The organism is Pseudarthrobacter ribosi, from assembly GCF_055412865.1.
The window spans coordinates 1-43,475 of record NZ_JBVAYZ010000032.1 but is presented as its reverse complement, the minus strand read 5'-3'; the positions used below and the strand labels follow the sequence as shown (position 1 = coordinate 43,475).

General features: G+C 66.0%; 50 protein-coding genes, 2 pseudogenes and 1 riboswitch. Of the genes and pseudogenes, 29 read left to right on the top strand and 23 right to left on the bottom strand.

The window, feature by feature from the left end:
- On the top strand, nucleotides 1–714 hold a 714-nt coding region (locus ACZYZ5_RS20200; protein ID WP_463904134.1), incomplete at its 5' end, for a septum formation family protein.
- Between the two features lie 91 nt (nucleotides 715–805).
- Here the strand turns inward: ACZYZ5_RS20200 and clpB are convergent.
- Nucleotides 806–3,475, bottom strand: a complete 2,670-nt coding sequence (clpB, locus tag ACZYZ5_RS20195; RefSeq protein ID WP_463904133.1) for an ATP-dependent chaperone ClpB — start codon at nucleotides 3,473–3,475, stop codon at nucleotides 806–808.
- Nucleotides 3,476–4,353: 878 nt separating this feature from the next.
- Here clpB and ACZYZ5_RS20190 point away from each other — a divergent pair.
- Complete coding sequence (locus ACZYZ5_RS20190) at nucleotides 4,354–4,878, top strand: carboxymuconolactone decarboxylase family protein (protein WP_463904132.1); 525 nt, start codon at nucleotides 4,354–4,356, stop codon at nucleotides 4,876–4,878.
- On the opposite strand, the gene ACZYZ5_RS20185 is transcribed toward ACZYZ5_RS20190, so the two are convergent.
- From ACZYZ5_RS20185 to ACZYZ5_RS20170, 4 genes are read right to left on the bottom strand one after another with little or no spacing between them, the layout of a single operon-like run.
- Entirely contained in the window at nucleotides 4,866–5,915 is a 1,050-nt protein-coding gene (locus tag ACZYZ5_RS20185) for a sulfate/molybdate ABC transporter ATP-binding protein (protein ID WP_463904130.1), read from the bottom strand. The genes ACZYZ5_RS20190 and ACZYZ5_RS20185 overlap by 13 nt on opposite strands.
- Nucleotides 5,912–6,760, bottom strand: a complete 849-nt coding sequence (locus ACZYZ5_RS20180) for an ABC transporter permease (protein ID WP_463904129.1) — start codon at nucleotides 6,758–6,760, stop codon at nucleotides 5,912–5,914. The genes ACZYZ5_RS20185 and ACZYZ5_RS20180 overlap by 4 nt, the downstream gene beginning before the upstream one ends.
- A gap of 6 nt (nucleotides 6,761–6,766) precedes the next feature.
- Nucleotides 6,767–7,549 carry a molybdate ABC transporter substrate-binding protein gene (gene modA / locus ACZYZ5_RS20175; protein ID WP_463904127.1) on the bottom strand — a complete coding sequence of 261 codons (783 nt, stop codon included), beginning with the start codon at nucleotides 7,547–7,549 and terminating at the stop codon, nucleotides 6,767–6,769.
- A complete protein-coding gene (locus ACZYZ5_RS20170) occupies nucleotides 7,546–7,956 on the bottom strand; it encodes a TOBE domain-containing protein (protein WP_463904126.1) in 411 nt (136 codons plus the stop codon). Before ACZYZ5_RS20170 ends, modA begins: the two co-directional genes overlap by 4 nt.
- Nucleotides 7,957–8,134: 178 nt before the next feature.
- Here ACZYZ5_RS20170 and ACZYZ5_RS20165 point away from each other — a divergent pair, with 178 nt between their 5' ends.
- The 3 genes and pseudogenes from ACZYZ5_RS20165 (at nucleotide 8,135) to ACZYZ5_RS20155 (ending at nucleotide 9,856) form a co-directional block, all read left to right on the top strand.
- Complete coding sequence (locus ACZYZ5_RS20165; RefSeq protein ID WP_463904125.1) at nucleotides 8,135–8,611, top strand: FAD-binding oxidoreductase; 477 nt, start codon at nucleotides 8,135–8,137, stop codon at nucleotides 8,609–8,611.
- 127 nt (nucleotides 8,612–8,738) lie between these two features.
- A pseudogene (locus ACZYZ5_RS20160) lies at nucleotides 8,739–9,473 on the top strand (DinB/UmuC family translesion DNA polymerase); the annotation flags it as partial.
- Between the two features lie 44 nt (nucleotides 9,474–9,517).
- The gene (locus ACZYZ5_RS20155; protein WP_463904124.1) at nucleotides 9,518–9,856 is read left to right on the top strand and encodes a hypothetical protein; all 339 of its coding nucleotides are present in this window, start codon (nucleotides 9,518–9,520) and stop codon (nucleotides 9,854–9,856) included.
- Between the two features lie 20 nt (nucleotides 9,857–9,876).
- Here the strand turns inward: ACZYZ5_RS20155 and ACZYZ5_RS20150 are convergent, their stop codons facing one another.
- Nucleotides 9,877–10,077, bottom strand: a complete 201-nt coding sequence (locus ACZYZ5_RS20150) for a hypothetical protein (protein WP_463904123.1) — start codon at nucleotides 10,075–10,077, stop codon at nucleotides 9,877–9,879.
- Nucleotides 10,078–10,380: 303 nt separating this feature from the next.
- Between ACZYZ5_RS20150 and ACZYZ5_RS20145 the strand changes: the two genes are divergently transcribed.
- On the top strand, nucleotides 10,381–11,412 hold the full coding sequence (locus tag ACZYZ5_RS20145; RefSeq protein ID WP_463904122.1) for an IS110 family RNA-guided transposase: 1,032 nt from the start codon (nucleotides 10,381–10,383) through the stop codon (nucleotides 11,410–11,412).
- Between the two features lie 640 nt (nucleotides 11,413–12,052).
- A complete protein-coding gene (locus ACZYZ5_RS20140; RefSeq protein ID WP_463904121.1) occupies nucleotides 12,053–12,325 on the top strand; it encodes a hypothetical protein in 273 nt (90 codons plus the stop codon).
- A gap of 48 nt (nucleotides 12,326–12,373) precedes the next feature.
- Here the strand turns inward: ACZYZ5_RS20140 and ACZYZ5_RS20135 are convergent, their stop codons facing one another.
- The 4 genes from ACZYZ5_RS20135 to ACZYZ5_RS20120 form a co-directional block, all read right to left on the bottom strand.
- A complete protein-coding gene (locus tag ACZYZ5_RS20135) occupies nucleotides 12,374–13,063 on the bottom strand; it encodes a hypothetical protein (protein WP_463904120.1) in 690 nt (229 codons plus the stop codon).
- A gap of 210 nt (nucleotides 13,064–13,273) precedes the next feature.
- The gene (locus ACZYZ5_RS20130; protein WP_463904118.1) at nucleotides 13,274–14,392 is read right to left on the bottom strand and encodes a hypothetical protein; all 1,119 of its coding nucleotides are present in this window, start codon (nucleotides 14,390–14,392) and stop codon (nucleotides 13,274–13,276) included.
- Between the two features lie 86 nt (nucleotides 14,393–14,478).
- Nucleotides 14,479–14,823, bottom strand: coding sequence for a cupin domain-containing protein (locus ACZYZ5_RS20125; protein WP_463904117.1), 345 nt, complete (start codon nucleotides 14,821–14,823; stop codon nucleotides 14,479–14,481).
- A 200-nt stretch (nucleotides 14,824–15,023) separates the two neighbouring features.
- Nucleotides 15,024–16,388, bottom strand: a complete 1,365-nt coding sequence (locus ACZYZ5_RS20120) for a flavin monoamine oxidase family protein (RefSeq protein ID WP_463904115.1) — start codon at nucleotides 16,386–16,388, stop codon at nucleotides 15,024–15,026.
- 328 nt (nucleotides 16,389–16,716) lie between these two features.
- Here ACZYZ5_RS20120 and ACZYZ5_RS20115 point away from each other — a divergent pair, with 328 nt between their 5' ends.
- Both ACZYZ5_RS20115 and ACZYZ5_RS20110 read left to right on the top strand, forming a co-directional pair.
- Nucleotides 16,717–17,613: a DNA/RNA non-specific endonuclease gene (locus tag ACZYZ5_RS20115; RefSeq protein ID WP_463904113.1), complete on the top strand. Its 897-nt coding sequence runs from the start codon at nucleotides 16,717–16,719 to the stop codon at nucleotides 17,611–17,613.
- Nucleotides 17,614–17,891: 278 nt separating this feature from the next.
- Nucleotides 17,892–19,487 carry an MFS transporter gene (locus ACZYZ5_RS20110; protein ID WP_463904111.1) on the top strand — a complete coding sequence of 532 codons (1,596 nt, stop codon included), beginning with the start codon at nucleotides 17,892–17,894 and terminating at the stop codon, nucleotides 19,485–19,487.
- A gap of 745 nt (nucleotides 19,488–20,232) precedes the next feature.
- Here the strand turns inward: ACZYZ5_RS20110 and ACZYZ5_RS20105 are convergent.
- The 3 genes from ACZYZ5_RS20105 to ACZYZ5_RS20095 form a co-directional block, all read right to left on the bottom strand.
- Nucleotides 20,233–21,966 (bottom strand): SulP family inorganic anion transporter, encoded by a 1,734-nt coding sequence (locus tag ACZYZ5_RS20105; RefSeq protein ID WP_463904110.1) that lies wholly within the window; start codon nucleotides 21,964–21,966, stop codon nucleotides 20,233–20,235.
- 346 nt (nucleotides 21,967–22,312) lie between these two features.
- On the bottom strand, nucleotides 22,313–22,663 hold the full coding sequence (locus tag ACZYZ5_RS20100) for a hypothetical protein (RefSeq protein ID WP_463904109.1): 351 nt from the start codon (nucleotides 22,661–22,663) through the stop codon (nucleotides 22,313–22,315).
- A gap of 481 nt (nucleotides 22,664–23,144) precedes the next feature.
- Complete coding sequence (locus tag ACZYZ5_RS20095; RefSeq protein ID WP_463904107.1) at nucleotides 23,145–23,756, bottom strand: recombinase family protein; 612 nt, start codon at nucleotides 23,754–23,756, stop codon at nucleotides 23,145–23,147.
- Between the two features lie 216 nt (nucleotides 23,757–23,972).
- On the opposite strand from ACZYZ5_RS20095, the gene ACZYZ5_RS20090 reads away from it, so the two are divergent.
- A complete protein-coding gene (locus ACZYZ5_RS20090) occupies nucleotides 23,973–24,425 on the top strand; it encodes a DUF488 domain-containing protein (RefSeq protein WP_463904105.1) in 453 nt (150 codons plus the stop codon).
- Here ACZYZ5_RS20090 and ACZYZ5_RS20085 read toward each other — a convergent pair.
- Nucleotides 24,422–25,273, bottom strand: a complete 852-nt coding sequence (locus ACZYZ5_RS20085; protein ID WP_463904103.1) for a DUF8757 domain-containing protein — start codon at nucleotides 25,271–25,273, stop codon at nucleotides 24,422–24,424. The two genes, ACZYZ5_RS20090 and ACZYZ5_RS20085, sit on opposite strands and share 4 nt — an antisense overlap.
- A gap of 398 nt (nucleotides 25,274–25,671) precedes the next feature.
- Between ACZYZ5_RS20085 and ACZYZ5_RS20080 the strand changes: the two genes are divergently transcribed.
- From ACZYZ5_RS20080 to ACZYZ5_RS20055, 6 genes are all read left to right on the top strand, one after another.
- Complete coding sequence (locus ACZYZ5_RS20080; protein WP_463904101.1) at nucleotides 25,672–26,745, top strand: DUF3644 domain-containing protein; 1,074 nt, start codon at nucleotides 25,672–25,674, stop codon at nucleotides 26,743–26,745.
- A gap of 267 nt (nucleotides 26,746–27,012) precedes the next feature.
- The gene (locus tag ACZYZ5_RS20075; protein ID WP_463904099.1) at nucleotides 27,013–27,453 is read left to right on the top strand and encodes a recombinase family protein; all 441 of its coding nucleotides are present in this window, start codon (nucleotides 27,013–27,015) and stop codon (nucleotides 27,451–27,453) included.
- A 226-nt stretch (nucleotides 27,454–27,679) separates the two neighbouring features.
- Nucleotides 27,680–28,387: a hypothetical protein gene (locus tag ACZYZ5_RS20070; RefSeq protein WP_463904097.1), complete on the top strand. Its 708-nt coding sequence runs from the start codon at nucleotides 27,680–27,682 to the stop codon at nucleotides 28,385–28,387.
- Nucleotides 28,388–28,485: 98 nt separating this feature from the next.
- Nucleotides 28,486–28,677 (top strand): hypothetical protein, encoded by a 192-nt coding sequence (locus ACZYZ5_RS20065; protein ID WP_463904095.1) that lies wholly within the window; start codon nucleotides 28,486–28,488, stop codon nucleotides 28,675–28,677.
- Nucleotides 28,677–29,180, top strand: a complete 504-nt coding sequence (locus ACZYZ5_RS20060; protein WP_463904093.1) for a DUF6338 family protein — start codon at nucleotides 28,677–28,679, stop codon at nucleotides 29,178–29,180. The genes ACZYZ5_RS20065 and ACZYZ5_RS20060 overlap by 1 nt, the downstream gene beginning before the upstream one ends.
- Nucleotides 29,107–29,412: a hypothetical protein gene (locus ACZYZ5_RS20055; protein ID WP_463904091.1), complete on the top strand. Its 306-nt coding sequence runs from the start codon at nucleotides 29,107–29,109 to the stop codon at nucleotides 29,410–29,412. The genes ACZYZ5_RS20060 and ACZYZ5_RS20055 overlap by 74 nt, the downstream gene beginning before the upstream one ends.
- Nucleotides 29,413–29,421: 9 nt before the next feature.
- Here ACZYZ5_RS20055 and ACZYZ5_RS20050 read toward each other — a convergent pair whose 3' ends face one another.
- Together ACZYZ5_RS20050 and ACZYZ5_RS20045 are read right to left on the bottom strand one after the other, a co-directional pair.
- The gene (locus tag ACZYZ5_RS20050; protein WP_463904090.1) at nucleotides 29,422–30,681 is read right to left on the bottom strand and encodes an AlbA family DNA-binding domain-containing protein; all 1,260 of its coding nucleotides are present in this window, start codon (nucleotides 30,679–30,681) and stop codon (nucleotides 29,422–29,424) included.
- 147 nt (nucleotides 30,682–30,828) lie between these two features.
- Nucleotides 30,829–31,389 carry a hypothetical protein gene (locus ACZYZ5_RS20045; protein WP_463904088.1) on the bottom strand — a complete coding sequence of 187 codons (561 nt, stop codon included), beginning with the start codon at nucleotides 31,387–31,389 and terminating at the stop codon, nucleotides 30,829–30,831.
- Between the two features lie 6 nt (nucleotides 31,390–31,395).
- Between ACZYZ5_RS20045 and ACZYZ5_RS20040 the strand changes: the two genes are divergently transcribed.
- The 5 genes from ACZYZ5_RS20040 (at nucleotide 31,396) to ACZYZ5_RS20020 (ending at nucleotide 34,809) form a co-directional block, all read left to right on the top strand.
- Complete coding sequence (locus tag ACZYZ5_RS20040; protein ID WP_463904087.1) at nucleotides 31,396–31,995, top strand: BBE domain-containing protein; 600 nt, start codon at nucleotides 31,396–31,398, stop codon at nucleotides 31,993–31,995.
- A gap of 89 nt (nucleotides 31,996–32,084) precedes the next feature.
- Nucleotides 32,085–33,278: an AI-2E family transporter gene (locus tag ACZYZ5_RS20035; protein ID WP_463904085.1), complete on the top strand. Its 1,194-nt coding sequence runs from the start codon at nucleotides 32,085–32,087 to the stop codon at nucleotides 33,276–33,278.
- 25 nt (nucleotides 33,279–33,303) lie between these two features.
- Nucleotides 33,304–34,173: a DUF4031 domain-containing protein gene (locus ACZYZ5_RS20030; protein WP_463904084.1), complete on the top strand. Its 870-nt coding sequence runs from the start codon at nucleotides 33,304–33,306 to the stop codon at nucleotides 34,171–34,173.
- An 88-nt stretch (nucleotides 34,174–34,261) separates the two neighbouring features.
- Nucleotides 34,262–34,414: a ribbon-helix-helix domain-containing protein gene (locus ACZYZ5_RS20025; protein WP_463904083.1), complete on the top strand. Its 153-nt coding sequence runs from the start codon at nucleotides 34,262–34,264 to the stop codon at nucleotides 34,412–34,414.
- The gene (locus ACZYZ5_RS20020; RefSeq protein WP_463904081.1) at nucleotides 34,411–34,809 is read left to right on the top strand and encodes a VOC family protein; all 399 of its coding nucleotides are present in this window, start codon (nucleotides 34,411–34,413) and stop codon (nucleotides 34,807–34,809) included. The genes ACZYZ5_RS20025 and ACZYZ5_RS20020 overlap by 4 nt, the downstream gene beginning before the upstream one ends.
- A gap of 57 nt (nucleotides 34,810–34,866) precedes the next feature.
- Here the strand turns inward: ACZYZ5_RS20020 and ACZYZ5_RS20015 are convergent, their stop codons facing one another.
- Together ACZYZ5_RS20015 and ACZYZ5_RS20010 are read right to left on the bottom strand one after the other, a co-directional pair.
- Nucleotides 34,867–35,379, bottom strand: coding sequence for an SRPBCC family protein (locus ACZYZ5_RS20015; protein WP_463904080.1), 513 nt, complete (start codon nucleotides 35,377–35,379; stop codon nucleotides 34,867–34,869).
- Nucleotides 35,380–35,403: 24 nt separating this feature from the next.
- A complete protein-coding gene (locus ACZYZ5_RS20010) occupies nucleotides 35,404–35,817 on the bottom strand; it encodes a YccF domain-containing protein (RefSeq protein ID WP_463904079.1) in 414 nt (137 codons plus the stop codon).
- A 132-nt stretch (nucleotides 35,818–35,949) separates the two neighbouring features.
- Here ACZYZ5_RS20010 and ACZYZ5_RS20005 point away from each other — a divergent pair, with 132 nt between their 5' ends.
- Together ACZYZ5_RS20005 and ACZYZ5_RS20000 are read left to right on the top strand one after the other, a co-directional pair.
- Nucleotides 35,950–36,108: a hypothetical protein gene (locus ACZYZ5_RS20005; protein ID WP_463904077.1), complete on the top strand. Its 159-nt coding sequence runs from the start codon at nucleotides 35,950–35,952 to the stop codon at nucleotides 36,106–36,108.
- A gap of 25 nt (nucleotides 36,109–36,133) precedes the next feature.
- A complete protein-coding gene (locus ACZYZ5_RS20000; RefSeq protein WP_463904076.1) occupies nucleotides 36,134–36,529 on the top strand; it encodes a hypothetical protein in 396 nt (131 codons plus the stop codon).
- A 20-nt stretch (nucleotides 36,530–36,549) separates the two neighbouring features.
- On the opposite strand, the gene ACZYZ5_RS19995 is transcribed toward ACZYZ5_RS20000, so the two are convergent.
- From ACZYZ5_RS19995 to ACZYZ5_RS19985, 3 genes are all read right to left on the bottom strand, one after another.
- Nucleotides 36,550–37,095 carry a YceI family protein gene (locus ACZYZ5_RS19995; protein ID WP_463904074.1) on the bottom strand — a complete coding sequence of 182 codons (546 nt, stop codon included), beginning with the start codon at nucleotides 37,093–37,095 and terminating at the stop codon, nucleotides 36,550–36,552.
- Nucleotides 37,096–37,232: 137 nt separating this feature from the next.
- Entirely contained in the window at nucleotides 37,233–38,270 is a 1,038-nt protein-coding gene (locus ACZYZ5_RS19990) for an LLM class flavin-dependent oxidoreductase (protein WP_463904072.1), read from the bottom strand.
- 46 nt (nucleotides 38,271–38,316) lie between these two features.
- Nucleotides 38,317–38,928, bottom strand: a complete 612-nt coding sequence (locus ACZYZ5_RS19985; RefSeq protein WP_463904070.1) for a phosphoribosylanthranilate isomerase — start codon at nucleotides 38,926–38,928, stop codon at nucleotides 38,317–38,319.
- Nucleotides 38,929–39,128: 200 nt separating this feature from the next.
- On the opposite strand from ACZYZ5_RS19985, the gene ACZYZ5_RS19980 reads away from it, so the two are divergent.
- The gene (locus ACZYZ5_RS19980; protein WP_463904068.1) at nucleotides 39,129–39,809 is read left to right on the top strand and encodes a HutD/Ves family protein; all 681 of its coding nucleotides are present in this window, start codon (nucleotides 39,129–39,131) and stop codon (nucleotides 39,807–39,809) included.
- Here the strand turns inward: ACZYZ5_RS19980 and ACZYZ5_RS19975 are convergent.
- Nucleotides 39,806–40,123, bottom strand: coding sequence for a hypothetical protein (locus ACZYZ5_RS19975; RefSeq protein WP_463904067.1), 318 nt, complete (start codon nucleotides 40,121–40,123; stop codon nucleotides 39,806–39,808). The genes ACZYZ5_RS19980 and ACZYZ5_RS19975 overlap by 4 nt on opposite strands.
- A gap of 1 nt (nucleotide 40,124) precedes the next feature.
- On the opposite strand from ACZYZ5_RS19975, the gene ACZYZ5_RS19970 reads away from it, so the two are divergent.
- The 5 genes from ACZYZ5_RS19970 to ACZYZ5_RS19950 all read left to right on the top strand — a co-directional run bounded on the left by ACZYZ5_RS19970 (nucleotide 40,125) and on the right by ACZYZ5_RS19950 (nucleotide 43,086).
- Complete coding sequence (locus ACZYZ5_RS19970) at nucleotides 40,125–40,325, top strand: hypothetical protein (RefSeq protein ID WP_463904066.1); 201 nt, start codon at nucleotides 40,125–40,127, stop codon at nucleotides 40,323–40,325.
- Nucleotides 40,326–40,462: 137 nt separating this feature from the next.
- Nucleotides 40,463–40,528, top strand: a riboswitch (guanidine-III (ykkC-III) riboswitch).
- A 9-nt stretch (nucleotides 40,529–40,537) separates the two neighbouring features.
- Nucleotides 40,538–40,861, top strand: coding sequence for a DMT family transporter (locus tag ACZYZ5_RS19965; protein WP_463904064.1), 324 nt, complete (start codon nucleotides 40,538–40,540; stop codon nucleotides 40,859–40,861).
- 2 nt (nucleotides 40,862–40,863) lie between these two features.
- Nucleotides 40,864–41,268 carry a DMT family transporter gene (locus ACZYZ5_RS19960; protein ID WP_463904135.1) on the top strand — a complete coding sequence of 135 codons (405 nt, stop codon included), beginning with the start codon at nucleotides 40,864–40,866 and terminating at the stop codon, nucleotides 41,266–41,268.
- Nucleotides 41,269–41,402: 134 nt separating this feature from the next.
- Entirely contained in the window at nucleotides 41,403–42,413 is a 1,011-nt protein-coding gene (locus tag ACZYZ5_RS19955; protein ID WP_463904063.1) for an aldo/keto reductase, read from the top strand.
- 22 nt (nucleotides 42,414–42,435) lie between these two features.
- On the top strand, nucleotides 42,436–43,086 hold the full coding sequence (locus ACZYZ5_RS19950; protein WP_463904061.1) for an MBL fold metallo-hydrolase: 651 nt from the start codon (nucleotides 42,436–42,438) through the stop codon (nucleotides 43,084–43,086).
- An 86-nt stretch (nucleotides 43,087–43,172) separates the two neighbouring features.
- Here the strand turns inward: ACZYZ5_RS19950 and ACZYZ5_RS19945 are convergent.
- Nucleotides 43,173–43,475, bottom strand: a pseudogene (locus tag ACZYZ5_RS19945) (DEAD/DEAH box helicase); the annotation flags it as partial.

Here is a 43,475-nt window from a genome sequence, read left to right as displayed (position 1 = left end):
CCGCGCTCCGGCCGCGCCGGGCGCGTCCCGGGGGCCGCGGCCGCCGCCGGTGCCGCGAAAGCGCGCGCTGCAGGGACGGCTGCCGCCGGGAAAGCGCGCGCGGCGGGGATGGCTGCCGCCGGGACCGCAACCGCCACTCTGGCAAGGGCCGGAAAGGCTGCCTCGAACAGAACGTCACGGCTGGGCGGCTGGGTACGCCGCCAGAGTTCCGCGCGGATCGGCGCCGCCGCAGCCGCCGTCGTCGTCATTGGCCTGCTGATCTGGGGGCTGACCTCGCTGGGCGGCAGCCCGAAGCAGCCCGCGGCGGACGTCGCCCCCGCTGCCGCCGCGACGTCGGCCGCCCCCGCGAGCCGGGGACCGCTGCCGCTGGAGGGGGTCGGCCCGCTGGACTTCCAGCCCGGCGACTGTTTCAAGGATTTCGATCCGGAGGCGCCGCAGTCCACCATTGTGGACTGCACCACGGGTCACTCGGCCCAGCTGATCGCGGTCCACCACTATCAGGCACCCGATACCTATCCCGGCCTGGACGCGCTGAAGGACAAGGGCCGCGAAACGTGCCGCAGTGCGCAGTTGGCCGCTGCCGCCACCACCTACAACCTGCTCCAGCGCAACGCCTACCCGAGCTCCTCGAGCTGGGACAAGGGCGACCGCCGCGTGGACTGCTACGTGACCGCGGATGCCGGGAACGTCATCATGGAATCTCTGGTCCCCTAGAGGGATCCCGCCGGTCCCTCACGGGGTTCTGCACGGAAGAGGCCTGCCAGCCGGAGCACGCTCCGGCTGGCAGGCCGTGTTTAATGCCGCGTTACTCCTTGCGGCGGACGGAGAGCCCGCTGCCGGTGGAGGCGCCGCCGTCGGGCCGGTCCGACGCGTCGACGCCGCCCAGGGTCAGCTCCGTGAGGTCCGGTGCGGTGTCCACCAGCACGGTGTCGCCGTCCGTGATGTCGCCCGCGAGGATGGCCTTGGCCAGCCGGTCGCCGATTTCGCGCTGCACCAGGCGGCGTAGCGGCCGCGCGCCGTAGGCCGGGTCGAAGCCGGTCACGGCAAGCCAGGCGCGGGCGCCCTCGGTGACTTCCAGGTTGAGCCGGCGGCCCTTGAGGCGTTCGCCCAGTTCCTTGACCTGCAGCTCCACGATCCGGGACAGCTCCTCGACGCTTAGCGGGTCGAACAGCACCACCTCATCGAGCCGGTTCAGGAACTCGGGCTTGAAGGAGGCGTCCACGGTGGCCATGACGGCCCGGCGCTTGGCGTTGGCGTCCAGGGCCGGGTCGACCAGGAACTGGCTGCCAAGGTTGGACGTGAGCACCAGGATCACGTTGCGGAAGTCCACGGTGCGGCCCTGGCCGTCGGTGAGCCGGCCGTCGTCGAGCACCTGCAGGAGGATGTCGAACACCTCGGGGTGGGCCTTCTCCACCTCGTCCAGCAGCAGCACGGAGTACGGGCGGCGGCGGACGGCCTCGGTCAGCTGGCCTCCCTCCTCGTAGCCCACATAGCCGGGGGGCGCCCCGACGAGCCGGGCCACCGAGTGCTTCTCGGAGTATTCGGACATGTCGATCCGCACCATGGCGCGTTCGTCGTCGAACAGGAAGTCGGCCAGAGCCTTCGCGAGTTCGGTCTTTCCGACACCCGTGGGGCCGAGGAACAGGAAGGAGCCGGTGGGCCGGTTGGGGTCGCTGATGCCGGCCCGGGCCCGGCGGACGGCGTCCGAGACCGCGGTGACGGCCTTGGCCTGGCCGATGAGCCGCTGGCCCAGGACATGCTCCATCTCCAGCAGCTTCTGGCTTTCGCCCTGCAGCATGCGGCCGGCGGGGATGCCGGTCCAGGCGGAAATCACCTCGGCGATGTCGTCGGCGGTGACCTCTTCGGCCACCATGAGTTCCTGCTTGGCGCCGCCGCCGGCCACCCGGGCCGACTCCGCCTCGGCGGCTTCGTTGAGTTCCCGCTCCAGGGCGGGGAGTTCGCCGTACAGGATCCGGGAGGCGGCCTCGAGGTCGCCTTCGCGCTGGAATTTCTCGGCGGCGGAGCGCAGTTCGTCGATTCGGGCCTTGAGGTCGCCGACGCGGTTCAGGCCAGCCTTCTCGGCTTCCCAGCGGGCGTTGAGCCCGGCGAGTTCCTCTTTCTTGTCCGCCTTGTCCGCCCGGAGGGCGGCCAGCCGCTCTACCGACGCGGGGTCGGTCTCGTTGGCCAGGGCCAGTTCCTCCATGGTCAGGCGGTCCACGGAACGGCGCAGCTGGTCGATCTCCTCCGGGGCGGAATCGATTTCCATCCGCAGCCGGGACGCGGCCTCGTCGACGAGGTCGATCGCCTTGTCCGGGAGCTGGCGGCCGGAGATGTAGCGGTTGGAGAGGGTGGCGGCGGCGACGAGGGCGGAGTCGGCGATGGCGACCTTGTGGTGCGCCTCGTAGCGTTCCTTGAGTCCGCGCAGGATGCCGATGGTGTCCTCCACGCTCGGCTCCCCGACGTAGACCTGCTGGAAGCGGCGTTCCAGGGCGGGGTCCTTCTCGATGTTTTCGCGGTACTCGTCCAGGGTGGTGGCGCCGATCAGCCGCAGCTCGCCGCGGGCGAGCATTGGCTTGAGCATGTTCCCGGCGTCCATGGAGCTGTCCCCGGTGGCGCCGGCCCCCACCACGGTATGGAGCTCGTCGATGAAGGTCACGATCTGGCCCTCGGAGCCCTTGATTTCCTCCAGGACGGCCTTGAGCCGTTCCTCGAATTCGCCGCGGTACTTGGCGCCGGCCACCATGGACGCAAGGTCCAGGGCGATCAGGGTTTTGCCGCGCAGGCTTTCGGGCACGTCGCCGGCGACGATCCGCTGGGCGAGGCCCTCGACGACGGCGGTCTTCCCGACGCCGGGTTCGCCGATGATGACGGGGTTGTTCTTGGTCCGGCGGCTGAGCACCTGGATGATGCGGCGGATCTCGGCGTCGCGGCCGATCACGGGGTCCAGCTTGCCGGAGCGGGCAATCGCGGTGAGGTCAGTGCCGTACTTCTCCAGGGCCTGGAAGGTGTTTTCGGGATCGGCGGTGTCCACCTTGCGGTCGCCGCGGACACCCGGGAGGGCGGCCAGGAGGGCCTCGTGGGAGGCGCCGGCGTCGCGCATCAGCCTGCCGACGGCGTCACTTCCGGACGCGAGCCCCAGCAGCAGGTGCTCGGTGGAGACAAACGTGTCCCCGAGCCGCTCGGCCTCGTTCTGGGCGTTCTTGATGGCCTGCAGGGCGGTGCGGGACAGCTGCGGCTGCTGCACCGAACTGCCGGAGGTCGAGGGGAGGGCCTTGATCGCGGCGCTGGCCTGGACGCTGACGGAATCCGGATCCGTGCCGGTGGCGCGGAGGAGCGCCACGGCCACCCCCTCGCGCTGGTCCATGAGTGCCTTGAGCAGATGAGCGGGTTCGAGCTGGGGGTTGCCTGCCGTCGAGGCGTTCATGGCGGCTGCCGCAAGAGCCTCCTGGCTCTTGGTGGTGAATTTGGCGTCCAAAGAGAGCTCCTTCCGGGAACATGCTGATATCAAAGTTGAGTCTACTCCGCTCAACTTTGCACAGGGTCCGTTTGACTCCATGTTTGCCGACGGCGAAACTGCTGTCTAGTGCCGGAGTCCCCCGGGGGCAAACCTGCTCCGCCCCGGGGGGACATGACCTCTGTGCGGGGCGCGGGTCCAGGTTTGGGAAGGGACATGCCCTCCGCGCGGGCGCGCGCGTCCAGGTTTGGGAAGGGACATGCCCTCCGCGCGGGCGCGCGCGTCCAGGTTTGGGAAGGGACATGCCCTCCGCGCGGGCGCGCGCGTCCAGGTTTGGGAAGGGACATGCCCTCCGCGCGGGCGCGCGCGTCCAGGTTTGGGAAGGGACATGCCCTCCGCGCGGGCGGGCCGCTGGACATAGTCCCAATATGCCCACTCCCCGGACCCGGAGCTGGACATGCGCCCAAGGACCGGAGCGCAGGAATGGACATGCCCTCCGCGCGGGGGCGCGGGTCCAGGTTTGGGAAGGGACATGCCCTCCGTGCAGGCGAACCGGTGGACATAGTCCTAATATGCCCACTCCCCGGGCGCGGGACTGGACATGTCCCGCGCAGCCAGGGCCTGTCCCGCCGCGCCCGCGGCCTGGCCTCCCCGCCGCGCCCGCGGCCTGGCCTCCCCGCCGCCAGATGACCTAAGCCCCGTTAACCCATTCGACGGTCGGCTCCCCCAAGGAGCCGACCGTCGTTTGATGGGGGCTGGCCCGATGTCGGCGGGCCAGCTCCGAGGAGCGGTCGAGGGAACCGCTCCCGCAGGGGATTTAGTTGTTCAGGTATCTTGTCACACGTATGACAAGACTGTCACGTCCCTTTTTGAAGTTTTCCGTGGGTAGTCTTTTGACCATGGATGAGAAAGCGGCAGCGCAGCACCACACCACCGGATCCATCTTTCTGGACAAGGAGCACCCGGCCGCCTGGCGGGCCCTCAACGGACTGGGCCTCAAAGCCAAGGAGGCCGCGGACGAGGCCGGCCTGGACCGGACGCTGATCGAGCTGCTGAATGTCCGCATCTCACAGATCAACGGCTGCGCCTACTGCCTGGACCTGCACGTGGGCGACGCCGTGAAAAACGGCGAATCCGCGCAGCGCCTGGCCGTCCTGCCCGCCTGGCGGGACACGAACCTCTTCACCGAGACGGAACGCGCCGCCCTGACCCTGGCCGAGGCGATCACCAACATCTCGGACGCCCGGGCCCGCGAGCACGAGGGCGCTGCCGCCCGGAAACACCTCACGGACGGGCAGTTCTCCGCCATCAGCTGGCTGGTGATCGCCATGAACGCCTTCAACCGGGTGTCCATCGTCAGCCAGCACCCTGTCCGGAAGGACCGCGGGGAGCCCGGCACCTCCGGCCGCCGTCAGGCCGGGTAGATCGACACCGCCGCCGCCTTGACCACGAAATAGACCTCAAGGCCCGGCGCCAGCCCGAGGTCGGCGGAGGCGGCAGGGGTCACGTCCGCGGACAGCTCGCCGGCGCGGACCCGGATCTGGTCCCCGTGCGGCTCCAGGTCCGTGACCGTGACGGGGAACGAGTTCCGCGGGCTGCCGTGCGCCTCGCTCAGGAACAGGGACACGGCCGACGGCGGGAACGCCGCCACGCCGGCCTGCCCGGGAACCAGCGGCGCGTCGTGCTGGCCCGCGAACTCCAGGCCCTCGGCGGACCGGATCCCGGCGGGCGTCGCGGTGCCCGCCACCAGGTTCAGCCCGGCCAGCCCCGCGGCGAAGCGGCTGCGCGGCCGCCGGAGCACGTCACGGGTGGGCCCGTCCTCGGTGATCCGGCCCTCCTCCATCACAATCACCCGGTCCGCGAGCATGTAGGCATCCAGGACGTCGTGGGTGACGATGATGGCGCGCCGCCCGGCGAGCACGCGCTTGAGCAGCCGCCGCAGCAACGGAGCCGCATGGATGTCAAGGGCGGCGAGGGGCTCGTCCAGCAGCAGGATCTCCGGGTTCACGGCCAGGGCACGGGCCGCCGCCACGCGCTGCGCCTGCCCGCCGGACAGCTCCCCGGGCCGGCGGTCGGCGAGGTCGGCGGCGTCGACCTCGGCCAGCCAGTGCCGGGCCGCCTCCCGCGCTTCCCGCTTGGGAACGCCCGCGCTCCGCGGCCCGAAGGCGACGTTTTCGAGGGCGCTCAGGTGCGGAAACAGCAGGGGGTCCTGGGCCAGCAGGGCGGTTCCGCGGCGATGCGGCGCGGTCCAGGTGTGCACGCCGGCACCGAGCTCGAACAGCACCCGGCCGTTCACTCCGGCCCGGCCGGTGTCCGGGCGGAGCAGCCCGGCGACCACGGAGAGCAGCGTGGATTTCCCGGCCCCGTTCGGGCCGAGCACGGCCACCGTCTCGCCCGGCGCCAGGCTCAGCGAGACCTCAAAGCGGCGGGCGGCGAGGGCGGCGTCGAGCGTGAACGTCATGCCGCCGCCCGCGCGGGGGTGCCGGGGGGCGCCGTCCGGCCGCCGGAGCCGGCGGGCGCGGGTCCCCGGTAGGTGAGCCCGACGACGACGACCGCCACGATGACCAGCAGCAGGGACAGCGCGACGGCGGCGTCGGCGTCGGTCTCCCGCTGCAGGTAGATCTCCAGCGGCAGCGTACGGGTGACGCCCTGCAGGCTGCCGGCGAACGTGAGCGTGGCGCCGAATTCGCCCAGGCTCCGGGCGAAGGAAAGCACGGCCCCGGACGCGAGACCGGGCAGGACCAGCGGCAGGGTGACCCGGCGCAGCACGGTGGTGGGGCGCGCACCGAGGGTCGCGGCGACGGCCTCGTACCGGCTGCCGGCCGACCGGAGGGCGCCTTCGAGGCTGACCACCAGGAACGGCAGGGCCACGAAGGTCTGGGCGAGCACCACCGCCGTCGTCGTGAATGCGATCTGGATGCCGGCGATTTCGAGGCTCTGCCCCAGGAGGCCCTGGCGTCCGAAGGCGTACAGCAGCGCGATACCGCCCACCACGGGGGGCAGCACGAGCGGCAGCAGGACGAAGGACCGCAGCAGCCGCTGGCCCGGGAAGTCGCCGCGGGCCAGCACCAGCGCCAGCGGCACCCCGAACAGCACGCACAGCACCGTGCTCGCGGCAGCCGTGCGAAGACTAAGCCCCAGGGCGGTGAGGGAGGATTCCGAGGTGATGAGCGGGATGAACTGCGGCCAGTTGACCCGGCCCAGCATGGCCGCGAGCGGCAGCAGCACCAACAGCGCCCCGACGGCGGCAACGGCCATGACCCAGCGCGGAATGCCGTTGTAGGTGCTGTCTCTCCGACGTCGCATGCGCACCTAGGGGGTGCCGAATCCGGCGCCGCGGAGGAGTTGCTGGCCGTCCGGGCCCAGGACGGCCTCGATGAAAGTGGCCGCGAGTTCCTTGTCCTTGCCGGTCCGCACCGCCGCAATCGGATAGGTGTTCACGGCCTGCGCCGCCTCCGGGAAGGGGACCTCCTGCACCTTGTCCCGGGCGGCCTTGACGTCCGTGACGTAGACCAGCCCGGCGTCGGCCTCCCCCGAGATGACCTTGCCCAGGACATCGGTCACGGACGATTCCTCGCTGACCGGTGCCAGCGTGACGCCGGTGTCCTGCTCGACCGCCTTCGCGGCCGCGCCGCACGGGACCTGCGCCGCGCAGATGACCGTCCTGACGCCGGGACGGGCGAGATCGGCAAAGGAGGCGATGGGCGCGGGATTCCCCGGGGGCACGGCGATGGTCAGCACATTGCTCGCGAAGTCCCGGGGCGATCCTTCCACCAGCCCCGCACCGCTCAGCCTTGCCATGGTGTTGGCGTCGGCGGACGCGAAGACATCCGCCGGGGCGCCCTGGCTGATCTGGGTGGCGAGGTCGGAGGACCCTGCAAAGCTGAGGGTCACGGTGGTTCCGGGGTTCGCGGCCTCGAACTGCTCGGCGAGCGCCGTGAAGGGGGCCTTGAGGGAAGCAGCGGCGAAGACGGTGACGGTCCTACCGGCGTCCCCGGCATCCCCGGCATCCCCGGCCGGCGCGGCGCAGCCCGCCAGGCCGGCGGCAACCACGCCTGCCGCCAGCGCGGCGGCGGCCCTGAGGGCGGGCCTCATATGACCCCCTTGCCTTTGGGTGTTTCGATAATCACCGTGGTGGCTTTGACGACGGCGGTCGCGACCGAGCCGAGCTCCAGGCCGAGTTCCCGCACGGCCTCGCTGCTCATCAGAGACACCACCCGGAACGGCCCGCACTGCAGTTCCACCTGGGCCATAACGGTGTCGGCGGTGATCGCCGTGACGAGGCCGGTGAAGCGGTTGCGGGCCGAGCTGCCGGCCTTGGCCGGGTCCTCCGGAAGCTGGGCCTGCTCCCGGGCGAGCCGTGCGAGTTCCAGCCCGTCGACGGCAAGCCGTCCGGCGTTGTCCTTGAGCGGGGTCAGGCTTCCGTTCTCGGTCCAGCGCCGGATGGTGTCGTCGCTGACACCCAGCAAACGGGCCGCCTCGGAAACGCGAATATTAGGCATAGGGCTACTCTAACCCGCACTTGCGGACTGGAACCCGCTACTGAACCCGCAAATTCGGACCCTCGTCCCCCGCGCGCTGGCTTCGACCGGCCCGGACCCGCTCGCTCTAGCCCCGGCGCCGCCACCGGACTTAAAATTTCCGCGAGGGGTGGAGCCGCGGTCGCCGAGGAGCACCGCCGTGAAGTGGATTACACCTGTTGACCCGGGCTACGACGAGTCCCGGACGCTGTTCAACGCCATGATCGACCGCCGTCCGGCGGTGATTGCCCCCTGCAGCTCTCCGGCCGACGTCGCCGAGGCGCTGAAATACGCCAGGGACCACAACCTTGCCGTCGCCGTGCGCGCCGGCGGTCATTCCGTCGCCGGCATGTCACTGAACGACGGCGGCCTGGCGATCGATGTGCGGCCGATGAAGTCCGTCAGCGTGGACCCGGACGCCCGCACGGTCACCGCCGGCGCCGGGCTGACGTGCGGGGAGTTCCGCGTCGGGGGAGCAGGTCACCGCCAGCGCCGCGGAAAACTCCGAGTTGTTCTGGGCCCTGCACGGCGGCGGCGGGAATTTCGGCGTCGCCACTTCCTTCACGTTCGGGCTGCACCGGCTCGGTCCGACGGTCCACGCGGGCCTGATGCTGTGGCCCGGCGACGCGGCGGATGAAATCAGCCGGGGCTACCGGGAACTGGCCCTGGCGGCACCGAATGAGGAAACCGGCGCGATCATCTACCTCACCGTCCCATCCGAACCCGGCATGCCCCCGGAGATGGTCGGCAAGATGGCGGTCGCCGTGTCCGTGATCGAGATCTGGGGTGTCGCCACGCGGCTGACCAAACGCCTCAACGCCCTGGGAATCCATTCGATCCTTGACCTGTCCCGGGCCGATCCGGTCATGATCCGGGACCGCTTCTCCGTGGTCATGATGCGCACCGTCCTGGAACTGCAGGGCACCCCCTGCATCCCGATGGAGGAAGAACGCATCGGCCGGGACCAGCTCATCTTCTCCCGCTCCTTCGCCACCCCCATCACCACCGCCGCCGGGATCCGGCAGGTCATGAGCGTCTACGGCCAGCAGGCCTCCGCGCGGCTGGCCAAACACGGACTCCAGGCCAAAGTCCTCACCGCGTTCGCCGGCACCTCACGCTTCAACCCGAAAGACACCTCCTACCCCTCCGTCTGCGTGCCGCTGCCGATGCCGACCGCCGACCCGGTGATCCTGACCAAGGCCGCCCACGCGCTCCTGCCCCGGATCTGCGAGGGCATCCGGTACGCCCGGGCCGGGATCATGGTCACCGACCTGAGGCCCACCGGCAACCAGGCACCCCTGGCCCTGTTCGAAAACCCGCACGAGGAACGCCACGTCGGAACACTCCTCGAAGACATCACCCGCCGGTACGGCCGCGGCTCCATCGGCCTGGGCCACGGCGGCATCCGCGGCGGACCGGACTGGACCATGAAACGGGACATGCTCTCCCCCCGCTACACCACCCACTGGGACGAACTCCCCCTCGTCAAAGCCGCCTAACCCAAACACGCCAGCACGACCGCACCACGAAAGAACGCACCCCCATGAGCACCGCCATCGCCGACACCGCCCTCCAGACCCCCGACACACTGGTCCGTACCGACGCGTCAGGCAAACCCCTGGCCATCCGGCACGACGGACGGATCTGGCTGGTCGATCCCGACACGGATTCCCAACACTGGTACGGACGGGACGCCTGGTGGGACACCCGCCGCACAGCAGCCGTCGGCAGCGGGGACCTGGTCAGCATCGAATTCTGGCGGGTTCAGGTCCGTTCCGGCACCCACTCCGGTCTCCGGACCGCCACCCTGCGCCGGGCACCGCTCTCCACCCAGTGGCTGCTGGAGAGCATCAGCGACGCCGACGAAGCCACCGAGAATTGAACCCCAAGCCCATCAACGATCTAACGTGGGCAGGGATCCGGACGGAATTCACGCTGCCGACCCTGCAGCAGGTGCGGCGCCGGCTCTCCGAGCTCATGGAAGACCCCGAACCGGTGATGCGGCAGCTCGTCCGCGTCTTCATCGACGACGGGACCTTCTGCCCGGGATTCCAGTTCCTCCCCGGCGGCCAGCTCCGCCCCACCGTCGTTGCGCTCTTTCAACGTGCGATGGAGCTGGACATCCCGCACAACTGTAAGTCTTTACCCGGTTGCTCTGTGAGCGGCTGGCAGTCTGGTGCTGTGGCCTGGCTGGGGTGTGACTCACCCATGGGTTTGCCTCCGAACTCAGTTCTGCGGAGTGCGCTTTCTTGGATATGTCCGCCCTGGCCGGGCCCAGCATCGGTTCTGTCTACAGCGCTGGCCTGATTAGAAGCATGCCCACCCTGCACCGGGTGTGGCCCATTACAGACCTGCCACGCCGTAACCCACCGACGCACTTCCATTCCCGGCACTCAGGAGGAAAAGATGATCGTGGCAGAGCACTTCGGCTTCGTCGTCGGCATTGATACCCACGCCAAAACGCACACCCTCGCTATCATCAGTACCGCGAGCGGTGGAGAAATAGCGAACGAAACTTTCCCGGCCACCGCAACCGGAGGCAACCGGGCATTGTCCTGGATTCTGCGCCGCACCGGCGCATCTCCTGACTTGGTCCTGCTCTCCATGGAAGGAACCGGATCGTATGGTGCGAAACTGAGGCATCAGGCCGCGGGCGCCGGCTTCCAAGTCACCGAAGCGCCCGTCCCGAACCAACGGCTCGGCCGATACCAGGGTAAGTCGGATGCTATCGACGCCACCCGCGCAGCACGAGCTACCCTCAGCATCCCTATGGACCGCCTGCGGGAACCACGCTCGGGCCAGAACCAGATGGCACTTCGGGTCCTCTCGAATGCGCGTCGGACGATGGCCCGGGAACGCACTGCAGCCATCAACGCTCTGACGGCCCTCCTACGTATCGTGGAGCTCGGGCTGGACGCCCGCAAACCCTTGACTGTCACCCAGATCAACACGATCGCAGCTTGGCGGGAACGGAACGAGGAATTCGGAACTCAAACCTGCCGGCGGGAAGCCGTCAGGTTAGCGAAGCAAATCCTGACTCTGCAAGAACAAATGGCCCAAAACCACGCAGAACTTGAGGCACTCGTGCAGCAAGTCCAGCCGGCCCTTCTGAATATCTACGGAATCGGCCCGGTGCTTGCCGCAATCATCCTCACGGCCTGGTCACACACCGGAAGAGTCCGGTCTGAGGCGGCTTTCGCTGCTCTTGCCGGCACATGCCCAGTTCCGGCCTCATCAGGTGGCACAACAAGATTCAGGCTGAACCGCGGAGGCGACCGGCAACTCAACAAAGCCATCTACACCGTCGCACTCATCAGAATGAACAGGGACCAAGCCACTAAGGAATACGTCGCCAGACGAACAAGCCAGGGCGCACCAAGAAAGAGATCATCCGCAGCCTCAAGCGATACATCACCCGACAGATCTATCGGACACTAAACGCAGCAACCGAAGCTGTGAACAGCGAACCAAACCCCATCGTGGCATCAAATTGATGCTTTCAGCGGTGTCCTAGGTCTACACCTGGGCCCTCATTGCGCTTGGGTGACTTCCTGCTTGAGAAAAAGTTGATTGCGGCCATGGAGAGGAATATAGCTACGAGGACATAAGACCAAATCTGGGCCTCCCCTTTCCACGAGAAAGCTAAGCCCGCCCAGATCGCTGCCCCTACCAGATACAGGACCGTGACAAACAGACGCATCCTTGGATACAGCAGCTTCTTCCCCTGCCCAGGTCCGACTTCGTCTTCACGCATGCCCAAACCCTAACCGCACTTATGAATACATGACATCCTTCGATGGATCGGCATCGGGCGGATCCGCTCTGCATTCCTACAGCAACGTCTGCCGGACTTCTCGAGGCCACCACAAGAAGCCCAACCGCTTTACCTTGCGGCCTTGACGGATATAGAAGCATCTACTTCACGGTCTGGATGGTCACCCCCTCCAGGGACCTGGCCGGAGCCCGCCCCGTTGACCTGCTCAAGACCAATCCCTCTCCCCTGCTTCGCGCACTGGGGGCCTTCCGCTGGCGCTAGCACCTGCTCTTGACGACCCTGGTGGGATGCGTAGCGTGGCCCATGGGACTCATCTACGACAACCCGGACCTCGCAGCGCTCACGCTGACGAGGATGGCCGCGGAAGAGGCCGAGGGGCCCGGCGGCTTTGACGGGCGCATGCACGAATATTTGGGCGGCCTGGAACAGCGCAACGGCGCCGCATATCTGGAGCTGGTGGCCATGACCCTTGCCCGGGTCCATTTCAAGGCATTGGACGATCTGGCCCGGGCCACCGGCGGCGATTCGGCAGCGTTGCTGGATGCCGCTGAGGTGGACGCCCTGGAGACATCGTGACCTCCTGGAGCTAGAGGGGCCTTTCGGAAGTCCGGTTGCAGGATCAGGTCACACCGGGTGCGGCTCGGGCAGCATCCCTGCCGGTGTCTTCAGCAGCTTCACACCGGCCGTGCCGAAACTGGCGAGCAGGGCGACGGCTGAGATGACGAGCAGCGCAGGTTGTGCGAGACCCACTGCAATGCCCAGCATGCCCAACGGCATCAACGCCGCGAGCACAGGGTGAAGGACGTGAGCCCGGGCGAGACCGACAGCGAGCACGCACAGACCGACCGGGAGCAGGATGAAGACCAGCAGAACCGGGATCATGATGGCAAGGGTGCTCAGAGCGGTCACGATGTACTGTTGCATCGCTGCCTGGTCCAGTCCGGTGTCCGGTTTCCCGGCCACCCAGGCCATGTAGTCCATGCCGTCCATCGCTCCGTAGCCGACGAAGCCCATGAGAGAGAGTATGCAGCCCCAGAAGGCGGCCTTGGGATTGCTGGGGTGCGCCATTCGCGCCAGTCCGACGACGGCGGGCACGAAGAGGACCGCTGCGAGGAAGAACAGCGTGTGGGAGATGTAGAACTCCGTGGGGTGCCCGTGCGAGGCAGCATAATATGCCATGCCGTCCTCGATTCCGTGCCGCGGGTGCAGGAACGCCGCTCCGAGCATGAGGATGGGCGCGCCGATCATGAGCACGGCGAAGCCGACCCGCTCGGCATTGGCGTAGCCGTTACTAGTGACTGAACTGGTGGCCATTTCTGGCCCCCTTTCATTCCCTCCCCCTCAGGGGACTCACATCCTGTACGTCCAACTCCGGAAAATGACAGACAGCCCGACGACGACCTCCCGGAGAGAGCCCTCTTCACCCTCCCCGTTTTACGAGAATCTGTAGACACGCCCCCGCGATGGCGGCCGCGCCAGAACAAATCCCCTGGCCCCGAACCACCACAGAGTCCCGAGAATCTCTTAAGTACTCAAGACGATGCCCTTTGTAGTGGAGTCGAACCGAACAACCATCCGCTGCGCTCCGGGCAACGCCTGCCCATCGATGGCCTCGTGGGTGAGGTCGCCGTCCGCCCACAGGAACGCCAGCGAGCTATTCGGCGGCACAAGCCCATCAAACTTTTTCCGCTGCCGGGCAGACAGGACGTTTCCCACGAACAGTCCGTAGAGCGCCCCCGCGAGTATGCCGAAGGCTCCCCAGACGATGCCGGTGATCAGGCCGCCCCCGAGGAAGCCCAGGATCCCGCCACCACCGGTGAGGCCGCCGATCGCTCCAAAGATCAGCCCCAACACACCCCAGCTCGTCAGGGAGCTCCTGGCGCTAAAGCGCACCCCGAAGTTCGGGCTGTACACGTGCAGCCCACCACGAGCGTCGGACTCGAGCACCACCTCGACCTGCGGGAGGCCCGGATCGGGCGTCTTGCCCGTGGCGGCGAGCTTGGGGAGCGCTTCGCGGACCGTGTGCTGCCCGGGCAGGCGCACCAGCAGCATGTTCAACAGTGTGTCCCGGTCGCTGCTCTTCTCGGCCGCAGGCAGCTGCCCTCCCGGCCCGGTGGCCACCCCGGCGGGGCCACCGGGGGCGGCCAGCACGCGGGCGGACAGCTCCCCCGAGACCGCCACCAGACTTGCTGTCGTCGGCTCGTACGCCGCCGTGGTTGACAGGAGCGCCTCGTCGGCGGATTTCATGAACACTACGATCGCGGACGAGTCCGGCGGCATGCCCTCACCGATACGGCGCAACTGCGTCCCGCTCAGGGGCTGCTCGGAGTAGTAGGCAAAGAGCCCCCCGCAGACGGCACCGATCACCGCCCACCCTATCGGGCCGATTAACCCGCTAGAGAGCAGGCCAAACACCCCCCACGTCAGCGCCGCGGTCAAGGCACCCGCCACCGTGCGCTGCGGGTCGTAGACCCTGGCCTTCCCTTGCCCGTCCACCCGGATGATGGCCGAATCGAGGACGGCGCTGTCTTGCTGCTCAAGCTGCTTGCTCAGTGGCCGCCGTATCTGAGCGGCGCGCTTAGCCCCGTCGAAGCACAGGAGCAGAACGCAGAGCGCCGACGACGACCCGACCCGATCACTCACGATGTATCTCCCTCTGTTGTCACGTCATCTCAGCACCGCGCGCTGATATAAGGGCGCGAGCCCGAGGCCCTGCCGCGAAAGTACGTCTAGCCGACGACAAAGAACTTGAGGAAGTCCGACTTGGTTCTCCACGTGGCCGTGAACCCGTCAGGGAAGGAGTAGATACCCCCGGTGACGAGCGGAATTCTGTCCCCGGCGGCGGTTTCCAACTCGGCTTCGCCTTCGATCACGTGGAAGTTGTCGATGCCGTCGGCGCGGTAGGGGATTTCGGCGCCCTGCTCGGCGCTAATCCGCCACAGTCCGGTCAGCGGGCCTCCTTCTCCCTCCCGGCGGAGCCAGTGGATCTGGCCGGTCTCCCGGCCTTCCTCGATGAGCGGTTCCCATGACTCGGCGGTCACGGAGGAGCTGCGGTATTCAGTGGTGGTTGCCATGTTTCCCTCCAGGGGGCGTGGCCGGCGGTTTGCGCGGCCAATTTGTTTGGTACGACGGCTGTTGTCGCTGTGAGCTAGCACGCAGCTAGCGAGGGTGCCGGAGTTGCCCGCCGCTATCGACTGATCCTTCGATCCGTCCGCATTCGGGCGCCGGATACGCCGTGCTAAGGCATGTCCTGCTATGGCACAAAGACGATTTGCTAGGACTTAAGCTGCTTGACGATCTCGCCGGCGACCCGCTCACCGGACTGGATTGCGCCGTCGAGATAGCCAATGTTTTCGTCGGCCGTTTCGGTGCCGGCCCAGTGGATCCGGCCGACCGGTGCCCGGAGGGCTTCCCCAAAGGCGGTCAGGGCGCCGGGACTGGGCATGGCCCAATATGCTCCCCGCTGCCAGGGGGCGGCCGGCCAGGACTGTTCCACATACTCGATCGGGTTCTTCGCCTCGGGTCCCAGGTACGTGGCGAGATCTTCAAGGACCTGGGCGCGTCGCTCTTCGGACGAACGCTCGGCCCACTCCTGGGCGTAGCCGCCGCCGAAGAAGCCGACCATGCCGCCGGTTTTGACGCCCGGGACCGTATGGTCCATCCAAAAGCCCGTGACCGTGCGGTCGGAGAGGATTGATCCGGTCAGCCCGTTGGCGCGCCAGAACGGTGTCTCGTAGGCGACGTGTATTTTGATGATGCTGCCCATCGGCATCCGCTGGGTCAAGGCGTCCCGGCGCGGGGGCATCGGGGGAGTGTAGGAGATCCGGCCGGCCATCGGCGGGGCGGCAGCCACCACGGCAAACGCTGCCGTCCAGACGCCGGCGTCGGATGTGACCGTCACCCCGTCGTCGGTCTGCGCGATCGCCCGTACCGGCGCGTTCACGATGACCGTGTCGCCGAGCTCCTCGGCCAGCTTCGAGGCCATCTGCCAGGCACCGCCCACGAAGAGGGTCTCCTGGGCGCCGCCAACGGTGCCGATCATGTGTCCCATCCCCTCGTCCGCGGCGTTGTAGAACATCACGGCAAACGGTGACATCTGGCCGGGCTGGACGCAATACACTGTCTGCGCGATCACCCGGAAGACGGCCCGGGCCGGCTCCGAGGTGGTGGCACCCTGCAGCCAGCTCTCGAACGTCTGGGAATCAAGAACGTCCGCGCCCTCCACGGACCCCGGTGCGGTGACGTCGACCTTGCCGATCAGGGAATCCAGCTCGCCCATCAGCCTGTTGAACTCTGCGACGTCCGCAGGCTCAAGGGGAAGGTCTTCGCCTTCCTTGTAGCGGGCCTCGCGCCCCGTGACGTCCAGGATGTGCTCGCCCTCGATGTACTGCGGATAGGTCTGGACCCCGAACTCCTTTGCCAGGGCCAGCAGGTGGGTCTGGTTACTGCCCGCCCACTGCCCGCCAAGGTCCACGACATACCCCGCAAGAGTTCCAGGCATGGAGCGGCCGCCGACGCGGTCATCGGCCTCAAGCACGACAACCGAAACACCCGCCTTTTTAAGGTCCCGGGCGGCGGTCAGACCCGCGTAGCCGGCCCCTACCACGACAACATCGACATGAGAGGACTGGTTATTCATGCTGATTCTCCTTTTCCGGCTGAATTGCTCGTCATTTCTCGGGGCAGAGTCTGGGCACAACGCACCGGATCGCGGACGTTGGTCGCCATAAACCGCCGGGTGCGACCATCCGGGAGAGCAGCCAATGCGGACAAAAAGTTCTTTCCCGGTTGGGCGCGCGAGGTGGTTTAAGCTCATCCAACCCCTCCGGGATGATCGGTGCCATCCTCCACAGGGGGTGATATCGCGGGCATTGGTCCGCAACCGGGGCATTTCTTCTCAAGCCCACAACGAGGCACCACATGACTTATGTTCAGGCTTCGTCCCCGGGCGCTGATACGGTCTGCCAATGGATGAACTACTGCAAAGCCAGCCCGGTTTGAATGCCGAGGATCTTTCCGGGCGTCCCGGGTTCGATGAGCATTTTCTGGGTGTCCCGGTGGGCATTCCGGCCCTGGTCGGCGTCGAGTCGATCCAGCTCCCCTACACCCACTTTTCCGTCCTCATGCGGCCGGACAAACGCCTCGCAGCCGTCACCGCGCTCGGCATCGATGGCACCAAGCTGATGGATCTGGACCGGTCCGGGATCCAGTGGAGATTGGATCCGCGGCTGCGCGCGGACCAGCAGACGGGCGAGACGGTCTACGCCCGCAACGACATCGACCGCGGCCACCTCGTCCGCAGGGCGTCAGCGGTATGGGGCGACACCCGTGCCGAAGCTGCCCGGGCCAACATGGACACGTTCCACTACACGAACGCGGCCCCGCAGGCGGCCAAGTTTAACCAGGGCATGGACCTCTGGCTCGGCCTGGAGTCCTACCTGCTGGACCACGCCGCCGACCACGGCCGGCGGCTCGTCGTTTTCACGGGCCCGATCTTCGGTGACACCGACCCCGTCTACCGCGGCGTGCAGATTCCGTTGAAGTTCTTCAAGGTCGCCGCCTTCCTGCACGGCGGCTCCCTCGCCGCTACCGGATACGTCGTGGACCAGACACCCCAGCTGGCGGACCTGCCGGATGTACCCCGCCCTGGAGCACTCGACGATGCTCCCCCCTTGGGTCCGTTCCGAACATTCCAGGTCCCCATCAGAGACATCGCGGTACTGACCGGGCTCGACCTGGAACAACTGACCGCCGTGGACCGGATGCCCATCGCTTCCACCCTGCCCACCGCCCGGGTCACTTCAACCTGGCGGCGTCTGAGAACACCGCAGGACCTTGATCTCGACTTCGAACTAGACGACTAGGAACAGGACCCGCCCGGGCGTGTCCAACGCGAGCCTCGTCAACAAGGCGGTCAGCCGGAGACGGCTGCGCGTATCTGTTGCCGCGCACCGTCGCCGGTGACGGCTACAGTACGGGCGGGACTTTGGCCTCTGTTCAGGGCCCTTCGCGGGCCGGGAGGCTGTGGTTGTATTCGCCCGTGCAGGACCGCCCCCCGGTGAACCTGCCACGGCCACGCAGGAGGAGGCGGCATGTCCGCCCCCAACACGAATCCAATCCCCGCGAGCCGAGCAGGCCACCGATGAACCCGCCAAACAATGGCGGCGCCCCGACGGCGCCGTTCAACCAGAAACTCGCGCTGCTGCTGGCGATGGCGATGTTCGTCCTCGTCGTCGACACCTCGATCATGAACGTCTCGATCTCCGCCGTGGTGCAGGACATCGGCTCGACCGTCAGCGGACTCCAGTCGACAATCGCCCTCGAGGCGCTGGTCTCCGCGGCCTTCATCCTGATCGGCGGCAAGATCGGCGACCTGATCGGGCGCAAGCGCGCCAACGTGATCGGGCTCTGCTGCTACGCCGTCGGCGCCATAGCGATGACCCTGGCCCAGAGCCTCCTCCCGATCATCATCTGCTGGGCCCTCATCGGCGGGCTGGGCGCCTCGCTGCTCCTTCCCGCCATGCAGTCCCTCATCCACGGCAACTTCGAGGGAGATGCCCAGCACCGGGTCTACGCCCTCGTCGGCGCCTCGGCAGCGATCGCCGCCGCCGTCGGGCCTTTGCTCGGCGGCTTCATCACCACGTACCTGTCCTGGCGCGTCGCCTTCCTGCTCGAGGCCCTCATCATCGCGGTCGTCCTCTCCGGAATCAAACTCGTCAAAGACGTCCCGTACACCGGGCCCCGCGAGCTCGACATCTTCGGATCCATCCTTTCCATCGTCGGCATGGGCGGCGTCGTGCTCGGCATCCTGGTCTGGCAGGAAGGCGGCGAATCGGTGGGCGCCCTCCTCGCCGTCGGTGCCGTCGGACTCGGCGGCCTGGTCTACTGGCTCGTTCAGCGCAAACGCCACCACAAGCCGACACTGCTGGACCCGGACCTGTTCCAAGCGAAAACGTTCCGCTTCGGCGCCACCAGCCAAATGCTCCAGCAGATCGCCCTGGGCGGGACGATGATCGTGCTGCCCATCTACCTGCAAATGGTCCTCGGCTACAACGCCATGCAGTCAGGGCTCTCGATCGCCCCGCTCTCACTCACCATGTTCGCCGTCGCCATACTCGCGGGAAAGAGATCCGGGACGCGGCGCCCCGCCAGCCTCATACGCTGGGGCTTCCTGCTCCTGCTCGTGGGGCTGGTGGTCCTGGTCCCGATCGTGCCGCGCGCGGACTCCGGCTGGTGGCTCCTGATCCCGCTGATCATCGCCGGTGGCGGCCTGGGGCTGCTGGTATCCCAGCTCAACAACTACACCCTGTCCCCCATCTCGGACGAGAGGGTCAGCGAGGCCGCCAGCGTGAACTCGGCCGCGGGATCGTTCGGTCTGTCCTTCGGGCTCGCGTTCGCCGGCGGCATCATGCTCGCATCGCTCTCGACCATCTTCATCGGCCTGTCCAATGCCAGCACGGTCCTCCCGGCCGACGATAAGCAGCAGGTCGCGACGGTCCTGGAAAACGACGCCCAATTGATGAGCGACGCGCAACTCCAGGAACAGCTCGCCGGCCAGCCGGAGGACATCCAGAACGAAATTATCCGCATCAACACGGAGGCACGGCCCCTCGCCCTCCAGATCGCGCTGTTCGTCCCGATCCTCGCCGGCCTCGCCGGGCTCGGCACCTCCTTCCGCATGATGCGGATCCCCGACCCCGAGCCCGCCGGTACCGGTGAGGGGACACTCCTGGGCTAAGCCCCTCAACCGCCGAGGGCTGACGTGAGTGCGTTGCGCCGGCGTTGGCGTTGGCCTAAGCGCCGCCTCTTCCCGCGAACGCGCATTACGATTTACCCCCAGCGGTCCAAGGGATCGGACCAGGTCGATCACCGTACGTGGACCTGCGCGGTCGTCTAGCGATCTAGCGTGACCAAGCTGCTAAGTGGCTGCACGCCCGCCCGCTTAACAGGTCGTCGGTTGCGCGTCGCCCCGTCCGTCGTCCGTCATGATGATCGGGTGATCTTGGAGGGCAGAGCGGATGATCTTGGAGGGCAGAGCGGATGACCGTCGTGTTTCGAGTTCGACAGCCTCGGAGCGGTCCCAGTCGCCGCATTCTGCGGGGATCCCACGCAGAGACCTGGGTTCACTTGGCTTACAAGGCTCGAGTCGGTGAACCTGTGCTCTCGGCGGGGCTCGCCGCTTTCACCCGGATCGGGTGACATGCGAGGGTCTGCGTTGGCGGATGGCTGTCGGGTGTGGTCGTGCCTGTCTGGGTATGGACCACGGGGGAGGGCTTATGGCGCAGTTCTGCCGCAAGAAGGAGATTCAGCATGAATAATTAGTCCTCTCATGTCGTGGGCCTTGGTGGGCAGTGGGTAGCGAGTTCCCAGGCTCACCTGCAGGCCCTGGCCGTGGATTTAGGGGCAAGACCTACCCGCAGGACGTCGGGGGCTCCGGCAGGGCAACAGGTGCCCCGCCCCTGACGAACTCGATGCCTACCCGGCTACTCCCCGGTGCTCCATTGGGCTCCGGTCTCGGCCATGTAGGCGGCCACGGCAGCGTCGATGGTGCGGTAGAAGTGGCGCGGGTCGAATTGGCTTGTCAGTTCGTAGCGCTGGATCTTCTCCCGGACCCCGTCCTTGAGCTCCGCGACCACGAGCGAGGTGCCCTGCGCGTTCAGTTCCACGTCCAGCTCGAGCAGCACGTCCGCGGCGGTCGTGTCGACGTCGGTAATGGGTTCAGCCGCGATGATGATCCAGCGCGGTTTGGGTTCGGTGCGGGCCAGCCGCCGGATGTTTTCCCGGAACGGCCGGACGTTGGCGAAGAACAACGGCGCGTCGAAGCGGTAGATCACGAGGCCGGGCAGGTGCTGCGCGTCCGGGTGGAAATGCACATCGTGGAAACCCTCGACTCCCGGCACCCGCCCGATCACCGTCTCGTAGGGCCACCAGGCCCGGCGGAAGATGTGGAGGACGGACAGGCCCACCGCAATGGCGATGCCGGGCAGGACGCCCAGGAAGGCGACCCCGAGGAAGGCCGCGAGCGAGAGATTGAATTCGGTTTTGCGCTGGTGCCAGAGACGAATTGTGCCCGGGATGTCGGCGAGGGATATTGATGCGGTGATCACGATGGCCGCCAGCGCCGGCTGGGGCAGGTTCCGGAACAGCCCCGGCAGCAGCACGAGCATGAGGAGGATCAGCACGGCACCGGTCAGGCCGGTGAGCTGGGTCTTCGAGCCGGAGCGTTCCGCGACCGCGGTCCGGGAGCCACTGGTGCTCACCGGGAAACCCTGGAACAGGCCCGCTGCGAGGTTCGCCGCACCGATGCCGATCATTTCCTGGTTGCCACGGACCTCCTCACCGGAGCGCGCGGCGAACGCCGACGCCGTCGAGATCGTGTCCGTCAAAGACACGAGCGCAATCCCCAGCGCGCCGGCGAACATCAGGGCGATATCCGAGAACTCCACATTGGGGATCGTGAACGGCGGGAAGCCCTGCGGGAGTTCCCCGACGAGCGAGACACCGCGGTCGGCGAGGCCAAAGAGCGTCGTCGCCCCGATCGCGAGCACCACCATAACGAGCACCGACGGGACCTTGGGCAGCCAGCGCTGCAGAGCCAGGATCAGCACAATTCCGGCAATTCCGACGGTTGCCGCGGCCACCACCGTCTGGCCGTTGGCGACGCCCTGGACGAAGCCGGTGAGTTCCCCAATGAAGCCGTCAGCGTCCACCGAGAACCCGAAGAGCTTCGGGAGTTGGCCCACCAGAATGGTGATCGCGAGACCGTTCATGTACCCGATCATCGTGGGCTTGGAGATGAGGTCCGCGATGAAGCCGAGTTTCGCGACGGACGCGAGGACCATGATGACACCGACCATCAGCGCGAGCATGGACGCGAGGGCCACCGCTTTCTGCGGGTCCCCGTCGGATGCGACCAGCGGCAGGACGGTCGCCGCGATCATCGGGCCGAGTGAGGAGTCCGGCCCCAGCACGAGAATGCGGGACGGGCCGAAAACCGCATAGGCGACCAGGCAGAGCACGGTGGTGTACAGCCCGGTGATCGTGGGCAACCCGGCCAGCTCCGCGTAGGCCATGCCCTGCGGAACGAGCAGCGTCGCCAGGACAATGCCGGCGACGATGTCCTTGCCGAACCAGCTCCGCTGATAGTTCGCGGCAACGTCGAGGCCAGGCATCGACCGGCGCAGCCAGCCGCTCCGCCGGCGTGGGGTCTCGGTCATGAATGCACTCTGCCGGGCACCGGTGCCCGGTGCATCCTCCGCCGGGGGTGAACCGGGTCAGCCGCCGTCGTCGGTGTCTTAGTGCCCCGACGCCGCCAGCTCGGCCAGCAGCTCCGTCTTGCGCTCCTCGCGCGAGGTTTGCGCAGCCTTTGCCTGGCATTTCTGCACGACAATGGGTCAGGGGCCTCCGGTGTGAGGGAAGATCTCCGGAGCTGCGCGACTGAAGATGCCCGCCCGCAGCGGAAGCTCACGCCGAATCGGGATCATTGGCTGCGCTAGTAAGCAGGCGCGGTGTCCGTAAGCCGGTGGGCCGTCGAACGCCAAGCGCCAGAGGTGACTGCCCTAACTAGGAAACTAAGACGACCGCACCTGACTCGCCATAGGTCTGCCGATCTACGACGCCATCGTGGGGGTTCCATGAAGCCGACTTGAATCCCTCAATCCTCAAAGCCGGATATTTCTCGAACTCCGTCTTGACGATGGTCACGTTGCCTTCACAAATCAGTTCCCTTCCACCTTCAATCTCGATTTTGAGCCCATCCGGAAGATCCACGGCGGAGGTGAGAGTGAAGATGGAATCGAAAGGCCTCCCGTACCAACCGTCAGGTAGCACCAGACCAGCCCGACCGTGCTTTGCGAAGAAACGCTCAACTATATGGGCAGGCGGACCAAGAGTCATCCAGGGCTTACGGGTCATAGGTCGATCCTACCGACGGGCTTCTTTCACCGGACCCGCCCTCCGTCCGCCGGCGATGTTCGTCGCAACGCCATTGTGCGGTTGCCTCAGTCCGCCCTCAAGATGCCCGTAAGCCGGTCGATCAGCGGGCGCATGAAATTCGAACGCTTGCCCATGCCAGTGCGGGAGTCCACAGACCCGAATACCCCGATTCATTGCGCGATGAAGGTCCCCCAACTGCAACCAGACCAAACGACTGGCGGTGTCCCCCTTCCTTAGAACTGGGACACCCTCGGTGGGACGCTCCCCCGCGAATCCGAATCTGTCAGTTTCAGAAGTCGTCTGCACTGGATTCCGCGGAAGGACGGGACTGGTGCAGGCGACTCCTGACACGGAAGCATCCGAAGTCGTCTGCACCAACCGTCGTTTCGTTCGAAGGCGCGTGCACCAACCGCCATTCTGTTTGAAGGCGCGTGCACCAACCGCCATCGACGCTGGGCTCCTAGGAGTCCTGCTGGTCCTCAGCGGTCAGCGGTTCCGGTGGTCGGGGCGGCAGGTAACGGTAGAGGCTGGAGCGGGTGATACCGGTGGCTTTGACGATCTCGGAGATGGACTGATTTTCCTGGTCGCGAAGGTGGGTGGCGTAGGCGAGCTTCGCTGGATCGATCACGCTGGGCCGCCCGATCCTTTTGCCTTTAGCGACAGCAACGGCACGCGCGTGAGCTGCGCGTTCGATAGCGTAAGTTCGTTCCATTTGGCCGAAGAGCGCAAGCATCACAACTGCCAGCTGCGACATGGGATCCTCTGGATTGGCGGAATCAACCCTGATCGGGTCAGCCAGGTTCCGGACCCCGACACCGCGGCCAGCCAGGTCGTGGATCAGGTTCAGGGTGTCCCGGACGGTACGGCCCAACCGGTCCAGGGTATGCACCACGATCACGTCCCCCTCGCGGGCCTGGTCGAGTGCTTCATGCAGTCCGGGCCGGTTTGTCGTGGATCCGGATTTCTTGTCCACATAGATGTGTTTGGCGAGGATCCCCTCGCCGCGCAGTGCGTCGATCTGCCGGTCGAGGTCCTGTTTCGCGGTCGAGACGCGGGCATACCCAATATCCATTGACCCACTGTACCGATACTTATCCTGCACGCTCGGCACGGGACGTCTCAAAGAAGATAGTTGTGGAACGAAATCTGGCCGCGTGTCGCCACTTTTGGAAGAACCCGTCCTGGGCGTTCCACTTCCTAGGAAGTGGGACGGGTTGTACTGGCGATCGCGCACCCGACAGGGGACCCTGGACGAAAGCTCAGGCCCGGTCCATGAAAGAATGGGGTGATGTGGACGGAGACTAGCGGGATTATCGGTGTGGGCTACGAGGGCCACGATATTTCGTCGTTCATTCATCATCTTCAGCCGTGGAAGGTTGACGTACTCGTAGACGTGCGCCTGAATGCTATCTCTCGGAAAAAGGGGTTCTCAAAGACCGCGCTTTCCGCTGCCTTGGCTGATGCTGGCATTCGTTACGAGCATCTTCCTGTCCTCGGCAATCCTAAAGATAACCGTGACGGGTTCTGGGCGCCTGGTACGAACGCCGCGGGGTTTGCCCATGAAAAGTATCGAGAGTTGTTGCTCGCTGACTCAGCTCACGCTGCGGTCCATCACCTGGCGCAGCTCGCGGCGGCCGAACATGTGGCCCTTCTGTGCTTTGAAGCATCGGAGGCTCGCTGCCATCGTCGACTGGTGCTCGAGGCCGTTTCGGCCGAAGCTGCAGCTCTGTCTCGCACCTAGTTCAGCGACTGGGATCTGTAGACACCTATAACGCTGAACGCCAGGGGATGCTTCAACTGATTTCCGACGAAAAACAGTGGGCGACGATCGGGAGCGCACATCTGCGTGAAGAATTTCTTGCGAATCTCGGACATGGCATTGAAGTCATCGCGGTCCTTCAGCCGCCTTTCCAGCGCGACGAGTTCCCAGTCGAGCAACCCCTGGACGTGCCCTTTGCAAGCCTTGTCTTCACAGAGATAGGAATATTTTCCTTCGAACCGAGGTGCCTCGAGCAGCTGCACTTTGGGGGCATCCCCAAATAGATCCTCCTGGCCAAGGTTCACTTTGAGCTTTTGTGCCTGTTCCGGAGTCCAGCCTGGGTGAACGGTCAGCTTGAAGTCTCTTACTTCACGGGGGCGGATCACTGCCAGCGAGGGAAACTCCTGGCCGGCCCTCTGCGCCCTGAGTATTCCGCACATGGTCCATTGCGAAGAAAGCGGCGATACATATCGATGGCGCGGTTTCCAAGGATCCAAATGGGCGACAGCTTCTATCGTGGAACGATCTGGAATGTAGCTTTCGCTTCGTGGATCCTTTGACGCCGGTTTCACCTGCAGCCTGATCAAGTCGTATTTGGTGAATTGGAGATATTCCTCCATGGAGCGGAAGGGTATGGGGTAGAGCCGTATCCACTCCGGGCCGCTCTCCCTCATCCGGATGCCTGCCACACAGACGGTGTCGCCATAGGCGGCCGAGGGCTGAGGAGCGGCCTTCACGACAACTAAAACCTCAGCGGTCTCCCAACGACTGTCGGGGTCCTTCGGATAGCAGCTACGTCCGTCTCCATCGAGCGGCAACAGATCAAACATTTAGTCCCCCAGTCGTGTTTCGATAATTATGCACGGACCGATGGAGAACTCTTTGATTCTCAAAACCCGATTCGCGGACCTTAATCGGCTGTGCGATTTCGAGAACTGATATCAAGATGCTTTCCCGAAGGGCTGGCACGTCCTGCAGCTCTCGATTGAGATCGTTCTCGTAATTGAGTTCCTTGGCAATTGCTGGCCTGCGGAGGCACTGAACTGCAGCCCGACGTCGCCACCCGGGGGACTCGGACAGGCGGTCGTCTGCCAGCACTGTTCGCCGTGTGATGAATATTTTCTCCTAGTGGCTGCTGACCAGCGAGAATGAGAGATGTGGCATCAAAGGGGGCCGCTGCTGGGACGAGGGGGACGCCATAGCGCCGCGACATAACTGGTGGCACACGATGAAGGAGGCACGCCGGCAGGCGTGTGTCGCCGTTGACTTCTACAACAGGCCGGGTGAGCGCCAGAGCCTCGCGGATTTTGCAGTGCATATGCACTTGGCATGGCAGAACCTCGTGCACGCTCACTTGGTTAGGAAGAAGACCAACATCTACTTCCGTGTGAAGAAGGACAGCCGCCTCTACAAGCGAGACAAGTATGGGCAAAAGCAGTCCTGGGACCTCCAAACCTGCCTCGACACGGTCTACGCGCCCGAAGACCCCATCAGGGTAAACATCGAATTTTTCATCAACTTTCGCAATTCCGTGGAGCACAGGTATGACCGGAGTCTGGTACTCGCCACCGCAGCCCTCGCTCATGCATATGTCATCAACTTCGAGGCCGAGTTAACCCGATTGTTCGGGTCGGAGGAAAGCCTCGCGGAGGAACTCCGCTTTCCCGTCTTTGTTCAGTCGCTCTCACCGGAAGGAATGGACGCTCAGCGGGCGCTCCGGAAGGGGCTGCCACTCGAGGCAATGACCTACATCTCAGAGTTTGAAGCTCGCCTTCCCGATAACGTGCGTGATGACCCGCGCTACGAATACAGGATCCAGCTGCAACCGATCATCGGACCAAAGTCCGAGGCGGACCTCGCATTCAAGTTCATCAATGCCAAGGACCTTTCACCGGAAGAACTTGAAGAGAAACATTCAGAGGGACGACAGGGCAAAATCCTCATCATCGAAAAGCTCAAAGCCAGCGGCTTTGCCGACGAGATGCTGCCGAAAAATGCAGCTGCCGCGATCGAAGAACAGACCAAGTTCAGGTTTTCAGTCAACGACTTCACGAAGATGCGCCATAGGGACGGTGTCGGACCAAAGAAGGGCCATGGTCCATCGGCAGAATACGCCGACGGTTCACGGTGCATCTACAGCAAGGCACACAACAGCCACGTCTACACGCAGGCCTACATTGCCGCAATGATCCAGGAACTCCGCGACCCTGCCCGGCACGAAGCCGCCTTGGGAAGGGCTCCCGAGGTACCAGGTTCCCCGCCTAATCCGAAGCAACATCCCTTAGCCAAGCAGAAAAAGTAGCTGCGACAAGCTTCGCCAGCGTCTTCGTCGGCGCACTTATCTGCACTAACACTGCTTCTGCTCGACACTCTTCTGCACTAATGTCACTTCGGCTCGGTACTCCGTCGCCCAGTGGCTTAGTGCAGAGGACTCCTGACATTCAGTGCAGACGACTTCTGAAACTGACAGAATCGCCTAAACGCCGCGTAATCTGACTGTCCAGTATGTTGTTCCAAAACCCTCGCCACAATCCCCTGTCACAGGGATGACTTTCGGTACGGTTTGGGCATGGAGATTGGTTACGCCCGCGTATCAACGGTGAAGCAGGACCTCGCCCGGCAGTTGGATGCCTTGACTGCCGCCGGCATTGAGACGATCTTCTCGGATAAGAAGTCCGGCACCACCACGGATCGCGCGGGGCTTCAGGACGCGTTACGTCACGCCAGAGCCGGCGACGTTCTTGTGGTCCACACGCTGGACCGGCTGGGACGGACCGTGCGGGACACCTTAAATCTGGTCCACGCACTGAAAGAACGCGGCGTCGGCGTCCGGACCCTGGCTGATCCCCTGCCTATCAACACTTCCAACCCGGACAGTCCCATGGCGCAGCTTGCGGTGTCATGCTGGCACTCTTCGGAGAGATGGAACGGACCTACGCGGCCGAACGAGCCTCGCACGCGCGGACGGTGGCATCTGCCAACGGGCGACGTACAGGACGGCCTTCCGTAATCGATGCCGACAAACTCGAACACGCCGCCCTGCTGCGGGACAAAGGCTTCTCCATGAAGGAGATCACCGCCAAGACCGGGCTGAAACGCACCACCCTGTACCGGCACCTGCCACCCCGTCGCTGACCTGGTAACCACGAATTCCCTTTAATGCGAACACATCGGTTACCTGCGCTTCAGCGGAGTTGCAACGGAAATCGTGACATCGGCTGGCTAGACTCCTCAGCATGCCTTACGCACCCGAATTAAAAAGCGTTGTAGCCCGCTACGCAAAGAGCCTCGCCGTCCCCAACGGGCTTCAACAGCTGCACGAAAGGAAAAAACACAGGCCCGAGGCCAAACACATGGCACTCGGGCCGGCCATTGTCCTGACATCCTTGTCCGCTTTCGAGGGGTTCCTGGAGGAATTTGTTGCCGTTGTAGGGGCGAAACGAGGACTAAGTTTCGCTCAGATTGCCAAGCTGGCGAACACGAACTCTCCGTCCCTTCGGGACTTCGAAAAGAATTTGGTTTCCCAGCTTGGGAACTGGTCTCCCAGTACCTGGCGGAGCCAATTTTCCTTGACAGTGTTCTCGCCGCCTGCACTCGGACAGAGCAACTGGTGGACTGAAGCAGACATCTCCTGGGAGCAAACCCTGGACCAGGCTGACGGATGGCTGCAGGTCCGTCATTCACTGGCACATGGGCTAACTCGCGGCTATCTCTCCGAACACTGGCCCACACCCATGCGGCAGGGCCTTCACGCGTCTTCCGTATTGCGGCCGCAGAAGGACAACAAATACTCGCTTACGCTCCACGGCGCTATCACCTGTGCCCGCGTATTTAGGCACTCTTCAGAGGCCTTAGTGAAACAGACAGCTATTGCCCTCGGGGAAAAACCGCCTAGCTGGCGGGCCGTGCCAACGTTTCCACTTGCTGGAGCAGAACAGGACTAGTCCCAACTGTCGTCATGAAGGCCCGTTAGTACCTTCTTCTAGCTGGCCCTAAGCTGACAGTGGCCGCCTCTACTCCCGACTACCGAAAGAAGATGACAATGACTGAAAGTAACTCAGAGCGCACCGTACTGACCGGAGTCGTTGAACCGAAGTATGACGATCGGACTACTTTCGCGCACGAAAAATCTTTTGATTCCGTTTCGTCGTTTCCTACAGCGACGTCCGAAATTTCTGGCCGCGATTTCCTCCTGCAGCAGGTAGCCACAGTGACTGACTCCACCGAGGAGTAATGCCTGCTTCGTGGGTGTCATTCCTAATATTCATATGCTTTGTGGCACCAGGATTTTACTTCGAACAGATCAGCGGAACACGGAGAGTACGCGCTAAGGAATCGGCCTTCCAGGAAATAAGCCGTACCGTCCTTGCTTCCGTCGCAATCAGCATCCCCGCAGGACTCGCCGCCTTCGCTACCTGGCGAGTGGTCACAGACGGTGAGCCGCCTGATTTCGCTTCCCTTTTTCGTTGGGAAAACGCATACGTTGGTTCACATTTCGGTAGCCTGCTCGCCTCCGCGGTCGGATACTTGGCAGCCAGCCTCGGAATAGCGACTCTCGCTAATCATTTTCTTTCGCGACATCTAGTAACGCCGCTTGTCCACAAACACACGCTGTGGACTGAGCTGTTTAGAGTTCGCAAACTCGCTGATCGCGAAGCTTGTCATGGTAACGATGAAGTCGGGGGACATCTGGAAGGGAATCGTGGGCAACTTCAGCGCAGACCACGAAGCAGATGACCGGGAGCTTGTCCTCTTTGAGCCGATACTTCACAGCACCGCCGTGAATGAGGTCCCTGTCTTGCAGCCACAAGTTGTCCTGGTTCTTCGGGGATCAGAGATATCCAGCATTGGAATCAACTACGCCCGCAAGCCTGAGAGACCGGACCCGACCAACGCCAGTTGGTTCGAACGCGCTCGTGCGTTGCTTCTTAGGGGAGTCCCGTCGGACCCGAGAGAACCTAGGCATTGACCCGATCTACTAGAACCGTCCTCGCCCGGTCGTCCCGCCGGATTTAGCGGGTGCTTCACGTTCCAAGCTGTAGTGGCCTTCAGTTCCCAGAGCGCGCAGATAGTTACCGACCAGCGATCGAACCACCCTGTTTGGTGCGTCCTGTATTTCTGCCAAGGTGGCCATGGTGATCTTCTGGTACCTATCAGCGTCCATGGCTCCATATTTTTCGACAAATGTACTCTGAATTGTGGAGCCGCCCTGAATAGCATGAGTGGATCTGAGGCCCCTGAGGCCGGTAGCCCGCACGCCTAGGGTCCATGCCCCGCCATAGTTCAGCACATCCGACAGCCTGGCAATCCACTCCATGAGATGCTGCAGGTAGGCAACTGCATTCACGTCGAGGATGAAGTGTTGCTCAGGAGTCCACTGGAGGGTGCCTCTACCAAGGAACACTCTGAAGCCCCCTGTATGGGTTACCTCGATGTCCAGAAGGCTAGCTTCAACAGAGCTCTCCCGTGCTTCTGGGTTTGGTGTACGCCCTTCACCCAGGGCTGCATACGTGACGAATGCTGTCCCGTTGCTTCGAGCAAGCTTGTTGGTGGCTTCTCGTGGACGCGGATTTGTGTCGGGTGCCCGATCGGATCCCTGGGTCACGATCTCTAGGACCGCTAAGTTATCAACCAGTTCCTCGAGCAGCTCCTGATTGATGGGCATAAGCGGCTCGGCAACGATATAGATGTGCCCTGCTAACCGTTGTTCCACCGGCAGGTAGTCTCGCTCTTGCTCCTCCTCAAGCAGCTTGGCTCCGAGGTCAATCTGCTGCTGTCGCCGTTGGTGGTGCCTGAGAACTTCGGCGTCTGTCAGGGCGTGCTTGGAGGCTTCCCCGCGGCCGTAGTACTTCCCACCCGCCATGTGTGGCGCAACGGGGGAAGGAAGGACGGTAGCGACGACGTATCCGAGAGCATTTTCCTGGGTCGAGGGGATGACCACCGTCCGGACAACTAAGGGTGGTTCGATGCTGTTCCGAGCGATCTGGTCAATGCGCTCCGCCAGACCTTCGGTTGGGAGCGGTTTCGTGCGGAGCGTCTTGTTCTTCTGGACGTCGGAAATCTCCTCTACCCCCAGGATGAAGGTCCCACCGTCAATCGCAAGACTGGCAAGCGTGGCAGCGATGGAGCCGTTGTTGGCGCTCTGTTTCACTTCCAGATAGTGGTTTTCCCTGAAGGTGCCGTTAGCAATACTGCTAACGATGTCCTCTTCAGTGGTCGGTATCCATCTACTGGTCATGCGGGTCCTTAGGGGATATGTCGAAGCAACTGCCTTGACTGGGAAGTGGTATCAAACTGACATCATGCTTTGCAGGAGTGCGTTACCGGAAATGCGCTGCACCGTTGTTTGTTCTGCGCAGGGCTTCCGTGCACCCCGAATGCGGGGCTAGCGCCCATATTCGGTTTGTTGCTGGCGGCGCTGGTCCTGGCTCCTTGGTTGGGCTGTCGTTGCGGCGGCGGCCACGGTGCCTGGTTGTGGTGGGAATGAAGCGTTCATGAGCCGTTGCATCTTTTCCATCCGGGGGTCAATGCCGGCGGGACGGGGCTCGGGCTGCGCCGGCTCTTCCGGTTTCGCTGCGTCGGCCATGAGCTGGTTGATCCGCGCCGCGTCCGCCTGGGCGGCTTTGAGCGTATCGGCGTGTTTGAAGGGTTCTGCCAGGGCCTTCTCTGCCTGTTCGACATGGGCGAGTGCTTCCTTCCGTCGTCCTTCGACGTCGGCTGCCAGCTTGGGGAGCGATGAGACACGGTTTTCGAGTTGTCTGATGGTGCCTAGATCGGCGGACAGGAGACTGCGGCGGGCTATTTGTGTGGTTGCCCTGGGCACTCCTTCGATGCGTACTTCGACGGTTGCCCGGTCAAGGTCCCGGGCCGGCATGAGGCGGGCGCGGAGGTCGTGGCCGCCGAGGGTGGCGATGGTTCCGAGCTCGTCGTAGCCGTAGAGGTTCATGAGCCGGTGGCCGTGTTTGCCGGCGCCGTCGTCTACCTCTACGCCGGGGACGCGGCCGAGGGTGCCGAACACACGAAGCCCTACCGGGTGCTGAAGCCAGCCGTGGACCTCCTGGAGGACATCGACTACGCCGATTTCCAGTGTTCCCTGGACGATCCGCCGGGTAAGTACAACTACTGGAGCGCGGACTACCACAACGAACTCTCCGATGCCGCCCTCGACGTCATCGTCGATTCCGCCCGGAACCTGCCGGGGCCGAGTTCACAGCAGCTGATTGCCCACTGGGGCGGCGCGGTGGGAGGCGCCGGCGCCGCCACCACGCCGCTGCTGAACCGGAACGCCAGCTGGGTGACCCACCCCTTCGGACTGGGCGAGACCCCGCAGGGCGGCCAGGAGGCGAAGGCCTGGGTCAAGAGGTTCCGCCAGGACATTGCACCCTACGCAACCGGGGGCGTGTGGCTGAACTTTATCGGCGACGAGGGCCAGGAACGGGTCCGGGCGGCCTTCGGGGACGAGAACTACAACCGGCTGGCCCAGATAAAACGGGAGTTCGACCCGGAGAACACTTTCCGCGGCAACCAGAACATCCGACCCGCCACTTCCTGACAAACGGGCCAGTCCCCGCGGGCTGGAGCCTCCGGCTGTGAGACGGTTGGTAAGTAACATGACCATCCGATAGTGGGAGACAGAGCAGCATGGGCAGCCCGGAGAAAACAACCCCCTGGAACGACAGCCTAGGCCGCGCCAGCATCAGGACCGCGCAGGTCCTCCTGCTGCTGGTTCTGACCGTGGTCGTGGTGTACGCGCTGATCCAGGTGCGGCTCGTGGTGATTCCGGCGCTGCTGGCGCTGATCCTCGCCGCCGCGATCGCCCCCTTCGTCCACTGGCTGCGCCGCCGCGGCTGGCCCAGCACCGCCGCGACCACCGTGTCGTTCGTGGCGCTCCTGCTCGCGTTCGGTGCCGTGATCACCGGCATCGTCTTCGCCGTCATGAGCCAGGCGGACGAGCTGGCCGACAAGGCCACGCAGGGCTTCGACCGCGTCCACGACTTCATTCGCACCGGCCCCATCCCCGTCGATGACCAGCAGATCCAGCAGGCGCGTGACGCCGCCATCGACTTCGCCACCAGCAGCACCGTCGGCGCGGGCGCCATCTCCGGGCTCAGCGCGGCCGGCAACTTCCTCACCGGCGCCGTGCTCATGGCGGTGATCCTGTTCTTCTTCCTGAAGGACGGCGAAAAGATCTGGGCCTTCATGCTGCGGGCGTTCAAGGGCGAGAAGCTGGTCAGGGCTCGCCGCGCCGGGGAACGGAGCCTCAGCGTGCTCGGCGGCTATGTGCGCGGAACCTCCATCGTGGCCTTCGTGGACGCGTTCTTCATCGGCCTGGCGCTGGTGATCATGGGGGTGCCGCTCGCGCTGCCGCTCGCCGCACTGACCTTCATCGGAGCCTTCATCCCGCTGATCGGCGCCACCCTGGCCGGTATCCTCGCGGCGCTCGTCGCACTGGTTGCCAACGGCCCGCTCGCGGCCCTGGTCGTCATCATTGTCGTGATCGTCGTCAACCAGCTGGAGGGCAACTTCCTGCAGCCCGTGGTGATGGGCCAGGCGCTCAACGTCCACGCCCTCGTCATCCTGCTGGCCCTCACGGCCGGCACCATCCTCGCCGGCATCATCGGCGCGATCCTCGCTGTCCCCCTTGTGGCGGTGGCCTGGGCCGCGATCAAGGCCTGGAACTCAGGAGGCGACATCACGCCCGCGGACATCGCCGAAGCCGAACATGAGACCCAGCTGAATGAAAAGGGCGAAGGCGTGCGCTCCAAACCGCTCCGTGCGCAGACCCCGGAGGAGCAGCAGTCCGACACCGCCGCTGCTGACGCCAGCCAGGGCTGATCCGCGGCCGGATTAGACTTCCCCCATGGCCATTTACCTGGACTCTCCGCTCTGGCCGGCGCACGGAACCCACTTCTCGCACCTGATTTCGGACACCTCGCTGGAGGAACTGCACGCCTTCGCGGCGGCGGCCGGCATCCCGGACAGGGCCTTCGACGGCGACCATTACGACGTCGCCGAAGCCCGGTACGGCGCCCTCGTGGCCGCCGGAGCGGTGCCGGTCGAGGGGCGGGTCCTGGTCCGCAAACTGATCGCCAGCGGCCTGCGGATCCCGGCGCGGCGACGCAACGGCGCACTCAAGCTCCCCCTGCTGACGCGTTGGAACACCGTCCTGCCCGGCCACGACGCGCTCTTCCTGGACCTGCTGGACCGCTGGGGCGAGGAGCACCGGAAGTACCACGGCCGCACGCACCTGCTGGCGGTCCTGGAGGCCCTGGACCTCCTCACCGAACCGGCCGACCCGCCGCGCACCGTGCTGCTCGCCGCCTGGTTCCACGACGCCGTCTACCGCGGCATCGCGGGCCAGGACGAGGAGGAGTCGGCCCGGCTCGCCGAGGACCGGCTGGCCCACGCTCGGCTTCCCGCGGCCGAGGTGGACGAGGTGGCCCGCCTGGTGCGGATGACAGCCGACCACCAGCCCGAGCCCGGCGACGGGGCCGCCGCCCTGCTCAGCGACGCCGACCTCTCCGTGCTCGGCGGGGAGCCGGCAGCCTACGCCCGGTACCTGGCCGCCGTCCGGCAGGACTTTGTGCACATCGGCGACGACGACTTCGCCGCCGGACGCGCCGCCGTCGTCCGCCAGCTCCTGCGGCTGGATCCGCTCTTCCACACCCCGCGGGGCCGGGAGCTGTGGCTGGACGCCGCGCGGCGGAACCTGCAGGCCGAGCTCCGGTAGGCGCAGGGCGCAGGGCGCAGGCCCAGCCAGAACACACTCATCCACGACAGGCCTAGCCGTCCTCGTCCTAGATTGCTAGCATCCTAGTATGGTCGAGAAAACGCAGTTCAACGTGTATCTGCCGGCGTCCCTGGTGAAGCGGGTCAAACATGCCGCCATCGAAGAGGGGCTCTCCCTCTCTGCCTATGTCGAACAAGCTCTGATGCAGGTCCTCAACAGCAAGGAAGGCCCGGAACAATGAGAATCACGCCGATCCGCTACGTGCGGGATATCGAGAAGTCCAACCGCTTCTACGCCATGCTCGGCCTCACGGAGCAGGCTGCGGCCACCAGCGGCACCTGGGCCGAACTACACGGCGAGGGCGGAGGGCTGGGGCTCCACATCGCCGCAACGCCCAGCAGCCACCTCGACGCGGGCGCGGTGTCGTTGCAGTTCACCAGTGACGAGAAGCTCGAGCCCCTGGCCGGGCGCCTGGCTTTGGCAGGCTTCGAGCCGTCCGCCGTTATTGATGAAACCTTCGGCCGGTACTTCACCGTCGCGGATCCCGACGGCTATGTGCTCCAGGTCAACGAGGCGGACGACGAGCTCCGGAACATCAGCTATGAAACCCGCGAATCCGCGGCCCTGAAACCCTAGCTGCGGCGCACGGCGCCAAACCGCGAGTCCACGGCAGCGCGCGGTCAGAGCGTGGGGTCAGGGGGTGCGGCGGAGGTGTTCGGCGAGCCGGTCGAAGGACTCGCGCCAGCCGACGCCGTGGCTGTCACGATTGTCGATCGTGTCGAAGGGGCCCTGGAAGAACGTCATCCGGGTGCCGCCGTCGATCTCCTCCAGCTGGAAGGTCACCTCGGTCTCAAAGCCGCGGGTGCCGTCCGGCTTGTCCCAGGCGTGGGTGAAGATGAAGAGATTCGGCGGTTCGATGTCCGTGTGGACACCGCTCCACCAGTGTTCCTCCCCGGTGCTGTCCCGGACCATGCAGGCCCGGTACAAGCCGCCGATCTCCAGGTCCGCGTCGATGCTCTCGCGGGGAACATGGAACCCGCGCGGTCCCCACCAGGCCGGTGCCTGGTCCGGGTCCGTCAGAGCGGACCAGGCCTGGTCAATGGACGCCGGGAATTCGCGGGTGATGACCAGCATGAGGTCCTCGGGCGGAGCGGCGGACTTCCGCTGGCCGGACGTTGCGGGAACGGCTGTTACATGCTCGGACATTGCGGGACTTCTCCTCTACAACGGTTAGCGGTAGGCCTTGCTGTAGGCCGTCACAAAGGGCCTGTCTGTCGGGACGATCTGTTTGCCCAGCGGCATCAGCGAGACCGGGATGAGTTTGAGGTTGGCGATGGCCAGCGGGATGCCGATGATGGTGATGGCCATGGCGAAGGCGGTGACCACGTGGCCGATCGCGATCCAGATGCCGGCGACGAGCAGCCAGATGACGTTTCCGAGCAGGGAGAACACCCCGGTGCCGCCCGGACGGTCCACCACGGTGCGCCCGAACGGCCAGAGCGCATAGTTGGCTATCCGGAACGACGCGAGCCCCCACGGGATAGTGACGATCAGCAGGCAGCAGATGATTCCTGCCACGAAGTAGCCGAGCGCGAGCCAGAGTCCGCCAAAGAGTAGCCAGATGATGTTGAGCAATGTCTTCATGGCTCCATTCTCCCCCGCCGGAGGCCGATCCGGCCTAGGGGTTCACCCTGAACAATTCCTGAAATGTGTCCCGTGACGCGGACGGCGGGCCGGGCGCTTTGCGAACGCACGAAAGGGCACAATACTGGGAACATGCCTGCACTCCTGAAGATTGCCCTGATCGTTGCCCTCGTCCTGCTGGTCGTCGGGCTCGTGGTGGAGGCCGTGCAGTTCCTGCTCTACGTCGGCCTCCTGGTCCTTGTGGGGGCCGGCATCATGTTCTTCCTGCGCCACTCGCGCGTGACCCGCTGACGCCGCCTGTCCGGGACGCGCGCAGATGACAAGCATCGGAGACCTGCTGGGCCCCATTCTCGAAGTCATGACATGGGTGGGTTTCGTGCTGGGCCTGCCGCTGCTGGTGTGGGGCTGGATCTCCCGACGGCGCCATTGCCAGTGGGCCGGAACCACCGGCAAAGTGATCAGCGCCGGCGGGTTCACGGGCTACAGCTGGACGGACCACCACGACGCCGACCACCGGTCCCTGCTGCCGGCGACCGAGTCAGACGGCCTGGTCGTCGGGTCCGACGTCGACCTCTACTACGACGTCTGCCACCCGTCCCGCTGGGGCCTCACCCCGCCGAAGCAGGACAACGCCGCCTGGACCATTGGCTGGCTCCTCACCGGAGTCGGAATTGTTTCCACGGTCGGCGGCTTCGTCCTTCTGCTTTTCTAAACGCGGCGCCGGCCTGCCCGCTAGGCCTGCTTCACCATGGCCGCTTCGACACTGATCTTGACCTTGTCGCTGACCAGCAGCCCGCCGGCCTCGAGCGCGGCGTTCCAGGTCAGGCCGAATTCCTTGCGGCTGATGTCCGCCTCCGCGCTGAACCCGGCGCGGGTGGCGCCGAACGGGTCCACCGCGACGCCGGTGAACTCGACTTCCAGGTCCACCGGCTTGGTGACGTCGCGGATCGTGAGGTCGCCGGTCAGCACATAGTCCTCGCCGTCGCCTCTGATACCGGTGGCGCGGAAGGTCATCTCCGGGTACTTTTCGACGTCGAAGAAGTCAGCGCCGCGGACGTGGGCGTCGCGGTTGGCGTCGCCGGAGTCGAAGCTGGCGGTCTTGATGTTGGCATGGAGGCTGGAGTCGGCGAGGGAATCGCCGACCCGGGCTTCCGCCGCGGCCTCGTTGAAGCGGCCGCGGACCTTGCTGATGCCGGCGTGGCGGACGCTGAAGCCGACTTCGCTGTGGGACATGTCCAGCGTCCAGACGCCGGGGGTCAAACCTTCGGGCAGGGTCACAACGGTCTCCTTCGCGGGTGGCGGGCGGGGCCCGCCGGGTCATCGGGGTACTCCCCCAAGGAGCCATGCTAGCCACGGCGCCGCGGCCCGGCTAGCCTTCCGCGGAAACCTGCGACGCGCCCAGCGCGGCGTCCGAGTTACGCCGCTGGCTTCGGCGCCCAGCCGATCGCTGGAGCGATATGCCGGACCACGGTGCCCAGCAGCTTGGCGTTGAAGTCCACACCCAGTTGGTTGGGGACGGTGAGCAGCAGGGTGTCGGCGTCCCGGACGGCCGCGTCGGCGGCCAGTTCCTCGGCGATGGCGTCGGGGGCGCCGACGTAGCTCCGGCCGAAGCGGGCCACCAGTCCGTCGATCACCCCGACCTGGTCGCGTTTCTCCCGCAGGGCGCTGAGACCGAAGAACCGGCGGTCCTCCTCGTCGACGATCGGCAGGACGCTGCGGCTCACCGAGACGCGCGGTTCGCGCTGATGGCCGGCGCCGGCCCAGGCCTTCCGGAACATGGAAATTTGCTCGGCCTGAAGCTGGTCGAACGGCACCCCGGTGTCCTCGGTGAGCAGCGTGGAGCTCATCAGGTTCATGCCCTGTTCCGCGGTCCACACGGCGGTGGCGCGCGAACCGGCGCCCCACCAGATCCGCCCGCCGAGGTCCGGTGAATGCGGCTGCACGGGCAGCAGCCCCGATCCTCCGCCCGCGTACCGCGGCTCCGCCTCCGCCATCCCGGCCCCCGAGATCGCGCGGCGGAACACCGCGGTGTGCCGCCGGGCCATGTCCGCGGCGGTCTCGCCATCCGCCGGCACGTGGCCGAAGGCGGCAGCGCCGTCACGGGCGGGTTCGGGTGAACCGCGGCTGATCCCGAGCTGCAGCCGACCGCCGCTGATCAGGTCCGTCGCGGCGGCCTCCTCGGCCATGTACAGCGGGTTTTCGTAGCGCATGTCGATCACGCCGGTGCCCATTTCGATCCGGCTGGTCCGGGCGGCGATGGCGGCCAGCAACGGGAACGGGGAGGCCTGCTGCCGAGCGAAGTGGTGCACGCGGAAGTACGCGCCGTCCACGCCCAGTTCCTCGGCGGCGACGGCAAGTTCGATGCCCTGCAGCAGGGCGTCGCGGGCGGTCCGGGTGCGGGAACCCTCGCCGGGCCCCCAATGCCCGAAAGACAAGAATCCGATGCGCTTCATGTCGGGGCCAACACGGGAGGGACCGGCGGCATTCCTGCAGGGGTGTTCAGGGTTTCGCGGCCGGGTCCTTCGCCGCCGCCACGAAGTCCCGGATTTTGGCCAGGTCCTTCACCCCGCGGGAGGACTCCACGCCGGAGGAGACGTCCACGCCCCAGGCCCCTGCCTGCGAGGCGGCGCCGGCGACATTGGCCGGATCGAGCCCGCCGGCCAGCAGCCAATTGCGCCCCTCCAGCCCCTTCGCGCGGACCGAGGCGTAGTCCCAGGCCTCGCCGGAGCCGGGGACGGCGGCGTCGATCAGGAGCATCTCCTCGCCCCAGTCCGCGAACGCCTCGGGTGCGGCGGACATGGTGACGGCCCGGATGAGCTTGAGTCCGGCGTCGTGCACGGTGCGCACGTCCGCCGGGGTGCGGTCGCCGTGCAGCTGGACCCAGTCCAGCCCGGCCTCGCGTGCCCGCGCCGCGGCGTCCGCCGCGGCCTCGTGCCGGAAGACGCCGACGGCGGGGAGGCCGGCCGGGATGTGGGCCAGGAGTTCCCGCGCCTGCGCCGGCGTCACTTCGCGGGGGCTGCGGGTCAGGACGAAGCCGACGGCGTCCGCCCCGGCCTCCGCCGCGGCCCGGACCGACTCGTGGGTGCTGAGCCCGCATACCTTGACGAACATTCCGCTCCTTCTCCGGTGTTTACCCTTGTTCCTGCCTCCGACGTTAGCAAGGACCGCGGCAGCCCGGCGCCCCACCCGCCCCCGAGGTGAGATTTCGCGCCCATGGTTGTCCGGAACATGGGCGCGAAGTAGGACCTCGGCGCTGGTGGCAGCGGCCGGCGCCCCGGATTCCATTCCCGGCCGGCCGATAGGGTGGAGGGATGGAGATCATCCGCTATGCCGAGCTGAAAGACCACCCCTGGCGCAACGGCGGCGGGGTGACCCGCGAACTGGCCAGCCATCCCGCGGCCGCCTCCGCACAGGCCGCCCCCGCGCAGGACGGCCCCGGGGCCGCCGGCTGGGACTGGCGGGTGAGCATCGCCGAGGTGTCCAAGGCCGGCGACTTCTCGGCCTACCCCGGCATGGACCGGGTCCTCACCGTGGTGGAGGGCGAACTGCTGCTGCTGAGCGTCGACGGCGCCGAGCACCCGCTAGAGAAGAACCGCCCGTTCCGGTTCTCCGGCGACGCCGCCGCGGCCGGGGCGCTGCCGACGGGCAACATCCGCGACCTGAACGTCATCACCCGCCGCGGCGTGTTCAAGGGATACACCTCCATCATCGAACTCTCTAAGAAGCGGGCGCATCCCGTGTTCGAGGGCCAGCTCGGGATCCTGCTCCAGGGCCAGGCGGTGGTAACTCCCGGCACCGCCGGCGCCGGGCCGGGTACGCCGTCCGGCGGTGAGCCGGCCGCGGGCACCGCCGCGGGCGCCCCTGGGACGCAGGCGGCCGAGCCGACGACGCTCGCCCGCTATGACGCCGTCGTTGGTTCCGATACCGACACCCCCGAGATTCTGGGCCGCGGCTTCCTGGCCGTCGTGTCGATCGACCGCGCCGCGGATTAGCCCTCCGTCACCTTCACCCGGGTGGCGCCGATCCCCACCGAGTCCTGGGACAGCCGCTGCGCGAGCCAGATCGGCATGATCGAGACGACGATCAGGACGACGGCGACGACGTTGACCACCGGCGCCTGGTTGGGCCGGAAGAGGTTCTGCAGGATCCAGATCGGCAAGGTGGTAATCACGGCGGTTTCGCCGTACCCCGGGGATTCCAGCCCGACCGGCGCCCCCAGCCACTCCAGCAGCCCGCCGTCGGCGAGCACGCTCCGCCAGGCGTAGGCCTTGACGAGGTAGCTGGCCCACAGCGGGATGGACGTCACCGTGCAGCGGCTGGAGCGCGGCGCCATGCCTGCCCTGCGCCGGATCGGGGAACTGGCCACCCTGGTCACCCCGGACGGCCGCGCCATCGTCTCGGCCGCCCCGGACATCGCCGCCGGGGACCTCGCCACCGCGGCGGAGGGCTGCAGCGTCCATCCTGTGGGCAGAACGTTCCGACTCTGGAGCGGAGCCACGGCGCTCTGACCCGGCGCCGTCCCATCGAGTGCTCCAGCACTGCCGTTATGAACCCTCAAAACGGCGGTTGTGGAGCAGCCGATGGTGGGTCCTGCGCCGACGGTGCCGCCGGTTCGCCCCTCCGCGGGGTGTTGCTAGGCTGGGATCAAGACCCCGCCTCAGGGGCCTCCGGACGACGGTTCAGTACCCGGCACGCGACAAGACTGGCCACAGGAGCTCTCATGTCGTGGTTAATTCTCATACTTTCCGGGTCGCTGGAAGCCGTCTGGGCCGCGGCCCTGCACCGGACCGGACAGACCACAGGCTGCCGCCGGATTGCACCCGCCGCCGTCTTCCTCGTCTCCGTGCTGGCCAGCACCGGCGGGCTGGCGGTCGCCATGCAGTCCATCCCGTCCGGCACCGCCTACGCCGTCTGGGTGGGCGTCGGCGTGGTGCTGACCTCCGCCTACGCCATGATCGCCAAGGTGGAGCCCACCACCGCCGCGCGGATCCTGCTGCTCGGCGGGATCGTCGCGTGCGTGGCCGGCCTGAAGCTGGCGGCGTGACCATGCCCGCGAACCGCGCATCGACACTGGCCACCAAGACGCCGGCCGCCACCCTGGCCTGGGTCATCCTGCTCGCGTCCGCGGTGCTGGAGGCGGTCTGGGCCACGGCCTTGGGCCTCTCCGATGGTCTCACCCGGCCCATGCCGACCCTCGTGTTCGCGCTGACCGCAGCCCTGAGCATGGCCGGGCTGGGCCTGGCCGTGAAAAGCATCCCGCTCGGCACGGCCTACGCCGTCTGGGTCGGGATCGGCGCGGCCCTGACGGTCGGCTGGGCGATGGCGACCGGCGTCGAACCGGCCAGCCCGCTCAAACTGCTGTTCATCGCGGGGATTGTGGGCTGCGCGGCCGGGCTGAAGCTGCTGCCCGCCGGGAAATCCGCGGCCGCCCCGGCGCTCCCGCCCAGTTAGTGCGCGCCCGGACGGGTGATCCGGAGCGACACGCCGTGGCTGCGGCCCGACTACCGGCAGTAACCGGGCGGGAGCGCAGGAATACTCAGGAGCGGCCACGGGTTGGGGGTAGAAACACCGAAAGAGAGGCCCCGATGAAGGCAGCAACAGTCATGCTCGGCGACGGTTTGATGGTCAGTCCCCTGGGGTTCGGCGGCATGGCCCTGACCCCGGTTTACGGGGAGGTGGATCCGGCCGAGGCCCTGCGGACCCTGCACCACGCGGTGGATGCCGGGGTCAGCTTCATCGACACGGCGGACATCTACGGCGGCGGCAGCAACGAGGAGCTGATCGCCCGGCTCCTCAAGGACCGCCGCGGCGAGGTGCAGCTGGCCACCAAGTTTGGCCTGGTGGGCACACCGTCCACCGGCTACTCGGATATCCGGGGTGACGCCGCGTATGTGCGGCAGGCCGTGGACCGCAGCCTGCAACGGCTGGGCACCGACACCATCGACCTGTACTACCTGCACCGCCGCGACCTCCGCGTTCCGATAGTGGAAACCGTGGAGGCCATGGCGGGGCTGGTACAGGCCGGAAAGGTGCGGCACCTTGGCCTGTCTGAGGTGACGGCCAAGGAGCTGCGTGAAGCCAGCAGCGTCCACCCGATCGCCGCGGTCCAGAGTGAGTGGTCCATCTGGAGCCGCGACGTGGAAAGCAACGTTATTCCTGCCGCGGCCGAGCTCGGGGTGGGGTTTGTGCCCTATTCGCCGCTGGGCCGGGGATTCCTCACCGGCACCGTGGACGCATCAACGCTGGGCAGCAATGACTTCCGCCGCAACATCCCGCGCTTCGCCGAGGCGGCGCTGGACGCCAACCAGTGCGTGGTCTCGGCCGTGCAGTCCGTCGCGGCTGAACTTGCCGCCGCCGGACAGGCTGCAACGCCCGCCCAGGTGGCCTTGGCCTGGCTGTTTGCGCAGGGCCGGAAGCTGGGGCTGCCCGTAGTCCCCATCCCCGGTACCCGCAAAGCGGACCGGATCGACGAGAACCTGGGAGCCTTGACGCTCGACTTCACCGCAGCGCAACTGACGAAACTCGACGCCGCTGCGGACGCCGTCGTCGGCACCCGCTCCGCGGACCCCAACTGGGTGTCCCAGGGCCGTGAATAGCGTCTTTCGTAGACTGAAGCCCATGGACTCGCTCATTCACTCGTTACGTGACATCACCATCCGCCGGATTTCAGTCAGCGAGATGGACAACAACGTGTACCTGCTCACCAGCAAAGTGTCGGGCGCGCAGCTCCTGATCGATGCGGCCGATGATCTGGCCGCCATCCAGGGGCTGCTTGCCGACGCCGCCGCGGATACCTCCGCGGCGCCGAAGCTGGCGCTGGTTGCCACCACCCACCAGCACTGGGACCATGTCCGTGCGCTGCCGGGCCTGGTGGCGGCCACCGGGGTGAAGACGGCGGCCGGGACGGATGACGCCCCGGAGCTGCCGGTGCCGGTGGATGTGCTGCTGGATCACGGGGACGTCGGCAACTTCGACGGCTTCGATGTGACGGCAGTGCACCTGCGCGGCCATACCCCGGGGTCGATCGCGCTCGTGTACCAGGACCCGGAGGGCCCGGCGCACATTTTCTCCGGCGACTCGCTGTTCCCGGGAGGCGTGGGAAACACCCAGGACGATCCGGAACGGTTCGCCCAGCTGATCAGCGATGTCAGCGAGCGGCTGTTCGGGGCGTATCCGGATGACAGCGTGGTGCATCCGGGCCACGGAAAGCCGACCACACTGGGTGCGGAACGCCCGCACCTGGAAGAGTGGCGCGCCCGCGGCTGGTAGATCTCACCTTTTATGCTGCGCTTTCGGACGGCCGCTACGGGGATCCCCATAGCGGCCGTCTGTTTGCGTAGCGGAAAACCGAGACCTTAGCGGCTGCGGCGTTCGTTCGACGCCGGGGCGGACGCGCGGCGGGGGCCGCCGCTGCGTGCCGGACGGCCTTCGCTGGAGCGGCCGTTGCCGCCGCCTGCGTAGGACCCGCCCGAGGTGCCGCCGGTGTTGGAGGACCAAACAGCCGAATTGCCACCGGCATTGCTGCCGCCGGTCTTGGCGCCGGCAGCAGCACGCTGGCCCGTTGCCGGACGCCCGCCGCGCTGGCCGCCGGTGGCGCCGCCGGTGCGGGGAGCCCCGCTGCGCGGTGCGCCGCTCCGGGGTGCGCCGGTGCGGGGAGC

What these genes read in the sequence shown, in the direction of transcription:
- ACZYZ5_RS20190 (WP_463904132.1), top strand. Translation starts at nt 4,354, where the DNA reads ATGGATGAGAAAGCGGCAGCGCAGCACCACACCACCGGATCCATCTTT.
- ACZYZ5_RS20185 (WP_463904130.1), bottom strand. Translation starts at nt 5,915, where the DNA reads ATGACGTTCACGCTCGACGCCGCCCTCGCCGCCCGCCGCTTTGAGGTC.
- ACZYZ5_RS20180 (WP_463904129.1), bottom strand. Translation starts at nt 6,760, where the DNA reads ATGCGACGTCGGAGAGACAGCACCTACAACGGCATTCCGCGCTGGGTC.
- modA (WP_463904127.1), bottom strand. Translation starts at nt 7,549, where the DNA reads ATGAGGCCCGCCCTCAGGGCCGCCGCCGCGCTGGCGGCAGGCGTGGTT.
- ACZYZ5_RS20170 (WP_463904126.1), bottom strand. Translation starts at nt 7,956, where the DNA reads ATGCCTAATATTCGCGTTTCCGAGGCGGCCCGTTTGCTGGGTGTCAGC.
- ACZYZ5_RS20155 (WP_463904124.1), top strand. Translation starts at nt 9,518, where the DNA reads ATGAGCACCGCCATCGCCGACACCGCCCTCCAGACCCCCGACACACTG.
- ACZYZ5_RS20145 (WP_463904122.1), top strand. Translation starts at nt 10,381, where the DNA reads ATGATCGTGGCAGAGCACTTCGGCTTCGTCGTCGGCATTGATACCCAC.
- ACZYZ5_RS20140 (WP_463904121.1), top strand. Translation starts at nt 12,053, where the DNA reads ATGGGACTCATCTACGACAACCCGGACCTCGCAGCGCTCACGCTGACG.
- ACZYZ5_RS20135 (WP_463904120.1), bottom strand. Translation starts at nt 13,063, where the DNA reads ATGGCCACCAGTTCAGTCACTAGTAACGGCTACGCCAATGCCGAGCGG.
- ACZYZ5_RS20125 (WP_463904117.1), bottom strand. Translation starts at nt 14,823, where the DNA reads ATGGCAACCACCACTGAATACCGCAGCTCCTCCGTGACCGCCGAGTCA.
- ACZYZ5_RS20120 (WP_463904115.1), bottom strand. Translation starts at nt 16,388, where the DNA reads ATGAATAACCAGTCCTCTCATGTCGATGTTGTCGTGGTAGGGGCCGGC.
- ACZYZ5_RS20115 (WP_463904113.1), top strand. Translation starts at nt 16,717, where the DNA reads ATGGATGAACTACTGCAAAGCCAGCCCGGTTTGAATGCCGAGGATCTT.
- ACZYZ5_RS20110 (WP_463904111.1), top strand. Translation starts at nt 17,892, where the DNA reads ATGAACCCGCCAAACAATGGCGGCGCCCCGACGGCGCCGTTCAACCAG.
- ACZYZ5_RS20105 (WP_463904110.1), bottom strand. Translation starts at nt 21,966, where the DNA reads ATGACCGAGACCCCACGCCGGCGGAGCGGCTGGCTGCGCCGGTCGATG.
- ACZYZ5_RS20100 (WP_463904109.1), bottom strand. Translation starts at nt 22,663, where the DNA reads ATGACCCGTAAGCCCTGGATGACTCTTGGTCCGCCTGCCCATATAGTT.
- ACZYZ5_RS20095 (WP_463904107.1), bottom strand. Translation starts at nt 23,756, where the DNA reads ATGGATATTGGGTATGCCCGCGTCTCGACCGCGAAACAGGACCTCGAC.
- ACZYZ5_RS20090 (WP_463904105.1), top strand. Translation starts at nt 23,973, where the DNA reads ATGTGGACGGAGACTAGCGGGATTATCGGTGTGGGCTACGAGGGCCAC.
- ACZYZ5_RS20085 (WP_463904103.1), bottom strand. Translation starts at nt 25,273, where the DNA reads ATGTTTGATCTGTTGCCGCTCGATGGAGACGGACGTAGCTGCTATCCG.
- ACZYZ5_RS20080 (WP_463904101.1), top strand. Translation starts at nt 25,672, where the DNA reads ATGAAGGAGGCACGCCGGCAGGCGTGTGTCGCCGTTGACTTCTACAAC.
- ACZYZ5_RS20075 (WP_463904099.1), top strand. Translation starts at nt 27,013, where the DNA reads ATGGAGATTGGTTACGCCCGCGTATCAACGGTGAAGCAGGACCTCGCC.
- ACZYZ5_RS20070 (WP_463904097.1), top strand. Translation starts at nt 27,680, where the DNA reads ATGCCTTACGCACCCGAATTAAAAAGCGTTGTAGCCCGCTACGCAAAG.
- ACZYZ5_RS20065 (WP_463904095.1), top strand. Translation starts at nt 28,486, where the DNA reads ATGACTGAAAGTAACTCAGAGCGCACCGTACTGACCGGAGTCGTTGAA.
- ACZYZ5_RS20060 (WP_463904093.1), top strand. Translation starts at nt 28,677, where the DNA reads ATGCCTGCTTCGTGGGTGTCATTCCTAATATTCATATGCTTTGTGGCA.
- ACZYZ5_RS20055 (WP_463904091.1), top strand. Translation starts at nt 29,107, where the DNA reads ATGGTAACGATGAAGTCGGGGGACATCTGGAAGGGAATCGTGGGCAAC.
- ACZYZ5_RS20050 (WP_463904090.1), bottom strand. Translation starts at nt 30,681, where the DNA reads ATGACCAGTAGATGGATACCGACCACTGAAGAGGACATCGTTAGCAGT.
- ACZYZ5_RS20045 (WP_463904088.1), bottom strand. Translation starts at nt 31,389, where the DNA reads ATGAACCTCTACGGCTACGACGAGCTCGGAACCATCGCCACCCTCGGC.
- ACZYZ5_RS20035 (WP_463904085.1), top strand. Translation starts at nt 32,085, where the DNA reads ATGGGCAGCCCGGAGAAAACAACCCCCTGGAACGACAGCCTAGGCCGC.
- ACZYZ5_RS20030 (WP_463904084.1), top strand. Translation starts at nt 33,304, where the DNA reads ATGGCCATTTACCTGGACTCTCCGCTCTGGCCGGCGCACGGAACCCAC.
- ACZYZ5_RS20025 (WP_463904083.1), top strand. Translation starts at nt 34,262, where the DNA reads ATGGTCGAGAAAACGCAGTTCAACGTGTATCTGCCGGCGTCCCTGGTG.
- ACZYZ5_RS20020 (WP_463904081.1), top strand. Translation starts at nt 34,411, where the DNA reads ATGAGAATCACGCCGATCCGCTACGTGCGGGATATCGAGAAGTCCAAC.
- ACZYZ5_RS20015 (WP_463904080.1), bottom strand. Translation starts at nt 35,379, where the DNA reads ATGTCCGAGCATGTAACAGCCGTTCCCGCAACGTCCGGCCAGCGGAAG.
- ACZYZ5_RS20010 (WP_463904079.1), bottom strand. Translation starts at nt 35,817, where the DNA reads ATGAAGACATTGCTCAACATCATCTGGCTACTCTTTGGCGGACTCTGG.
- ACZYZ5_RS20005 (WP_463904077.1), top strand. Translation starts at nt 35,950, where the DNA reads ATGCCTGCACTCCTGAAGATTGCCCTGATCGTTGCCCTCGTCCTGCTG.
- ACZYZ5_RS20000 (WP_463904076.1), top strand. Translation starts at nt 36,134, where the DNA reads ATGACAAGCATCGGAGACCTGCTGGGCCCCATTCTCGAAGTCATGACA.
- ACZYZ5_RS19990 (WP_463904072.1), bottom strand. Translation starts at nt 38,270, where the DNA reads ATGAAGCGCATCGGATTCTTGTCTTTCGGGCATTGGGGGCCCGGCGAG.
- ACZYZ5_RS19985 (WP_463904070.1), bottom strand. Translation starts at nt 38,928, where the DNA reads ATGTTCGTCAAGGTATGCGGGCTCAGCACCCACGAGTCGGTCCGGGCC.
- ACZYZ5_RS19980 (WP_463904068.1), top strand. Translation starts at nt 39,129, where the DNA reads ATGGAGATCATCCGCTATGCCGAGCTGAAAGACCACCCCTGGCGCAAC.
- ACZYZ5_RS19965 (WP_463904064.1), top strand. Translation starts at nt 40,538, where the DNA reads ATGTCGTGGTTAATTCTCATACTTTCCGGGTCGCTGGAAGCCGTCTGG.
- ACZYZ5_RS19960 (WP_463904135.1), top strand. Translation starts at nt 40,864, where the DNA reads ATGCCCGCGAACCGCGCATCGACACTGGCCACCAAGACGCCGGCCGCC.
- ACZYZ5_RS19955 (WP_463904063.1), top strand. Translation starts at nt 41,403, where the DNA reads ATGAAGGCAGCAACAGTCATGCTCGGCGACGGTTTGATGGTCAGTCCC.
- ACZYZ5_RS19950 (WP_463904061.1), top strand. Translation starts at nt 42,436, where the DNA reads ATGGACTCGCTCATTCACTCGTTACGTGACATCACCATCCGCCGGATT.